The organism is Sulfurirhabdus autotrophica (genome assembly GCF_004346685.1).
GTDB classification, from domain to species: domain Bacteria; phylum Pseudomonadota; class Gammaproteobacteria; order Burkholderiales; family SMCO01; genus Sulfurirhabdus; species Sulfurirhabdus autotrophica.
Map to the genome: position 1 here is coordinate 57672 of NZ_SMCO01000009.1, position 57671 is coordinate 115342.

Here is a 57671-nt window from a genome sequence, read left to right on the forward strand (position 1 = left end):
TATGATTGCCAACTTATCTAAAAAATAATAACAATTTAATTCAAATCTCAACTGGTCAGGCCCTAGGGGAATTTTCAATGCCTATCAGTACGCACGTCAAAAATTTGCCAGATGCACCAGTCAGGCCAGAAGAAGATAAAGATTTTTATCTTGCGCTTCTGCGCGCCTATATAGACAGTGCTAATGATGGTATTTTTGTGCTGTGCGACGAAATGAAATTTCATGTCGCTAACAATCTGCTTGCCTCCTGGCTGGGCGAATCAGAAAACATTCTCACATCCCACAACAATCGTTTCCCTATCACCCATTTCATTGGCTCCGCTGAGAACAATGAAATGTTTACCATGCAATTCAACAAAGCCCTCTCCGGCCAACCCGTCCGCTTTGAATGCCGCATTTTTCCAATACAGGCCAATGCACGCTGGGTAGAAATCAGCATGAACAAGGTTAACATGGAACATGGCAACCTTGTCATCGGGGTCATGCGCGATTACACAGAACACAAACTGGCCATAGCACGCATCGAGCGACAAGCTATTCATGACGAGCTGACAGGACTGATTAATCGCAGAGAGTTCAGCAAGCGCCTTGATAATTTGCTGGAAAATGCCATCACTCACAATACCAATCACTCCCTGCTTTACATGGATCTTGATCAGTTTAAAGTAGTGAATGATACTTGTGGCCACATAGCAGGGGATGAACTGTTACGACAACTTTCCACTCTGATCAAAACCAAAGTTCGCCATAGCGATACACTGGCCAGATTAGGTGGCGATGAATTTGGCGTACTACTGGAAGATTGCTCCCTGAAGGAATCAATGGAAGTCGCAGAAATACTGCGTCAGACCATCTCGGGGTTTCGTTTTCACTGGCAGGAAAAGCGCTTCGAAATCGGGGTCAGCATCGGCGTTGCGCCAATTGACGCCAATTGCGTGAATACCGCTGATATTTTAAGCTCTGCGGATGCAGCTTGTTATATTGCCAAAGACAAAGGACGGAACCGAATTCAATCCTACGTCGGGGCCGAGGAGCTCACCCATAAACGGGGAGAAATGAACTGGATTTCCCGCATCACCCATGCATTTGAAGAGCATCGATTCCGCTTGTACTACCAGAACATCATCCCTATTTCAGCAACAATACCTTGTATAGAACACAGGGAAGTCTTGCTGCGGATGATTGATGAAAAAGGCAAATTACTGTCACCGGGAGAATTAGTTCACGCTGCAGAAAAATACAATCTGATGCCAACGATTGATCGGTGGGTGATACGAACATTGTTTGCAAGAAACAGTGGGCATTGGCGCAAAATACTGAAAAAAAATCCGCAGGGAGAAACTGAGACCAACTTCTTCTGCTCAGTTAATCTGTCTGGTGCCAGTTTAAACGATGACTATTTTCTTGATTTCTTGCGCGACCAGATTGAGGAACATGACATCCCCCCCAATGCGATTTGTTTCGAAATTACAGAAACCATGGCCATTAATAATCTGCACAAGGTTTCCAGCTTTATTCAGGAATTAAAACCCATTGGTTTTAGATTTGCGCTGGATGATTTTGGTAGTGGCATGTCTTCATTCACCTACCTTAAATCATTACCGGTGGACTTCCTGAAAATTGATGGCGCATTGGTCAAGGGGATCGCCACCAATAAAATAGATTATTGCATGGTGGATTCAATCAACCGGATTGCACAGGAAATTGGCATAATGACCATTGCAGAATACGTTGAGAATGACGCCATTCTTGAAAAACTAAGAACAATCGGTGTAAATTACGCTCAAGGTTATGGTATCCACAAGCCGGAAACCTTATTTTAGAAGCCGCTTCCATCTACACTTGAAACTTGTCAGGCAATAAACCAGTCGGACACCTCACTGGACTTCCCCTCCCTCAATGAGAGAAGAATCCCTCTGAACAAACTGTTTAATGTATTTGTGGAGCACCCGCCTCTACTGGCCTGCCGTTTGTAATTTCTTCCCGCGTTGCATCACGAATATCCACCACATTCACAACAAATGTAGCTGTCTGCCCGGCCAGAGGATGATTAGCGTCCACCGTGAGTTTGCCATTTTCAATGTGAGTCACGCGAAACTGCATGGCTTCGCCATTTTCATTTTCCATTTGTACTTCAGCACCGATGCGGCGAAATTCCGGCGGCACATTATCAATATCATCGGTATAGGTTAATTCAGGCTTATGCGCACCAAAACCATCTGCTGGCGGGAGCAACACTTCAACGCGATCCCCAACGACATGCCCTTCCAGCGCATCTTCAATTTTCTCAAACAGACCGCTGTTTGCACCATGAACATAACCGATAGGCAGATCATACTGTTCAAAGACCATCCCTTCTCCATTCAGGATTGAATAGGTCAAATAAACCACTTTGTTTGCGGATATTTTTGCTTCGCTCATGCATTCTCCAGGAGAGATTCTTAAATGAAGGTATCAGTTTAAACGATTCCAGCCCACCTTAAAAGCAACGGACCAAGAGGAGAATAAAATAAGGTGGCTAGCAGAAATTTTAGCTATCGGAATACAAATTGGTTATGGCAATCTCGGTTAAATACTGCAACATCAACTGCTGTATTTAACCACTTCCAGATCAATTGTAATTTCTTTATAGCGGCTTCCCAGCGGCCATGTTAAAACCAGCGTCACTGCTTGCATGATTTTTTCAAACCCGGCTTCGGATTGCGAAACGGTAAAATGGGGTGCCGCATGAAATGAAACAGGCTTGCTGCTGTGAACCAGCAATTTTCCGCCAAGAACGGCATCATCCAGCATGATTTCTTTCATATTATTTAACGCCAGTGGCTGACCAAAGCCACCGAGTATATGTCCATCATGTATAAATCTGCCTGCAGGGCCATCACAGCTCGGCATAGCCACATTCAATGTCGTACTGAATTCCCCTTCACCCTGACCACTAAACCGATAAGTCAGGCGCAAATGATTTTCCGAAACTGCAACGTGCTTGCTAACCAGTACATTGCCAATCTGGCATCCCAACGTTAACCCTTGCTTTTCAGCATGTTCCGTCTTGAGCACATAATTGGTAACCGGCATCACATCTTGTGTAGCATCTGCCTGCCAGCCATCCAGAAAGAGCACACGGGCATGACTGTCGGGTACCAGGTCTTCCTGCGTGATTTCATGTTTAAAACTTACCCGATCATGAGCGGATGCTATTCCGTCTCCGCTATGATGCTGCAATTCGCCCTGTTTTATTTTGCGATAATAATGTTCGTCCGAACGACGTAAAGAGTCGCCAAAGTTATGGTTTAACTGGTAGGCATCCAACTCGCATACAGCACCCAAACCATCCAGTTTCACCACTGCCTGCAACAGACTATCCTGCAAGAAAATCTCATCGCAACCATCCTTGTCCAAATCTTCCCGAATGCTGTTTAGCCGGGGAGAAATCTTGTCCAGCATGCCTTCAAGTGCGATGATGGCTCGGTACACTGCGCGGCGCAGATGAGGCAGGTACAAACCGCCAAACAACCCATGCCAATAAGCATCATTAGCCTGGGACTGATAGAGCATTTCCACCATCTCGTCAGTACGTTTTGCTTCAGGCATCGCATGAAAACGCCGAGAAACACTCAGCATTCTTTTATGCATCCAGTTGGATTCCGGGTAACGGCTGAAAAAATTCTTCCAGATTCCGCCACGCAAAAAAGCCTTATCCTGCTCAAACCGCTTATTTTCTTTGCTGGCATGCACCATATCTGCAAAGTGATTTGCAGCACTTGCCGGCAAGGTCCATTCGTTCATTTCAATATACGAAGTGGTCGGCAGATAAACAATGCCGCGAGTTTTATTATTTGCGTGATAATCACTATAACGCTGCGTCTGAATTTTGCCAGAGGCGAGCACGCCTTCAATAAAATCTTTTAACCAGCCCTTTTCATACACCCATTCATAGGTGTCGGGCCAGATACCAAACTTTTCAATATCGTCAAAATAGATTGCAGCGACATCACTGCCAGTTTCTGCCATTTCTTCCAGATACTTCACTGCATCAGGTGCAGGTGAAAAAGGCAATCGATAGCGTAGCCCCTCGGAAATCGGGAACAAATCCAGATTCCGGTTATCTTCTTCAGTACTGAAAAAACCTTTCAGTTCTTCGCCTTTCCTGCCACTACACAGAAAATGGTAATCATCCACGGTGACATAACGAATGCCGGCATCAGCGAGTCCGGGCACTACGGTTGCCTCCCAGACTCGCTCAGTCAGCCAGGCGCCGTCAGGACGGCTACCCAGTGTTTTTTTCAGTTTGTCCGATAACGCATTCACCTGACCGATCCGATCTTCATTGGGAATGACTGCCAGCACAGGTTCGGTATCGCCGCCACCAAACAATTCAGCCTGCCCTCTCCCCACCATTTCGCGCAGCATGGCCATATCTTTCGGATAATGCTGGAGCAAATAGTCCAGCAACCATCCGCTAAAATGAATGGCGTAATGAAAATCCGGGTAACGGTATAAGGTCTGGATGAATGGCTGATAGCATTTAAGATGTGCCTCTTCCAGCACTTCCGGGAAATTGCCCACCGGTTGATGAGCATGCACTCCCAGCAGCAATTTCACAGAATGCGTCATAGGACTCTCGTTAATTTTTACAGATCTTTGTGTGCACCATCACAAAATGGCACACCCTTGGTTTGCTTGCAGCCACATAGCCAAACTTTTTTCTTTTCATCCAAAGTAAATTTCTTTGGCGTAAATTCTGTATCTTTATGTGATCCATCGCAAAACGGCTGGTTTTTCGACTGACCACAAGAACACCAATAATAATCACCGGCTTCCAGTTCTACTCCATAGGGGGCTTTTTGTGCGCAAACAGGTTCAGACATTTTTACTTCCTTAATAATTTTATTGATTACTTTTTTGATTGATAACGGTTAGCCAATTCCAATCTTTTCAGGTAGGCATCACGGGCAATCTGCACGTCTTCCAGAAACATCGGCAACTCATCCAGCAACAAGGCTTGAGGGCCATCCACTAACGCCTTGGAAGGGTTAGGATGGAAGTCCACCAGCACCATATTAGCACCTGCGATCACACCTTGGGCAACTACCTGCATGATATCCAGTATGCCATCCATCCCCATTACGCGCGTGCCAACAGAATGCGAGGGATCGATGCAGACAGGCATACGCGTCAGGCGTTTGACTACAGGAACATGCGCAAAATCCACCAGATTGCGGTGCGGATCACCCATATTGGTTTTCATGCCGCGCAGACCAAACACGACTTTGCGGTTTCCTTCCGATGCCAGATATTCTGCCGCATTAAGAGACTCATCCAGAGTAATGCCAAAACCCCGTTTCAACAGAACCGGAAATTCATTCTGCCGCCCCACTATTTTGAGCAATTCAAAATTTTGGGTATTGCGCGTACCAATTTGCAGCATGACACCTGTGGCATTCCCGGTTTGATGCAGTGCCTCCAGAATCTCTGCCACATGAGATTCGTGGGTGATCTCCATTGCAATGACTTTAATGCCGTATTTACCGGCCAACTCGAACACATATGGTAAACAGGTTTTACCATGCCCCTGAAAAGCATAGGGGTTTGTACGTGGTTTGTATGCGCCCATACGGGTGCATACCTGGCCGTTATCCCGCAAGGCTTTCATCATCATCTCAACGTGCTCTGGCGTATCCACTGCACACAAACCAGCAAACACATTCAGTGTGTCCTGCCCAAAACGCACGCCATTGTAATCAAAATGCGTGGGCCTACCGTCATCCTTATGCCGACCCAGTACTCGGTATTCCTCTGAAACGCGCACAACGCGCTCAACACAAGGCAGGCTTTGCATGTAATCAAGAGAAAGTGCCGCTGTATTACCAATCAGGTAAATTTCAGTTAATTGCTGCTCTATACCCTGCTCATGATGAACACGAGCCCGGATATTAGGAAGATTTTCAAGATACCCCATCAATTGCAAATATTCAGGGCTTTGTGGATTAGAATTGGGTGTAAGAATCAAAATCATGGCTGTTGGTATCCAGTGATACTATCGCTACAGTAGAAATAGTAAGATAGCGCGCAATAAAAAGCGTAACAGCTAGATTCTAGCGTAAAAATTACGAACTTGATAAGTTATTCACCAAGCATATCACCTTAAAATTCACAGAAGAGCAATGCAAGCGCAAACAGGCAGCTTTTAAAAAACCACCCAATACGCCCCCGCTGATTTCAAAAAACTCAGTGGGTCATTTGAGCTGAACTGAGCAACCGCGTAATCTCAGCTTCCGCTTCTATCCAATCCTGAGCAGAGTTACCACCTTCGAATCCACGCTTTTCAGCTCGGTAATAGGCTGCTTCAGCGATCATTCTGTAACGCTGCTCCGGGCTGAATTCAATTTTTTTCTTGCCGCCCACCGCTGCCTTTGCGGCAGTCGTTTTTTTCGTGGTGGCAGCACTGCTTTTAGCTGCAGCAGGTTTTTTAGCTACGGCTGTCGCGGCTTTCTTTTCTGGCATTTTTTTGGTTGCTGCTGGTGTACCCTTTTTGACAGGCGCTTTGGTAATTGCTTTGGCTTGAGTCATTAGATTTCTCCTTCAAAAACACGACACATCAAACTGCTTTCGCATGGGAAGGCAGTGGTATTTTCATACTGAATATACATTTATAGCATAGACTAAAACAAAAGGAATACACTCGCATTACTCCGATATTTTTCAGTTGATATTTCACTCGCTAGCAATACTACCAACCCTGTGTGACGATCAGATTAACGGCATGTTACAGTTTACTGATGAGCAATATACGTACCAGCTATCAACTTGCTATTCGCATCACCTCTTTGAAAAATAAAATATAAATTCCGGATCAGTAAGAACAACCAGGAATGCCAAGAGCAATTCAATGCAAGCCGTTAAATTTAGGGATATTTTTAAATATCAAATAGACGTGAAAAATGAATTACACTTGTATGGTATGTTTTTACATACGATTTAATGTGAAATTGTTTTACCAAATAAACGTCAAGGGTTCTTGCACCCATGTTGTGCAAGATCAAACCCCACCGCACCAATCTGGCGCAAATGGGCACCCATTTTCGGGAATGCTTAAGCTGTACCACCTACAGTCAAGCCATCTATACGTAGCGTAGGTTGCCCTACTCCCACAGGAACACTTTGACCTTCTTTACCGCAAGTTCCGACACCCGGATCCAGCGCCATATCATTGCCAATCATGGAAACACGAGTCAATACATCTGGTCCGTTACCGATTAGGGTCGCTCCTTTAACCGGGTAGGTAATTTTGCCATCTTCAATCATGTACGCTTCAGCCGCTGAGAATACAAACTTGCCACTGGTGATATCTACCTGCCCACCCCCAAAATTAGCTGCATACAGACCATGCTTCACTGACTTTATAATTTCCTGCGGATCTTTATCACCATTCAGCATATAAGTGTTAGTCATGCGTGGCATAGGGATATGAGCAAAAGACTCGCGCCGCGCATTTCCCGTGACAGGCACCCCCATTAAACGGGCATTCAATGTATCTTGCATGTAGCCCTTGAGTACGCCGTTCTCGATCAGCACGGTACACTGGGTCGGATTGCCTTCGTCGTCTACATTCAAAGAACCACGGCGGCGCGCAATCGTGCCATCATCTACCACTGTCACACCGGTAGCTGCCACACGCTCACCAACACGACCACTAAACGCGGAACTGCCTTTGCGGTTGAAGTCACCTTCCAGACCATGCCCTATTGCTTCATGCAACAAAATGCCAGGCCAACCTGCACCAAGAACCACAGTCATCGAGCCTGCCGGAGCCGGACGCGCATCCAGATTAACCAGCGCCTGATGGACAGCTTGCTGAGCGTAGGTTTTTAACACTTCTTCGGTAAAATAAGCGTAATCAAAGCGGCCACCACCTCCAGCACTGCCCTGTTCACGCTTGCCGTTGGATTCCGCAATTACTTGCAATGACAAACGCACCAGAGGACGCACGTCAGCTGCCATATGGCCGTCAGAACGAGCAATCAGCACTACATCATATTCACTTGCCAGAGATGCCATTACTTGGGTGATACGGGGATCGATTGCGCGCGCATACTTTTCCAGACGCTCCAGGAGTGCGACTTTCTCTGCGTCTTTCAGACTTGCCAGCGGATCATGAGGCTGGTAGAGGCTGTGCCCACCTGCCCGCTGGATAACATGTGTTGAATGCGCCGCACCCGCTTTAGCAATCGCACGAGTTGCATCACCAGCCTGATTCAAAGCATTCAGACTGATATCATCTGAATAGGCAAAAGCCGTTTTTTCACCGGAAACCGCTCGCACACCTACACCTTGCTCGATATTGAAACTGCCAGATTTGACCTGCCCTTCTTCCAGGCTCCATCCCTCAGAGCGAGTGTACTGAAAATACAAATCAGCATAATCCACATGGTGAGTCATGATTTTGTCGAACACAGAAGTCAATTCTGGCGTATCAAGGTTATAAGGTGCCAGCAGACAACCGTGGGCGGTTGCGAATAATGTCTCAGCTCCAGGAATCAGGATGCCGGATTCGGCTTGAGTAGGTTTCATATATTTAATCTTGGTTCCGCAGCGTTAAGAAGAATTTGTAGCCATTTTAAATAAGATGGCTACAAGTCCATAAAGTTTCAAGAGGAGGGTCAAGCTTTAACGTTCACCACTTCAAAATCAAAACTGGTAATCGTACGATGTTTCAATGCAGGCAGACTTTTACGCAAACTAGCCTGATAGGCTGGATTAATTCCTGCAACTACCACACCTGACCCACGCGGGAGGCGATCCAGAATAACACCCCATGGATCCACAATCATGCTGTTTCCGTGCGTTTCTCTGCCACTCAAGTGATATCCACCTTGCGCAGGCGCTAAAACATAAGCCAGATTTTCAATCGCTCTGGCGCGTACGAGCGTTTCCCAATGCGCTTTACCTGTGGTTTCGGTAAAAGCTGACGGTACCACAATAATGTCTACATCCTTCATCGCGCGATAAAGTTCAGGGAAGCGTAAATCATAGCAGATTGACAATCCGATTTTGCCAAACGGCGTTTCCACTACGACGATACGGTCTCCCGGTTCGATGGTTTTTTCTTCGCGAAAAACTTCATTGCCAAGATCCAGACCAAACAGATGTATTTTGTCATAGCGCGCGACCAACTTACCCTTGTCATCGTATACCAGTGTGCTATTGCGCACTTTGTTGGGCAGGGATGACTCTAAAGGAATGGAACCGCCTATCAGCCAAATCTTATGCTTTTTAGCCATTTGACTTAAAAACTTCTGAATAGGACCTTTACCTTCCTCCTCACGCACAGCTACCTTATCTGTATCTTTAAGCCCCATAATGGCGAAATATTCAGGCAGCGCCACCAGTTTAGCGCCCTGCGCCGCCGCACTGCCAATGAGTCGTTCTGCCTCAGACAAATTTGCAGCCACATTGGGCCCTGAAGCCATCTGTATCGCAGCAATCCGGCAGACGCCCGGTTGTGGCTTCGCTTTCCCTACGGGTGGCCTGGCTTTTTTTCTGGCAAAGCTGGATTGTGTTTTTTCAGTCATCTCAGTTCTCTGATTTCTCTATTTATTCGTTAATTCTGGTACAGATTATGCTCCAGATCAACACCCTCATTTTCAACAAAAGGTACATATTCCAAAACACCAAAAGCATCATTAGCAATGTCATTTTTAAATGCTTTTAATCTGTTTTGAACAACTAAACCTGAATGATCACAGCCTTTCAACTCTCAGCCCATTATTCTGTAGTTACGGCAGTTTCGCGCTTCACTTTAGCCACAATCGGGTCATTCCATGTACCTGTAATACTGTACTGATAGGATATTAATTGCCCAAGTGGATTTTTAAGTACTTTCTGGAGTAGCAAAGTGGTCAACCCAACCACCGGCCCCCCTAAAAATGCCCCGGCAACCGAAACTCCTTCGCCTACCGCAGGGGTTACTTTAACAAGCAACTTTTGCGTTTCATGCGCAAGGTCGGTTTCCCCGCTCATTTTAACCGTTGCCGCTGGGCCTTCGATAGTAAAATCATCGCTATTCAACACGCCACGCTCTATCTTCATGCTACCTGAAATATTATCAAACGCGAACCCTTCGCTAAAAACGTCTCTAAAATCCAATGTAATCCGCCGAGGCAAGGCCTGCAAACTCAGAATACCCAATAACTTGCCGAAACCCGGCTCGATTTTTAAAAACTGTCCGTTTGAGGCATCCAGTATAAAATTTCCGGACATGCTGGAATAATCGAGTTCGGAAGGACTGCCTGCCCAGGATAGTTGCCCATCCAATTTCGCTGTTCCTCGTTTGACGCTATCAGGGTAACCGAACCGCGCTAAAAATTTGCCAACATCTTTCACTTCCAGATTAATTTTGGCTTGGGTATTGGGCTGTGCCAACCATGCTTCCCAGAGGCCGCTCATTTTAAGCACCATGTCGGGGTTAGTGAGTTTGAGGTTTTCAATCTTCCAGTCATTCCCCTGCTGCACAGCCAGCACTTCCAGTTTGCCTAGTTTTCTGCGCTTGATTTCAAGACTTTCTGCAATAATATCCAGCGCAGGAAGTTCTTTATACGTCGTGGTAGCCAGCTTTGAATCGGGCTGGGTAGATATGGAATCAGGAATGGACAAGTTTTTTAAACGTGCATATACCCTTCCCTTTTCTCTGGAATTCCAATTCACTTCCCCATTCATTTCATTGCTGGCCAGCGTGGCCTGCCAACTATCTCCCATTTTCCATGCATTCATATGAAATGCATTAAAACGCTTATTGAATATGTCCAGCGTATCAACTGACAGATTCATGCCTGAAAGATCAATCAGCGGTTCCCGACCTGTCTGTGCAGGAATTTGAGCGAATATATTTCGCCATTGATCCAGATTCAAATAGGGAAGTGTCCCTGTCGCCCACACTCCGTCCCCAGTGAGCTTTGCCTCGCTACCGCCAAAAGTGAGTGCACCACTATCAATACTCGCTTTATCTCCATCTCGTTTTAGCATCAGCTTAGCTGACAATACCTTTCCATAGTTTAATGAGATGAGATCCTCTTGCGCGGAAGTAATCTTTTTTGTCACACGAAGTGGTACCACACTTGCTGCCGCTTTTGTAAAAGGTGGCGGCAGATCCAAAGCCAATCCCTTTAATGCAGATTCCACCACGATATCTGCCTGCTGATTTTTCATGGTAATCAAACCGCGCCAATCCGTTGTACCATTCACATACTTCGCTAAAGGGTTAGTCGTATACTTCCTTAAACCTTCTCCGCTCAACTTACCCTGAGCAACAATACGAATCGTTTTGTCTGGCTGCGTATTTGCCTGTACTGACATGGGCAACCCAAATGCCTGAGCTGACACATTCGGTATTTTTATATTCGCTTCAGTAAACGCCAACGTGCCATTAACTTTTTCCAGTGTAGGCGCGTCCTGACTAAATTGAACCGTGTCGTTCATAAACTGGTAGGTGCCTGATATCTTTGTATCAATGGTGTGGCGCAAAGGCACCTGAAGTTTAAGCGCCAACTTGCCATTTCCACTCATTTTCACCCCGCTGGAAAAGCCTCCTATCATGTCCGACACCGGACTCTGATTAACGTAGCGTATAAAATCATCAGCGGACCCCTGAGCTTGCCCCTCTACCAGCAACATCTCATCAAAAACCAGCAAATCAGGTATTTGCACTTTAACCTTTTGCAGCCCTACGCCAAAAATACTGGCTTTAGACACATTCACTTCCATTCGCTTGCCCTGAAACAGCAAATCTCCGGAGATATTCTCAATGATTGGCCACCCACTAACATATTCGAGACCGCCTCCATTCACTTTCGCCCTGACCTGAAAAATTCCTTTTTTATCATCCACAAAGGGAAAGTCCGCCAGATCACCCTTGAGGCGAACATGAACATCATTTGAAAAGCCTGCCAAGAAAGCCGTATCCAGCCAATCACGGGCAGATTGACCCACTATCAGGGGAATATACCGACCGACGTAACGTGCATCAGCGCGGTTCAAATTACCTGTCAGATCAATCTCTCCAGGCGATCCAGTTTTGGATTGATAGCGTCCATAAGCACTGCCTGCCAAATGTGCGTTTGCAAATGACACATTGGCCAGTTTAACTTCCAGATTTTTTTGCTTGATTTTCCAATTAATCTGGGCTGTTAGCGTATCAAACGGAATGGGCTCCCGAAACACCTTTACCAGTTCAACTTTTGCACGGTGTGAATTTAAAGACAGCGCCCCACCATTTTCGTTGGCATCCAGATTACCGCTCAGTCCTGAAAACCCTGGAAGATCCTGATATGAATTTATCCCGACATTTGCGAACTGGCCTTTGACATTATAAGTTTTTGGTGAATTCCAGTCACCACGCCATTTTAACGAAAATTCCGGGAAACTCCCCTGTGGTGAGAGTTCCAGCAATTTTCGGCGCTCATCCCGATCCACAGGCACATACTCAGAAAGTGCCAATAGTGGTTTCAGCGCGATATTTTCCGCCTTTACCTCTCCTTCTGCGGGAGCTTTTACCGTTGCCATTTTGAAAGTAGCGGTAAAAGCCGCCGGGCCCAATGACAATCCATCTTGCATGGATAATTTTAGTTTGTTTGAAGTAAATACTTGTCCATTTTGAATAGACTTCCAACCCAATCGGCCCTGCAATTCTTTTAAATTCAATATGGGCAAATCTGCAGCAAATTGCGTTCTCACATTTTTTAAATGGGTGTCTAATGTGAGTTCATTAACTTGTTTGCTTGCAAAACCTAGCCAAAACTGAACCGAGCCAATTCCATATTGCAAATCAACTGGGTAAGTCAGCCATTGACGCCAGCCTTCAATATTGGCGTAATCAAGACGCGCATACAAAGTCCCTTTCCAGCGGTTCAAATCATTTAGGGATTTTCCTGTGACATCCCCACGAACATCCAGCGGCTTTGCCAATACTGAGGGTGGAGAGGCCTGGATACCAAAAAGATGACGGGCGCCATGATTTTCAAGCTTCAAGCTCACTTTGGTGAGTACCAAAGGCGGCGCATTCCGTTGATTGTCTTGCCATAAAATAACAGCATTACGCACTGTAATTTCATTTTGCTTGAGCATCCAGTCTGCAAAGCCACTCTCTGCATCGGATTGATTGACGACGACTCCAGCAACGTATATCAATCCATCAACATCCCGGCGCACGGCCAGACTAGGCTGATTTATTTCCAGGGAGTGGAAGCGTGCTTCACCCAGAAACAGCGTCCACCAGGAAAGGGTGTTTTCAATCTGGCTGAGATACAAGGCCGGTCGACCCTGTTTATCAAAAACCTGTACATCCCGCAACACAAAATGAGGTCTTAACCCCTCCCAGCCTGCCTCGATTTTACCGATTGTGACTCGCTGACCGGCGGCTTGACTGATTGATGTGGCGATAGATTCACGATACTTGGCAATATCGGGCAACACCCAATAGCGAAGCGTCAACACCACAGCAGAAAACAGCAAAAACAGCAATAACACCCCGTAAACAAGGGCATGACGGTGCCAGCGAAAAACTGTTAACGCAAAAGATGAAACGGAGCCTGCGAGGGCTTTCCATGTTCTCTCCGTTTTCATCTCTTCTTTCTCATCCTATTTCACAGTCTCTTTCAATTGCTCAAGAATAGCCGGATTTTCAAGGGTAGATGTATCCGAAGTAATTTCTTCCCCCTTGGCTATGGAACGCAATAGCCGGCGCATAATTTTTCCCGAGCGAGTTTTGGGTAAATTATCGCCAAAACGAATTTCATCCGGTTTGGCGATAGGTCCGATCTCTTTGCCCACCCATTCACGTAATTGTGCTACCACTTCACGCGCTGCATCGCCTGTAGGACGCTGACCTTTCAATACAACGAACGCCACGACTGACTCGCCCTTTATGTCATGGGGCTTTCCAACCACTGCGGCCTCTGCAACCAAAGGATTCGCCACCAAAGCCGATTCGATTTCCATCGTTCCTAGTCGATGCCCGGATACATTCAACACATCATCAATGCGCCCCATAATCCAGAAATAGCCATCTTTATCCCGGTGAGCTGAATCTCCGGCCAAGTACATCTTTCCGCCCAGTTCCGCAGGAAAATAAGTATTCTTATAGCGCTCGGGATCGCCCCACAATGTCCGCAATTGCGATGGGAATGGTCGTTTAATCACAAGAATGCCTCCCTGCCCTTTTTCTATCGGGCCACCTTGCTCATCGACAATATCGGCAATAATCCCGGGTAAAGGCAAAGTACAAGAACCTGGTTTTGTCGGAACAGCACCCGGCAGTGGTGCAATCATATTGCTGCCAGTTTCAGTCTGCCACCAGGTATCCACAATCGGACAATGACCTTGCCCTACAGTTTCGTAATACCACATCCAGGCTTCCGGGTTTATGGGCTCACCCACGGTTCCCAACAGACGAAGCGAAGAAAGATCATATTGCTTGGGCAAATCAGAACCAAGTTTGATCAAGGAGCGAATAGCTGTAGGTGCGGTATAAAATGTGGTGACTTTGTGGTCCTGAATCAGCTTCCAGAATCGCCCTGCATCCGGATAGGTAGGTACGCCTTCGAAAATCACCTCTGTGCCACCCATTGCCAGCGGTCCATATGCAACATAGGTATGTCCGGTAATCCAGCCCACGTCAGCGGTGCACCAATAAACATCATCTGCCTTATGGTCAAAAACCCATTTCATGCTGAGAATAGCCCCCAACAAGAATCCGGCACTGCTATGTTGCACACCTTTGGGTTTACCGGTAGAACCAGAGGTATATAGAATAAACAAGGGATCTTCAGCATTGACCCATACCGGTTCGCAAGTATCTGCCTGCCCGATGATAGCCTCATGCCACCACTGATCACGCTGTGCATCCCAATGAACATTGCCACCAGTACGCTTGTAAACAACGACTTTTTCTACGCAGTCACATCCCCCCATACCGATTGCGTCATCCACCGCTGATTTCAGCGCAACCGCCTTCCCCCCGCGCATGCCTTCGTCAGCAGTAATCACCAGCTTTGCACCCGCATCGATGATGCGTTCATGCAGACTTTTTGCAGAAAAACCGCCAAACACAACGGAATGTATCCCCCCTATACGGGCACAGGCCTGCATGGCGACAACTGCCTCAATACTCATCGGCATATAAATAATGACACGATCACCCTTGGCAACACCCTGTGCCTTGAGCGCATTGGCAAACTGGCAAACGCGATGATACAAGTCCTGATAGGTCACTTTCGTAACTTTACCGTCATCAGCTTCGAAAATCAGCGCCGTTTTATTGCTTTTGTCTGCAAGATGACGATCCAGGCAGTTATAGGAAACATTCATTTCCCCGTCGTAAAACCAGCGATAAAAAGGCGCTTTAGTTTCATCGAGCACATTTGAAAACGGCTTGTGCCAGCTGATGTGTTCCTTGGCTAAAGCCCCCCAAAACCCCTCGTAATCGCTTTCAGCCTTAGCGCACAGCGCCTTATAGGCATCCATACCGGAAACAGTTGCCTGTTTGCGAAATGCTTCACTCGGTGCGAAGACGCGCGTTTCGGAAAGAATAGTATCTATGGTCGCCATTTTTGCCCCTCAAAATTATTTCCAACAATAATATTATGGAAGTTCACGAATAGGTTTTCGACTGAAAGTTGCTTTTCAACATGACTAATGCGAGCATTAGGTACGTTTCTCATCTGTTACAAAAAGGTTCATTTTACCTTGAATACCACACCTGCGACACAATCTGCCTCTGCTTATATTGAAAAAACCACCCGACTTAGCCGTTATGTGCGCAATTTACTCATCAGCGCACCCTCTTTACGCGATGACTTGCTGGGAAAATTAGCCAATGCCTGGACAAAACCTGAAATGGAGACATTTCTCTCAACTTGTCCGATTTCCGATGAAAAAAGCCTGAAAAAAGCTTTGCGGGATCTGCGCAAGGCCGTCATGTTACGTTTACTTACTCGGGATTTAAACGGACTAGCCGATCTGCAGGAAGTGATGAACACCATGACTGCAATTGCAGAAGTCACTACAAACTGTGCCATTCATCATCTAAGTCATTGGTTAAAGTCGCAATATGGCGATCCGATCGGTGCTGAAAGCGGCGAGTTGCAGACATTCATTGTTGTCGGCATGGGAAAACTGGGGGGTGGCGAACTAAATGTTTCTTCGGATATCGACCTGATATTCATCTATCCGGAAGAAGGCGAAACCACCGGACCCAAAAAATTAAGCAACCACGAATACTTTACCCAACTTGGCCGTAAACTGAACAACGCGATCAGCGAAATAACTGAAGACGGCTACGTATTCCGGGTAGATATGCGTCTGCGCCCCTATGGTGAGAGCGGTTCGCTGGTTGTCAGCTTTGCCATGCTGGAAAATTATTTCATCACTCAAGGCAGGGAATGGGAACGCTATGCCTGGATCAAAGCTCGGATTATTAGCGGCGATCACATTGAAGAACTAACGCAACTGGCCCGTCCTTTCATATTTCGCAAATATCTGGATTTCGGTGCATTTGCATCCATGCGGGATTTACACGCGCAAATTCGACGCGAGGTGCAGCGGCGAGAGCTTTCCAACAATATCAAACTCGGGCCAGGCGGGATTCGTGAGATAGAGTTTACCGCTCAGGTGTTCCAGTTGATTCGCGGCGGAAAAGTAGCCGAATTGCAAATTCGCCCGACGCTTAAAGTTCTACAACTTTTGGATAGTCGCGACTTGCTTTCTACACAGGCAGTGACCGAACTCAGTGAGGCTTATGTTTTTTTGCGTGACCTTGAACATCGGTTGCAATATCTGGACGACGCACAAACCCAGACCTTACCTGAAAATCCAACTGATCAGGCTATCATCGCCGAAGGCATGGGATTTGCTGATTACGATAGTTTTCTACAAGTTTTGAATAGTCATCGCAACAAGGTTTCACGCCATTTTGATCAAGTATTCGCAGCGCCACAAAGCACGCAGGAAAGCCACCCCCTGGCAGCTTTATGGAGCGGATTGGAAAATGGTGAAAGCATATCCATACTAGCTGAACTCGGTTATACCAATCCGGAATCCATACAAAATCGATTGCATCAGTTAAAGCACAGCAGTCGCTACAATCAGATGCCGGATGCCAATAGAACCCGTTTTGATGCCCTCATGCCGCCATTAATTGAAGTGTCCTCCGGATTTACCAATCCGGATCAGACTCTGGAGCGCATTTTAGTCTTACTGGAAGGTGTCAGCCGCCGCGAATCTTATCTGGCGCTGTTGCTGGAATACCCGCAGTCACTCAATCAGGTTGCCAAAATATGCAGTGCGAGCCCTTGGGCTGCTGACTACCTGGCTCGCCAGCCTATACTACTGGACGAATTACTGGATACGCGACTGCTCTACCAGGCGCCGGATTGGGGCAGCCTTAAAATAACGCTACAAAAACAGATGGATGAACAAGCTGGCGATGTCGAAAGGCAAATGGATATACTGCGACAGTTCAAGCATGCGCAGGTATTTCATTTTCTGGCACAGGACCTTGCAGGATTACTCCCCCTGGAACAACTCAGCGACAATTTGAGCGACCTGGCTGACTTGATACTCAGCGAAACTTTGCGCGCCTGCTGGAAAAATCTCACACGCCGACACTGCGATGTACCGCAGTTTGCCATCATCGGCTACGGCAGGCTGGGTGGGAAAGAATTGGGTTACGCTTCCGATCTGGATATTATCTTCCTCTACGATGATGAATCGCCCGAAGCGCCGGAAATCTATGCACGCCTGGCGCAACGCATGAATTCCTGGCTAAGCAGCATCACATCCGCTGGCATGCTCTATGAAACCGATTTGCGTCTGCGCCCTGACGGTGCCAGCGGACTATTGGTCAGCTCGGTCGTTGCCTTTGAAACATACCAGAAATCAAAAGCATGGGTATGGGAACATCAGGCGCTTACCCGCGCACGTTGGGTGGCCGGCGACAGCAATGTTGGCAAGATATTTGATCGGATCCGTTGCGAGGTGCTGAAACAAACCCGTGATCGAAGCAAGCTCGCACAAGATATTATCGAAATGCGACAAAAAATGCGGGATAGCCATCCCAATACCAGCGGTTTATTCGATATCAAGCACGACCGGGGCGGTATCGTCGATGTCGAATTTATCGTCCAGTATCTGGTATTGGCCAATGCATCCCAACATGCTGACCTGACACGCAACATAGGCAATCTGGCCCTGCTCAAGTTATCCGGTGAATTAGGCTTAATTCCTGATGATCTGGCAGAATCTGCTCGTGACGCTTACCGCCAGTATCGTCAATGGCAACATCAGTTAAGATTGCAGGGAGCAAAATACGCCCGATTGGAGCAAGAAAAGGCAGCTGAATATAGCACTTCCGTGCAAAAGCTTTGGAATACTGTTTTTGGAGGCTAAACCGCCCTGCCTTCTCCCAAAAAATACGATACAATATCCGTTTTAGAATAGAGTTTCGGAGTAACAATAATGTCGATGGCCGACCGCGATGGTTTAATTTGGTATGATGGAAAAATGGTTCCCTGGCGCGAAGCGACCACCCATGTGTTAACCCATACACTGCATTATGGAATGGGCGTGTTTGAGGGCGTTCGTGCTTACAAGACCGACAAAGGCCCGGCTATTTTCCGCCTGAAAGAGCACACCGACCGTCTGTTTCGCTCAGCGCACATTCTTGGCATGAAGCTGCCGTTTGACAATGAAACCATCTACAAGGCACAGCTTGCTGCTGTCCGTGAAAACAAGCTGGAATCCGGCTACATTCGCCCGATGGCATTTTTCGGCCCGGAAGCCATGGGCATTTCCGCAAAAACCCTGAGCGTACACATGATCGTCGCAGCCTGGCCGTGGGGTGCTTATCTCGGCAAGGAAGCGCTGGAGCATGGCATTCGCGTCAAGACCTCTTCCTTTGCACGGCATCATGTCAATATCACCATGTGCAAGGCCAAAGCCAATGGCAACTACATGAACTCCATCCTGGCGCATCAAGAAGCAGCCACTGATGGCTATGATGAAGCTTTGCTGCTGGACGTAGATGGTTTTGTTGCTGAAGGTTCCGGAGAAAATGTCTTCATTATCCGTAACGGCAAGCTCTATACGCCTGACCTGACTTCCGCGCTGGAAGGCATTACCCGCGACACCATCGTGCAACTGGCTGGCGAAATCGGACTGCCAGTGGTAGAAAAGCGCATTACGCGCGATGAAGTTTACAGTGCAGATGAAGCCTTCTTTACCGGCACGGCTGCTGAAGTAACACCTATCCGCGAACTGGATAACCGCAAGATCGGCAATGGCGACCGCGGGCCACTGACAGAAAAGCTGCAAACCATGTATTTTGATTGCGTAACCGGCAAAGCCAAGCACCATATGGACTGGCTGACGTTGGTCTAACCAATAAAATGCAATAACATAGCCCCTGACTTCCATGTCGGGGGCTCAATCAGTAGTCAATTTGAATGGACAGCTGTTTCAGGCACCTCTGGAACGACCGTGGACTGCCCAGCATTACGTTGGGCATTTTGATGTAAATTCTTTTTGCAAGAATCAACAAATTCAGGTTAGGAGCGAACGTGTCAGTCAAAGCCCCAGTAGAAAACAAGCAACGCTACATAGAAGTTTCTGCAGACGATCTTCCGCTTCATTGCCCTACGCCGGAAATGGTACTATGGAATGCACACCCAAGAGTATTTCTGGATATAGAAACAAAAGGGGAAGCGCTATGCCCCTACTGCGGTACTTTCTATAAACTTAAAGGCGGCCCGGCGTCCTCGCACCATTAGTGCCAATATAGGGAATCAGTGCTGTACAACCAAACATTGATTCAGAACAACATGCAGTCCGCGTACCGCTATAGTCAGCAACACTTAACCCAAGTTCACATCAGTTTACTGCCCCGTAAATTACCGTTTGTAAGCTTATGCCAAAAATCCTGATCATTGCCCCCTCCTGGGTTGGCGACACTGTCATGGCGCAGCCCTTATTCAAACGGCTCCACGAACGTCATGCCAATCTCACCTTGGATGTTCTGGCTCCGGCCTGGACACTTCCCCTGCTTCAACACATGCCAGAAGTGCAGGACGTTATCGCGAATCCTTTTAATCATGGTGAATTAAAACTGGGCGCTCGATATCGTCTGGGAAAATCCCTCAGAAAGCGTGGCTACGACCAGGCCATCATATTACCGAATTCACTAAAATCTGCGCTCATTCCCTTTTTTGCAGGGATTCCACTGCGCACTGGCTTTGTCGGCGAAATGCGGCTCGGCATCGTCAATGATGCGCGGCATCTGGATGAAAAAGCTTTACCGCTGATGGTAGAACGTTTTGCGGTGTTGGCCGAAGAAAAATTTGCGCCGCTACCCCGTCCGTTACCCGCCACTTCTTTGCTAGTCAATGCAACTGAGCAAAAACAGACACTGGCGAAATTAGCTCTTTCCCCACAAAAACCGGTAATGGCTTTTTGCATCGGGGCTGAATTCGGTCCGGCTAAACGCTGGCCTGTTTCCCATTTTGCCGAATTAGGAAAGATGCTGTCAGATCACTATGAAGTTTGGTTGATCGGCTCACACAAAGATCAGGCAATCGGAGATGAAATACAGCAGCTATGTGGCAGTAATTGCAAGAATCTATGTGGAAAAACCGGCCTGAGCGATGCGATTTCCCTGTTGGCAAGCGCTTCGCTGGTGATTAGCAATGATTCTGGCCTGATGCACGTTGCCGCTGCCTTGAACAAACCCATGATGGCGCTTTATGGTTCATCCAGCCCGGGTTTCACACCACCGCTTTCTGATAAAGCACACGTCATCAGCCTGAATCTCTCATGCAGCCCTTGTTTTAAAAGAGAATGCCCTTTAGGGCATTTCAACTGCATGAATCAACTCACACCAAAGAATGTTTTAAAAGAAATCGACAAGGTAAAGCTTGAATAACGCATTGTTCTGTTCAGGCAGTCTATATCTAATATCTACAGCTTTTATGACCGCAGAGGCGCGGAGACACTGAGAGAAAAGGCACTTCTAAACTACGATCTTCTCCGCGCATCTGCGGTAAACTGATTCCGGTAAACACCCATAAGTACCTTCCCTGTGGCAAAGCACCTGCCTTACCAGGCAGCTCACCTACAGCAAGGCTTCTTTCGATATGCCATCCCGTTTAAGCATATAGCGCAAGTGCTGCAATGCCTCCAGTTGTATCTGCCTCACGCGTTCACGGGTGACACTCAAACTTTCTGCCAGCGCATCCAGCGTCCATATTTCCAGACCACTCAACCCATAACGCCTTTCTATCACCCAGCGCTGGCGGTCATTCAAATGCTCCAGCCAACTAGATACATAACCTTCCACTTCAGCCGTATGCAGTAACGCTGCAGCATTATCGGCATTGTCATCCGGTACAGCATCACTGATGGAGAGTTGGTTATCGGATAATGGTGCATCCATAGAGGCAATGCGTTCATTAAAATGGAGCATTTGCTGAACATCTTCAACAGATTTCCCGACAAGATCAGCAATATCCTCTATTTTTGGGTCAGCATGACCATGAGATTCCAAATGCTGTTTTGCGCGCAGACATCCATTCAGCTCCTTGATGATATGTATTGGCAAACGAATAGTGCGAGACTGGTTCATGATGGCACGCTCTACATTCTGGCGTATCCACCACGTAGCATAGGTTGAAAAACGAAAGCCGCGGGATGGATCAAATTTATCCAATGCATGCATCAAACCCAGATTACCTTCTTCGATCAAATCCAGAAATGGCACACCACGGTTCAGATAATGCTTGGCAATATTCACCACCAGTCGCAGGTTATGTTCGATCATTTTTTGTCGCGCATCGAAATTTCCCGCTTTAACTTCCAGAGCCAAAGCCATTTCTTCCTTTGCCTTCAGCAATTTATTACGCCCAATTTCCTGTAAGTATATTTGCGTGACGTCTGCATGATAATCACTTGGTAAATTATCAGCATCCTCTGCAATATCTATCAAATCAAAGCCAGTACCTTCATTCAAAATAGCATCAGCCACCAATTCCAAATCTTCTTCATGTGAAATTTGTCTCATGATTCTGTCCTTCAGAAAATAATTTTTATTTGAATAAGCGCAAACAGGTTTCTATGATGTTTTACACCCCATTTTTTGTTGCTCATGCTCTGCTTAATATGAAAAAAGAATGGCTATAAAAAACACTGAAAAGATCAAATTTGTAGCAATGTTTTAAAAATTCAGGCAGCTAACTGGACGGATTTTATGGGTAAGAGCACATCAGCCTGCTCAGGAAATTGGCTATCAATAAATTGATTAACCAAATTTTCAATACGGAAGTTTGCCGGCACATACCATTCATATTGCGGCTTGTAAGCACTGCATAACCTGAGCCCTTTTTCTTTCTCGAGCCACAGCAGAAAATTTGATGCATTAGTTATAAAATCTTCATTGCTCTTCATATTGAACACCTCTTAAAAGAAATGAATGGATGACTGCAATGTTATGGAAAATCAGGGAGGCTGAATGTCAGGGAAATCGGTATTATGCTGTAAGGCACTGCTGAATTTTTGTAAGGGAATCCCTACAAAGAATTAAGGATTACACTAGAAGGATTTGTATAACACACTGAAATGAAATGAAGTACCTGCTTATTTGAAGAGTGCATTTTCCATCGCGTACTGAATCAGTTCTACATTGTTGCCGATATTTAATTTTGTCATCAGACGATGCTTATGTGTGCTGACTGTTTTAGGACTTAGAGAGAGTTCATTGGCGATTTCACTGATCAGCATACCTTCAGCAATCATTCGAAATATCTGAAACTCACGGTCAGAAAGCGTTTCATGGGAAGGGGTAGACTTGAACGGATCTATCTCATAGGCCAGTTTTTCAGCCAACACACGACTGATATGCTTACCCCCGGCCGCAACGCGCCGAATGGCTGAAACCAGCAATTCTGAAGCACTATCCTTGTTCAGATAGCCGGAAGCGCCTGCTTTTAAAGCCCTCACTGCAAACTGGTCTTCCTGATGCATGCTGAGCACCAGAATGTTAATTTCAGGCTTCTTCTCTTTGATCCGTTTGATCAAATCAATCCCGCTCAAACCAGGCATAGACATATCCAGCAACACCACATCCCAATGATCTTTACTAATTGCCTCCAGCGCTTCCTGCCCATTCTGCGCTTCGCCGGCCACTTCCATATCGCTATTGGCTGAGAGTATTTGCTTCAATCCGGCACGCACAATGGCGTGATCATCTGCCACAAGAATTTTCATGATGCCTTTTTTTCTTTCTTTCCCATCGGAACCACAACAGTCAGAGTGGCCCCCTTGCCAGGAGAACTGTCCAAGCTCAACTCGCCACCCATCATAATGGCGCGCTCTCGAATCCCGGTCAGGCCAAAGGATTTTCTGTTTGCCATACGCTTTCCTTCATCCACACCAATGCCATCATCTTTCACTATCAAACATAACTCGTTGTTTTCATGAATCAACGATATTTCCACCCTGCTGGCTCGAGCATGCCTCGCCACATTGGTAAGTGATTCCTGAACAATACGAAAAATCCCCGTAGACACCTCATCAGGCAACTCCAGATCCTCTTCGTTTGTTTCAAAAATACAATTCAGACCCACGTGCTTGATATATTCATCAATGAGCCATTCCAAAGCAGGTACGACACCCAAATCCAGCACTGCAGGCCGCAAATTGGTTGCTATATTCCGGACAGACTCCACTGTTCTGTTGATTAAATTCATCATAGAAGACGTTTTACGCAGTAACAAGGGAGAAACATCATTTAAACTTTCACTCAACATTGCCACATCCATCTTTAGTGCCAGCAAAGCTTGCCCCAATTCATCATGAATTTCGCGCGCCACTTTTCGTCTTTCTTCCTCACGCACCGTTTCATGATGAGTACAAAGATCACGCAACACCTCCTTGGAAAGCCTCAACCTCTCCTCGATAAGCATGCGTTCAGTCAAATCAACCAATATTGAACGGCACACTTCACCATTTTTAACTGATGTATTTGCCAGACTGGTGATATTTACGGTTCGTATCTGCCCTTGCCTGCTCTTGACTTTAATTTCATCGGTTACTTCAACTGGCAAACTGTGGACATTCTTTAAATGCCTGGCAAACACGGGCACGCTTTCAGTATCCAGCCAATGATGAAATGATTCCCCTAACAACAAAGCTCTCTCCCGACCAAGCAAAGTCGCACCTGTCAGGTTAATATCCTTGATGATGCCATGCTGGTCCAGCGTGACATAACCAACCGGTGCAAAGTCATAGAGATCAGCATACCGGTCACGTGCAAGTTCTAAAACATTCTGCATTTCCCGCAATTCCTGATTTTGCGCTTCCAGTTCGGTTTGATGTACCCGAAGCTCATGCGCCATCATGCAATATTCATTGGAGCTTTTAATCTCATTCAACTCAGTTGTAAGCAAATGAATCTGTTCAATCAACTGAGCCTTGCTGAATTTGCTGTAAGCATCCATCCACACCTCTTAATCTAAATTAAGGTACACAAAAATGTATTGAATAGCGCCGGGTATACTCCACAACTTGCATTACTGCGCGACTATTGCGCAACCTCAATCTGCATCAGCACCAGTGGCGGTCGTTTATCTCCCGTTGCAATCAAACGACCGCTGATACTGACCTTCTGAACACCAACGTGTTCAAATTTGTGTTCAAGCGTAAAATTGTCGAAGAAAGCATTTTTTTCCACCACGTTTTCCAACGCAGTGCGTAATTTTGGAACGCCCCACTGGCCATTACCCAAGTGATAAAGCAAATTTCCTACAGTGTCTTTGGGTAGGACTTTAAACGTCTCATAATAGGCAGTGCTGGCAGAAACAACACGCATATCCTTATCCAGTACCAATAAGGGATGACGCATGGCAGAAACCACCGCTTCAGAAAAATCCCGTGCTTCAGTGGCCAGTTCATAGCCACGCTTCATTTCATCAACATCAATAAAGGTAATGATTGCCCCATCTATCTTGTTATCCATTGTTTTGTAGGGACGAATACGAACCGCAAACCAATGCCCATCAACATCCTGAAGCGTTATTTCCCTGGGGCTCACACTATCAATCACGTCTGCAACAACTTGTTCAAGATTCAACCCGGCAAAATTCGGCTTGATATTGCCAATTGGCCTGCCGATATCACTGGCAATCAGATTCAGTACTTTTTCTGCAAAGGGTGAGAATCGCCGAATACGAAAATCACGCCCAACTATCACGATAGGAATATTAATGCTGGTAATCAGATTATTCAGATCATCATTCACCAGACCGAGTTCAAGGTTCCGGCTTTCCAGTTCTTCGTTTACTGTAGCCAATTCTTCGTTTACCGATTGCAGTTCTTCCTTTGCTGTTTCCAGCTCTTCGTTAATACTCTGCAATTCTTCATTACTGGACTGAATTTCCTCATTGGCAGACCGCAATTCCTCATTGGTACTTTCCTGCTGCTCGATGACTGATTGCAAGTAGGCTTTCGTCGCTGTCAGTTCCCGTTCCATTTCATCTTTTTGCTGATCCGCTACGGCACTGGATTTTGTCGATTTAGCTTTCGAAACAGTCTTATCGATTTTTTCTTCGGGAACTTCCTGGAACACCACTAAATAGTATCGCCCATTACTCGCAGTGGCTTTGAACGGGAACACTTCTATATTTACCTTGCATTCGACAGGGCCTCTCTTGATGCGTACACCTTCCTTACGCACCTGAGCATTCTCCTTAATCGCTTGGGTTAAAGCACTATGCAGATCAGGCAAAAGCCCTTCACGAGCCATTTTCAGCAAACTCAGGCTAGCCTGGCCAGGTGCTGGCTCCAGATAATTTCCGGTATGCCCCCGAAATTGCAAAATTTCCATATCATCATTCACAATCACGCCCGTAGGGCCATACCGTTCCATGATCATGCGATCAACAGACATTTGAATTTCATTAGCCGCCCAGGAATACACCGGTTCAATATTTCTCGTTTCAGCAGCAGGCATCACACCTTGTGGAGCTGGCATGGAAAAATCATAATGCAGGGGAGAACCAACGGATTTTTTGGCATAAATTTTATGTTTATTCTCAACCAGCCTGAACAAATCAGCTGAGTCGCCTATGGTTTCAGCCGTTCCAAGTACGAGAAATCCTGTGGGTTTAAGCGAATAATGAAACAGGGATAATGCTTTCTTTTGTAACAATTGCCCCAGATAAATCAACAAATTACGACAGCTCACCATATCCAGCTTTGAGAATGGCGGATCTTTAACCATGTTCTGCTTGGCAAACAAACACATATCACGAATGGATTTATTGATCAGATAGCCAGATTCCACTTGGGTAAAAAACCGCCTTAACCTTGCAGCAGAAACATCCTGCACTATGGCTTCTGAATACACACCGGCACGTGCTTTTTCCAAAGCAATATCATCAATATCAGTTGCAAATATCTGTATCTGTGCAAAGCTGGCTGAATCCCCCAAAAACTCCAGCAATGCCATCGCAATGGAATAAGGCTCTTCACCCGTAGAGCACCCTGGGACCCATATACGAATAGCCATTTCAACCAAACGATCCTTACTGGCAATTGCTGGAAACACCACTTCCTTTAATTGCTCAAACAGCTCTGGGTCGCGGAAAAATGAGGTCACATTGATCAGCATATCGTGGTACAAGGCATCCACTTCGGCAGGATTTTCCTGCATATAACGGACAAAATCAGACAATTTATCCAGCTTGTGCAAAAGCATACGCCGCCTGATGCGCCGATGAATGGTGGTCTGCTTATAATAGGTGAAATCAACACCTGTATGGCGGCGCAACAAGATATAAATTTTGTTAAGCTCTTCATCTCCCTGAGGGAGTATTTCAAGTGAATCGATTCCTTTTATATGTGAGACATAGGGATGGCGGGCAATCCGCATCAGTTCTTTTGCGATCTTTTCTGGCGGCAATATAAAATCGACGCAACCCGCTGAGATTGCACTGTGGGGCATACCGTCATATTTTGCCGATTGCTCATCCTGCGAAAAAGTAATCCCCCCTTCGGCTTTTATCGCTTTTAGCCCCAACACCCCGTCGGACGCAGTACCAGACAAAATCACGCCAATGGCGTTACCACCCTGATCTTCCGCCAGTGACCGAAAAAAATAATCAATAGACAAATGTTGTCCACGGTTCTGGGAACGTGGCATCAGATGCAAAATACCGTGCAGAATAGCCAGATTAGCGTTAGGGGGTATTACATAGACATGATCTGGCGCTATCACCGTACCATCTTCTACCTCTGCGACCGGCATGATGGTTTCCCTGGACAACAGCTCCGTCAATGCACTGGCATGGTGTGGGTCCAGGTGTTGCACAAGCACATAAGCCATGCCTGTTTTCGGATGCAGACTTTGCAGTAATTTGGAAAACGCCTCCAGCCCCCCCGCTGATGCACCTACCCCTACAATGGGGAAAGCAAGATCCGTATTTTCCAAAGGTTCTTTTAGCGGTGTTTTACGTTTGGAAACTGGGGCAGATAAGCCTGAGCTTTTGGAAGTCTTGGTTGACAGCTTTTTTTTCTTGACTGTTGCAACTTCAAGAGGTGTTGCTTGAAGGGAAGGAAGCTTTTTTTTAGTTGCCATAATAATAGATGATCACGGTTTTATTAACGCGTGTTTCAACGCATTCAAGAGAATAAAGAGTGAGTTTAAAATATCAATTTCAATGATATAGCACTCATCCACCCTGTGCCAGACAATTCAGCAACTGCTCAAAGTACTCGTCACTAACGCCGCTGCAATAACCTGAAACGAAAGTCATGATGATTTGATTGGCTTTTTACGGGACCAGACAAATCTTGCACAGCACTCCCCCAGCAATAAATCTCTTGAAAACAGAAAAAATTCCCCTAAATCCTGTTATTTCTTGTTTTTTACAAAGCTTGCATATTCTTCAGCAGATAGCGGGTGACTGAGATAGTACCCTTGAATTTCGTCGCACCCACTCTCCCTTAGAAAAGCTAATTGCGCTGCGGTTTCAACACCTTCTGCAATCACTCTTAATTTCAGTTTTTTCGACAAGCTTACAATTGCAGAAATAATGGTTGCCGCTTCATTACTGGTTATAACATCCCGTACAAACGGTTCAGCAATTTTTAATTTATGGATTGGCAAGCGAGCCAGATAGCTTAGGGACGAAAAACCCGTGCCAAAATCGTCTACTGAAAGTTGCACCCCCATTCCTTTTAATTGGCTTAACACTTCAATGATGAACTCGGGATTATGCATCACAGCGCTTTCCGTGATTTCAAGCTCGAGACTGCCTGGATCCAGCTCCGTTTCTTTCAATGCATTGATGATAATCTGCGCAAAACCACTTTGATTCAATTGTATTGGGCTGACATTGACTGCCACGGGTACCAAAGATAAACCCGATTTCTGCCACAACTGAATCTGGCTGCATGCAGTATGCAATACCCATTCAAATATTTGCTCAATCAGCCCTCTGTCTTCTGCAAGGGCAATGATCTTGCAAGGCTCCACCCAGCCGAATTCCGAGTCATGCCAGCGTAACAACGCTTCCATGCCAATAATGTTGCCAGTTTGGATTTCCATTTGTGGTTGATAGCGAAGCTCCAGCTTGCCTTGCCTCAAAGCCAGCCTTAATTTGGATTCCAGAGTCATGTTTTCTAGTGCCAGTGAATTCATTTCCGGCGTATAAAATTTAAAATGCTGATGAGGTGATTTTTTTGCGTGATACATTGCCGCATCAGCACTTCTGATTAACGTTTGCATATCCGAACCGTCATCCGGGTAAATACTGATACCAATACTTGGCATGATTTTGAATTGATGTCCTTCAATGATAAATAACTGCGACATTGACTGCAGAATATTGTCCACTGCAATGACTGCATGCTCACCGCCATTTAGATCTGGCAACAGCACTATGAACTCATCCCCTCCCAACCGCGCTACCGTATCTACTTTACGCACACATTGCATCAGCCTGTTCGCAACCTCTTGCAGCAACATATCTCCTACCGCATGACCAAATGTATCGTTAATTGGCTTAAACCGATCCAAATCAAGAAACAGCACACCGACTTGAGTATGATTGCGCTGGGCCGTTGCCAAAGCCTGGGCAACCCTGTCTTCCAACAAGGTACGGTTGGGCAACCCTGTTAAAGAGTCAAAATTCGCCAGAAAACGGGCGCGCTCCAGCGCTTTACGCTGCGAAATGTCTATTAATGCTGTCCGGCAAATGGCTGTGTGGTTTGCACCTTGATAAATGGAAATGCTTTCCATGCTGACTTCTGTAGGGGCAAGATTCTTACACTTCAAACGGACGTTATCTACCATCTTTTCTTGCGATGAAAATACACGCTGAAGATGCGCATAAAATATAGGCATAGAGTCTTTTTCAACACATAAGCTGAAAGGTTTTCCCAACAAAGCCGAACGTTCGTCACCGAGCATCCTGGCAGCGGTAAGATTAATTTCTTCTATATTACCTGCAGAAGTAAGACTGACATAACCAACGGGAGAGAAATCGTACAAATCAGCATAACGGTCTCTGGATTCACTCAAAAGCTGCTGAGCTTCAAGTAGTTCCTGATTTTGTACCTCCAGTTCAATTTTATGTACATACAAATCATGAGAAACCGCCTGCACTTTTTTAGCCTGCGCCTGTAGCTCTTCCACTTCAGCCGTGAGTATTTCCAGCCGGGCAATCAATTCTGTTTTTTGAAGCTTTTTGAATTCCAATGGAATTTTCCTTCCCGTCCACTATTGCTTCGTTCAATCAACCAATGTCAGGCTTAATCAATCGCGCAATACTTGTCATTAGCGTAATTTTAAACATCATTCCTGCACTATTAAATATATGTATAACCACTTTGATTTTCAATCTGATTTCAGCCTTAATTCAGATTTAAATCACCTATTTCAGTCATTTTATGGCGAAGTAAAAATATTTCATCATGTATTGCAGAAGGAAATTCTAGAAACAATGCAAAGATAGCGCAGAATGCGCTATCTAGAATAATTAACCCGCTCAACAGGTTGAGATGGAATTCGAATGAAAGCTATGTAGCAAGTTCGTTGATTTGTAACAATTCCGAGATAAAAGTGGCGCAATTTTCTTTTGGCATAGGTCGACTAAAATAATAGCCTTGCAGCCTTTCAACACCCATCTCGCGAAGAATATCGGCTGTTTCGCTGTCTTCAACGCCTTCCGCCACCAATATCTGTTGCATGGCATGCCCCATATCAACAATCGTTTTCACCAGCACTCTGCCTTCTGGTGTCTTGATACGTCGCACAAAAGAGATATCAATCTTGATTTCATCAAACGGTAATTCATGTACATGAGACAGGGAAGAAAACCCTGTGCCAAAGTCATCCAGCGACAGAGAAAAACCAGCATCAGCCAGCTTCTGCAAATGGCTTTTAGCTTGATCAACCCCTTGCAAGGCAATGCTCTCGGTAATTTCCAGGATAATTTGCCCCGGATTCATGCCATAACCTTGCACCATGGCTACGATCATTTCATAAAAGTCATTCGAGACCAACTGACGCTTGGATACATTCAGCGCTAGTTTCAAGTTAGCGCATACGCCGCTGCATTTACTAAAGTGGTTAAGCGCCTGTTCAAACACTTGCCGCCCTACCTCGTTGATCAACCCCAGGTTTTCAGCCAATGGAATAAAAATTGCCGGGCTAACCCATCCATATTTTTCATCATGCCAACGCGCCAACGCTTCTACACCCACTATATTCCGATAATTAGTAGCATCCATTACAGGTTGATAGTAAACCTGCAGCAAATTTTGTTTAACCGCAGCAGCAAAGCGTGCAGTCATCTCCGAATCTTCATATCCCGGCGCGCTGGCTTGCATTTCACCAAACATCTGAATATTGTTTCTGCCTTGTGATTTAGCATAAAACAAGGCTTTGTCAGCCTGTACCAGGAGATCTCCACCCGTTTCGGCATCATCTGGAAAAATAGCAATACCGATACTCAGCGTAACAAAAGTATCGCTGTACATTTTTTCCAGGTTGACCTGCAATTTCTGCATTAACCCATTGGCTACTTTACGTGCAATTTCAGCATCTTGCATTAAAGGCAACAATACAACAAACTCATCCCCGCCCCAACGTGCCAACACGTCAGACTCCCGCAGACTCGCCCGCAAAATACTGCTCACATCAACCAATAACTGGTCTCCCGATTTATGACCATGCAAGTCATTAATCTGCTTGAAATTATCCAGATCGATAAAAAAAATGGCGAATTTTGTCTGAGCAAAATTTGAATGACTGATTTCTTGTGCGATGCGCTCGTCCAGGTACACCCGGTTAGGCAAATTGGTCAGGGCATCATGCATTGCCATGTGACTGATACGCTTCTCCTGCATGTGCGCTTCTGTTACATCCCTCAGCACACCCCGAATACCCTGCACTATTCCTTTTTTCTGGTGCAGAGCAAATTTTCCTTCAACCCAATGCTCATGCTGATCATCTCGCATCATGCGGAACCGCATGTTTACAGTGCCACCATCACCTTTGAGCAACTCTTCCAGCAAGCTTTCCAGAGCCACTTTGTCATAGTTATTTAAAAGTGAAGTAAAGGGCCGTCCAAGATAACTGAATTTGTCATGATCTTCATTACCGAGTAATTTAAACCAGTGATCTGACAGAAAAACCAGTTTTCCATCTTGAGAGAGTTCGATCACGACTTCATTCAACAATTCCAAGGTGTCGGAATAGGCTGCTTTTGCCTCTGCTTCCGCATTTGCCTGGCTCAAGCTTCTGATTTCATCCAGCTCACTGCGGAAATGCAGTTTTTTCAACAGCTTTTCCATGATGCAAAATTTGGTTATTCCGGATTGAAACAGATTGATGCCGACAAAAAACAATATCGACAGCCAGATCCATAACCACTGAGGCTGTAAATAAATCAAAGCGCCGTTGCCCAGAATAAATCCGCCCACCAACGTACGGATTGCTGGCTCGATATATGTCCGCTTAATCATTTTATATTTTTAACTTGACAAAAATTTTCCCCTGTTCAATTTATAACATAAAATTAAATTTATTATCAATAAATTTAATTTTATCAATCAGTTGAATTAGAACAATTTTATAAATTCAAGGCGTACAGCGACCATACCAGCCTGAGTAGGTCTATGCCTTCAGTAATTACAAGGTACGGGAGTAGCGGGGTTTAATTTCAACGGGTTGTTTGAGATAAGCGTCAAAACTCATTGCAATATTGCGCAGGAACATGCGCCCCGTTTCGGTCACACGGATAAACGCTGGATTTAACTCAATCAATCCGTCCGCCTGCATTTCTGCAAGATCAGTGATTGCATCTTCAAAATAAGTGTCAAATTCAATCTCCCACCGCCGCGAGAATTGTGCTTTATCAATCTCTAAATCACTCATGATGGTGACGATGGCATCCCGTCTTATCCTGTCGTCGAGCGTAATGCGCAACCCTCGTTCTGTCGCCAACGCACCCTTATAGATAAGGTTTTGATACTCAGCCAGATTTTTGGCATTTTGCACATAAACCTCATCCGTCTGACTGATTGCTGACACGCCAAAAGCGTAAATATCACAGTCTTTATGCGTGGTATACCCCTGAAAATTACGATATAGGGTTTTGCTTTGCTGAGCTTTGACCAGCTCGTCACCAGGTTTGGCAAAATGATCCATCCCTATATAAACATAGCCAGCCTGATTTAATTTCTCGAGCAATAATTGTTGCAATGCAATGCGGGTGGGTAAATCTGGCAGATCCGATTCCTGGATCAGTTTTTGGTGTTTCTTCATCCACGGTACATGCGCATAACTGAACACTGCCAGTCGGTCTGGCGCCATATCAATAATTTTATCCAGTGTTTCTGAAAACCCTGCCACTGTCTGGTGTGGCAGGCCCACCATCAAATCCATATTGATACTTTGAATTCCTGCCTCACGCATCCAGCCATAAACCTCGCGGATGAGTGATTCTGACTGCACACGGTTTACCGCCTGCTGAACGTTATCCTGCAATTCCTGCACACCGAGACTCAAGCGATTAAATCCGCTTTCGGCCAGTGCGATAACGTGTTCACGGGTTAATTCACGCGGATCAACCTCGCAACCGATCTCTGCCGCCGCATCAACTTTGAATTGTGAACTGAGATGTATAAATAATCGGCGAATATCATCAGGGTGTAAATAAGTAGGTGTTCCACCACCCCAATGGATTTGACGCACAGTACGGTCTGGCGCTGTCAGCGCAGCTATACTGTCAATTTCCTTGAACAGATATTCCAGATAGGCAGTGGCCTTTGTGTAATTTTTTGTGGCCACCATATTGCAACCACAGTAATAGCACAATGTATCGCAAAACGGCACATGCACATAAAGCGATAAGTCTCGCCCGCTGGACTGGGTTTTCTGCAACTCTTCCCGCCAGGCCTGTTCGCCAAAAGCCTCACTGAAATACGGCGCTGTGGGGTAAGAGGTATAACGTGGCCCGGGCTTACTGTATTTTTCTAATAATGCGGCAGCAAGTTCCATGATGGTTAACCATGTCAGTTAAAAAGATAATCTTATCCATTATAGCCTTCCTGAACAAGAGTTACTAATACAGAACCCAAGCAGAACAGTGTCATACAACACATTTATTAATTTATTATGTAAGAAAATTGCAATATACTTCTTCTTCGTGTCTATATTTTTTGATTGAGTTTATTCTTTGCCTTACGTAACCATACAGCCGCCCTATTTCCATCTAATCCCTATCCGGGCAGAAGGACTGTATGAGCCCGGGTAATACAAATGCTAGCAAGCGTGCGCATTTATCCCTGTTGCTGGCGTACCTGAATGAATCCAACGATGCTGTGTTTGTGATAGATAGCTGCATGCACTTGTTAATGTCCAATAAAACATTGGCTAACTGGCTTGCCGACTCTTCTTCCCACGCGAACATCGCATCCAGGTTAATCGGGATCGAAGAAAGCATCGTACAGTTTTCCTTACAGCTACAAGCTGCCCTGGCTGGCACTTCACCCCGATTTGAATGCTTGATTCGTCCAGAGGGTGGACTGCCGCGCTGGGTGGAAATTTCCCTGAACAGTGTCAATATCCCTGATCATGAAACTGAAATATTAGGGGTTGTTCGTGATATCAGTGTTCACAAATCAGAAGTAACGCAACTTAAGCACCAGGCTATCCATGATGAATTAACCGGACTGTTGAACCGGCGTGAGTTCACCCGCAGGCTGCAATTTCTGATGAGCGAATCGAATCTTGTCCACCACACCCTGCTTTATCTGGATCTGGACCAGTTTAAAATAGTGAATGATACTTGCGGTCATATAGCTGGCGATGAACTATTGAGTCAACTGGCTGCCATCATTCAGAAACAAATGCGAACGACAGACACGCTGGCTAGACTTGGTGGCGATGAATTCGGGGTGATATTCGAGAATTGTGCACAAGAAGTTGGGATAGTAAAAGCCTCTGCCATATTAGATGCGATCAGCAATTTTCAATTTGACTGGGATGGCAAACATTTCAAAATCGGGGTGAGTATCGGTGTCGCTTCCATCACGCCCAATAGCGATGGCAGTGAATGTGTACTCAGCTCAGCCGACGCTGCGTGCTACGTTGCGAAAGAAAAAGGGCGAAATCGCATTCAGGTTTTTGCAAGCGATGAAGAATGCTCTTTCCGCCGCAGGGAAATGGATTGGATTTCCCGTATCACCGATGCCTTTGAGGCTGACCGCTTCCGCCTCTATTATCAGCATATTTTGCCCGTCACATCAGGCTATGCCTGTTATGAACACCATGAAATATTGCTGCGCATGCTGGATGATGGAGGCAACCCCATCCCCCCGAGTGAATTTATTTTAGCCGCAGAAAAGTACCATTTGATGCCGCTCATCGACCGTTGGGTAATTCGCACATTATTTGCTCACAAATCCCGTTGTTTGATGAACGGTGAGCATTATGGGGATGGTCAAAGCGGGCCGCTTTGTTCTATCAATTTGTCTGGTGCAAGCCTGAATGACGATTTTTTCCTGGATTTTCTCAAAGATCAGATTATTGAACACGATATTCCACCCCATCTGATCTGCTTTGAAGTGACCGAAACTGTTGCCATCAACAATCTGACAAAAGTAGCAAAATTCATGAGTGAATTGCGCGCAGACGGTTTTAGATTTGCTCTGGATGACTTTGGCAGCGGTATGTCTTCCTTTGCCTATTTGAAATCTTTACCCGTAGATTTTCTCAAAATTGATGGTTCAATCATCGTAGACATGGCAAATAATAATACTGATTACCTGATGGTCGAAGCTATCTACCAGATTGCGAAAGCCATGAAAATACAAACCATCGCTGAGTATGTTGAAAATAACAGCATCATGGACAAGCTCAAACTGATAGGCGTGGACTTTGCTCAAGGTTATGAAATTCACACACCGGAATGCCTGCACTAGATAGCCACGTTGGCAAGAAACCAAGCAAAACCTTGGTATAGTTCAAATGATAGTATAAGATTTAAGAGATAAACTTTCGTTACGACGGATTAAACTCATGGATCTTGTATTTCCTACGCCTCAGGAGGCCGAAGCCGCTTTCTATGAGGCTTTTCAATCAGCCAACTTAGAAGCGATGATGGCCGTATGGGATAATGATGCAGATATCACGTGCATTCATCCTAATGGCAAGCGGCTGCAGGGTCGCACGATGATTCTGGAAAGCTGGCAGCACATTTTTGCTAGCGGCGTTGAAATGCGCTTTGAAATTAGCGATGCACAGTACATTCAAACAGCGCTCACCTCTATCCATACAGTGCATGAGTATATCTACATGAATGGCGATCGCCGACGCCGTGATCCGGTTATTGCCACCAACATTTACCGACTGACTAACCAGGGGTGGCGCATGATTCTGCACCATGCATCCCTTACTCCTGACACAAGTAATGCGGTAGAAATCAACACTCCTTCTTCGTCCACTATTCTCCATTGAGCCAGGAATCGTTCAAAAGCGCGTTTTGGCTACCTGGCGGGCATCTTCAGACCATTTATCCCTATTTTTTCATACCCTTTCCCCCCTTGATTTATCGCCGGGAAAGACTTGAAACACCTGATGGGGATTTTATTGATCTGGACTGGCTGGATGGCCCGCCTGATTCACCGCTGGTTGTCTTGTTTCACGGACTGGAGGGCAGCTCGCAAGGACACTACGCCAAAAGCCTGATGCACAATCTACGCCAGAAAGGCTGGCGGGGGGTGATACCGCATTTTCGTGGCTGCAGCGGCGAACCTAACCGCCTTCCCCGCGCTTACCATTCGGGCGACTCTGCTGAAATTGACTGGATATTGCGACACCTTCGCACATTAAATCCCAATAATGCACTTTATGCTGCAGGTGTTTCATTGGGGGGTAATGCGCTACTGAAATGGCTGGGGGAACAAGCAGGAGAAGCATTGTCCATCGTAGATGCTTCCGCTGCTATTTCAGCGCCGCTGGATTTAGCGACAGCAGGACAAGTACTGGATCAGGGTTTCAACAAGGCGACATATACCCGGCATTTCCTGAAAACGCTCAAGCAAAAAGCTGAACACAAATTTCATCTGCATAATATGCAGGTGAATCACACGGCTATTCAGGCAGCTGCCACTCTATACGCTTTTGATGATGCGTTCACTGCACCACTCCATGGTTTTAAAAATGCGGATGATTACTGGCTGAAAGCCAGCAGCAAACCTTATCTTCCATATATTCAAGCGCCAACATTGGTGATTAATGCGCTGAATGATCCCTTTATGCCGGCTTCATCCCTGCCTGCATCCGATGAGGTGAGCAAGATGGTAACCCTGGAGTATCCCGCAGAAGGCGGTCACGTTGGATTTGTAAGCGGCCCTTTTCCGGGGAATTTAAACTGGTTACCACAAAGAATCATGGCATTTTTTGAGGGGGTCGCTGAGCGGCGTATAATGTCAGATTAGGCTTGCAGGTCAGCTTTTTACGCCCTGCTTCCCTGCTGCTGCCAAACGTGCAATATACAAAGACACAGCAAATCCTGCAGCCACCCATACGAACACAGCCATGCCTGGCCAGATACCAAAATGGTCAATCTTTTCAGATAATGTGGGTATAAACAGTCTTGAAATACCCATGAATGCTACGAACAGACTCACACTCCCAATGGCAAAACTCATCACGCGGGAGGCAATCACGGCACGATTATTGGACTGCCTGATAAAGCGGGCAGTGAGTATGCCGTTTACCCCATCTGAAACAATCATGCCACAGGTGAATACAATGCCTAATGCAAACGCATAGAGTTCACCTGAAACCTGGGTAGCTGCAAGAGAAAAGAAAGCTGCATTGCTCATGGTATCGAACGACAAGGCAAACAACGCACCAATACCCAACACAATGGCCGGGTGTCCGGATTGTATACGCATCCAGCTCTTTAGACCGATGGGTCTGGCCAGTGCGTCTTGCCGGTTAAACGCAGCATATAAATTCAGCCCACCTAATGCGAGCAGTGTCAGAATTGAAACTGCTGCGCCAAACCCCTCCAGCCAATCAGGTAATGTTATCCGGGAAGGCATCAGCGCAATAGCCCCTGCGACTACCGTTACAACCACACCATGACCTATAGAAAACAACACGCCCGCCCATTTTGCCAGCCAAGGTTTGGTCGCGGCATTAAATCGTGAAAGACCATCAATAGTGGCCAGGTGATCCGGGTCCAGACCATGCTTTATGCCGAACGCAAAGGCTAGTGCAAACAAGGCGTAGACATCATGGGGTAGTGCCTGCATGATTCCTCCAAAACCAGAATGGCTGTGCTTGTTCTGCTACTTGACAGATTCACTACGCCAGCCGCATCCAACACGTCAAATTCCGCGTTTTTATCAAACCGATTGAGTTGCTGCCACATCCTGCATCAAACCATGGGTTTCTATAAAGCTGATAATCGTATTCAGTCCATGCCCGGTTTTCAAATTGGTAAACACAAAAGGGCGCTCGCCGCGCATTTTTTTCGAATCCCTTTCCATCACTTCTAATGATGCACCTACCATGGGGGCAAGATCAATCTTGTTAATCACCAACAGATCCGATTTGGTTATGCCGGGTCCGCCCTTACGCGGTATTTTGTCACCGGCCGCCACATCAATCACGTAGATCGTCAGATCAGACAGTTCAGGGCTAAACGTTGCCGAAAGATTATCGCCGCCACTTTCTACAAATACAATTTCCAGATTCTGGAAAGACCGAGTTAAACGATCTACCGCTTCCAGATTAATGGAGGCGTCTTCCCGAATGGCCGTATGGGGACACCCCCCTGTTTCCACCCCAATAATCCGCTCCGGTGCCAGCGCCTGATTACTCACCAGAAATTTTGCATCTTCTTCAGTATAGATATCATTCGTGACAACGGCGATGTCGTATTTATCCCGTAATGCCCTGCAAAGGGACAATGTCAGTGCTGTCTTGCCTGAGCCAACAGGCCCGCCAATACCGACGCGTAATGGTTGAGATGACTTCATGAATTTCCTCGTTTCAAGATCTGAAAAGTCTGCTGTATTGTGTTTCATGCTGACTACTGACTATCGCCAGCATCGGGCTAAAATTACTCAGTTCATTATCTTCAAGCTTCATGGCACTTTCAGCCAGTTCCGGCAATTGCTTTCCCAGGTTTGCCAGTATGCGCTGGCCGGCAACCTGGCCAAGAGGAACCGTTTTTAATGCCGCACTGACCTGATTTTCCAGCCAACTCCACAAATAGGCATTCACAGATGCAGCTACCGGAATACCCCATGCTGCAGCGGCCAGACTGAATGCACAGGGAAACGAAACATCGGATTTCTGGCGTAAAACTGTAACGTGTTCCTGAGGTAAGTCATCCATCTTTTCAAGCAATCGTACCAGCGAAAATCCCATCTGCAGGGTTTCCGCACGCAATTCAGACGTTTCACGCGAGGTAATAAAAAAATCATTCCAGTAGAGCGCCTGATCTACATCCTGCTGTTCCCAGGCCTGCTGCATTCTTGCCATCAGTGGCGCTTCAAACCTTGCCATACTGGCAAGCAGCACTTCACCAATCCACTCCCTTGCTGTATCGGCATCATGAACGAAACCTGATTCAATGGCGAATTCCAGCCCTTGAGAGTAACTGAATGCACCCACCGGCAACATCGGACTGGATAGTTGCAGTAATCGTGGCAGAGCCAACAGAGGCAATTGTGTCATGCGTTATTTCCAAATAGATGTATCAGCCCACCATGTGCTTCGCCATGATGCTTGTGTCCACCACCATATGCGCCAGCTTCCGGCTCAAACGGCGCCTGTTCTTCTGTCACTTCCGCCCCCAGACCATTCAGCATATCTGCCAGCACATGATCGGCCCCCAGACGTAACCAGCCATCACCTACTTCAACAGGTACATGGCGGTTGCCCAGATGATAGGCTGCGCGAATTAACTCAATAGGGGAACTGCAGGTTACCTTCAGCACTGTTTCAGGCGCAGCTACCACCTTGATCACTCTGCCATCGTTTCCCTTTAAATAATCTCCTCCCCTCAGAACTGCCCCTCGCTCCAGAAAGAGCCCTACTTCTTCACCTGAAGCTAGCCGCGTTCGCAAGCGGCTTTTCTGGCGCAGATCAAAAGGGAGCACCAGTTCTTCATCATGATGTGCCTGAGGTTCACAACGTGTTTCAACGATTAACATAATTCAGAACAGAAAATAACGTTGTGCCATAGGCAGAATAGAAGCCGGTTCGCACGTAAGCAATTCTCCATCAGCTTTGACAAGATAGGTTTCAGGATCCACATCAATCTGGGGTGCGTAATCATTATGGATCATATCGGCCTTGCGCACATTGCGAGTATTTTTAACGGCAGAAATCATTTTCTTTAATCCCAGCTTTTCAGCTATCCCATCATCCAGCGCAGCCTGGGAGACAAACGTAATAGAAGTTGCCGAACAGGCCAGACCGTAGCTGCCAAACATGGGGCGATAGTGTACCGGCTGTGGAGTAGGGATAGAACCATTGGGATCGCCCATAGCAGCCGCCGCAATCATGCCCCCTTTCAAAATCAGCGATGGCTTCACACCAAAAAAAGCAGGTTTCCACAGTACCAGATCGGCCCATTTACCTGCTTCTATAGAACCCACCTCATGGGATATGCCATGGGTAAGTGCAGGATTAATTGTGTATTTAGCCAAATATCGCTTTACACGAAAATTGTCATTTTCAACCGTATCCTCAGGTAGCGGCCCCCGTTGCACTTTCATTTTATGCGCAGTCTGCCAGCATCGAATAATCACTTCACCCACTCGCCCCATAGCTTGGGAATCGGAAGAAATCATGCTGAATGCACCCAGGTCATGCAAAATATCTTCAGCTGCAATGGTTTCCCGGCGAATCCGTGACTCTGCAAACGCCACGTCCTCTGCGATGGAGGCATCCAGATGATGGCATACCATCAGCATGTCCAGATGTTCATCAATGGTATTCACCGTGTACGGCCGGGTGGGATTAGTGCTGGAGGGCAGCACATTCTGCTCGCCACAGGCCTTGATGATATCGGGCGCATGCCCGCCGCCCGCTCCTTCTGTGTGATAGGTATGTATCGTCCGCCCCTTAAATGCTGCGAGTGTTGTTTCCACAAAGCCGGATTCATTCAGGGTATCGGTATGGATGGCTACCTGCACATCCATTTCATCTGCAACAGACAAGCAATTATCAATGGCTGCGGGCGTTGTACCCCAATCTTCATGCAGCTTGAGGCCAATTGCACCTGCCCGCACCTGCTCGCGCAACGGTTCAGGCAAACTGGCATTTCCCTTACCGAGAAATCCCAAATTCATGGGAAAGGCTTCCGCGGCTTCCAGCATACGCGCCATATGCCATGGCCCCGGCGTGCAGGTAGTGGCGTTTGTACCTGTTGCCGGGCCGGTACCTCCACCCAGCATCGTGGTCACACCAGACATCAGGGCTTCTTCAATCTGTTGCGGACAAATAAAGTGAATATGTGAATCAATCCCCCCTGCTGTCACAATCATGCCTTCGCCCGCAATAACTTCTGTGCCGGCACCGATCACGATGGTGACAGCTGGCTGAATATCCGGATTGCCTGCCTTGCCGATCGCGGCAATACGACCTGATTTGATGCCGATATCCGCTTTAACAATACCCCAGTGATCAACAATCAGCGCATTGGTAATCACCGTATCGGCCACATCCGCAGCACAGCGCTGCCCTTGCCCCATACCATCACGAATGACTTTACCCCCACCGAATTTCACTTCCTCGCCATACACCGTAAAATCTTTTTCCACTTCAATCCACAATTCCGTATCGGCAAGGCGAACCCGATCCCCAACGGTGGGGCCAAACATTTCTGCGTAAGCCTGCCGCGATATTTTGAGACTCATTTCAATTCCCCCATCACGGCACCTGCAAATCCATATACTTTCCGGTCACCCGCTAATTTTACTAATTCAACCGTGCGTTCCTGCCCCGGTTCAAATCGTACCGCTGTACCGGCAGGAATATTGAGACGAAAACCATAGGCCATTTCCCGCTCGAATTTGAGCGCCTGATTAGTCTCATAAAAATGATAATGTGAACCCACCTGTATTGGACGGTCGCCACTATTCGCCACTTTTACAATGCATGTTTCGCGCCCGACGTTCAGTTCGATATCACCACCGACTGTTTTGATTTCTCCAGGTATCATCGTAACCTCTCAAGGAATGGGGTGATGAACGGTCACCAGTTTGGTGCCATCAGGGAATGTTGCTTCAACCTGAATTTCCGGAATCAGTTCAGAAATACCATCCATGACGTCATTTCGTGTGAGCAGGGTTGCGCCATAACTCATCAGCTCAGCCACAGTTTTCCCCTCACGCGCACCTTCCATGATAGCTGAGGAAATATAGGCAACGGCTTCAGGGTAATTGAGTTTCAGCCCCTTTGCCTTGCGACGCTCCGCCAGTAATCCGGCGGTAAAAATCAGCAGTTTGTCTTTTTCTCGTGGTGTCAGTTCCATAATTTCCCTTACGTATTCCAGATTCTTGGCATGCATGGCCCATGCCCTGAAACAGCATGCCGAAGCAATGACCACACAGCAACAAAATATTGCCTGGCTCTTTCAGAAGAAAACCCAAGGTAGCGAATCGCTACCACATTACCGACTCTCGTTATTCCGGATACACCACCAGAATCGCTATCAACCAGAATCCCTCGCACTTCACTCAACAACGCATCGCTCATCAGAAAACCCGCAATGAGAAAAGTGCCGGATACAGTCCTGTTTGCCAAGCCAGCCAGGGAAGAAAGCAGCTTGTCGCCACCCTCCAGAGAAGCATATTCACCCCATATCCGCTTTCCCTGAGCGTAAATCTCTGTTTCCTGCCGCAACATGCCATGGCTGAATTTTTCACCGGAAGCAGTGCGCCCATAGCACACAATTTCCCATCCCATATAACGCGCATCTTCTTCCAGATCTATACGCGTTTTCCAGTGTCCAACTGCGCCATCAAACAGAATTGTTTCCTGTGGCAGCCATTCCAGCACACTATTCTTTTCAACTTGAAATTGTAGATACTGGCTAGCAGACCTGCCACCGCTTTTATACCATTTTCCGGCACCTGGGGTGGTTAACAGCGCATGACTACCTGTCTTGGCAATGGCCTCAATAGTCAAACAGTCCCCCCCGGCAACACCACCCGGAGGATGAAGAATGATGGCATGACAAACTGATCGATGTTCAGGATACAGTGCCTTTTGCACCCTTAAAGGGCCTTTGTGCAAACGGTGAACCAGCACCGTTTCTCCTGCATCATTCTGCGCAAATTGAAGCTGCAGCATGGCCTCCCAACCGCTATGCGAGGCCATAACTGCACTCATACAGCTAACAAGCCTTGTACATTTTCAGCTTCCATTTCTGATCCGGGGCCGCTTTTAATCACTTCACCCCGTTGCATCACCACATAATAGTCCGCCAGAGTATGCGCAAAATCATAATACTGTTCAACCAGCAGGATGCCCATATCCCCACGCTTTGCCAATGACTGGATGACACGTTCAATATCCTTGATGATCGAAGGTTGTATGCCCTCAGTCGGCTCATCGAGGATCAGCAATTTCGGTCGCATGGCCAAAGCACGGCCAATCGCTAACTGTTGCTGCTGCCCCCCTGAAAGATCCCCCCCTCTTCGATGCATCATTTCCTTTAAGACGGGAAACATGTCAAAAATTTCAGCAGGAATGGTTTTGCTGTCTTTTCCCTTTAAGCCTGCCAGCCCCATTCTTAAGTTTTCTTCTACGGTCAGCCTTGGGAATATTTCACGACCTTGTGGCACATAGGCCATCCCTGATTTTGCCCTTTCATGGGGGGATAACGACGTAATATTTTTGCCTTCAAGCTCCACACTACCCGATTTGACTGGCAGCACCCCCATGAGACATTTCAACAAAGTGCTCTTACCCACGCCATTACGGCCCAGTAAACAGGTAACAGCCCCTTTCTCAACGTGTAATCCCACATCGCGCAATGTATGACTGCCACCATAATACTGATTGATTCCTGATACATTTAGCATGATTAGCGCCCCAGATACACTTCAATTACCCGTTCATCATTCTGCACTTTGTCCATGCTCCCCTCAGCGAGAACGCTGCCTTCGTGCAGCACCGTAACTGTTCGCGCGATCGCCCCTACAAATTCCATATCATGTTCAACCACCACAATAGAATGCTGGCCGGCAAGTTCATTCAGTAATTCAGCTGTACGTTCCGTTTCGAAATCCGTCATTCCGGCAACAGGTTCATCCAAAAGCAGTAATTTAGGTTCTTGCATCAACAGCATGCCGATTTCCAGCCATTGTTTCTGACCGTGGGCAAGTAATCCAGCTGGCAAATTAGCTTTATCAGATAACTTGATCAACGCCAGAATTTCTTCAATACGGCTTTTTTCCTCGCCACTCAACTTTGCAAACAGGCTGCGCCAGACACGCTTGTCTGTTTTCATGGCCAATTCCAGATTTTCAAACACGGTATGGTGTTCAAACACACTGGGTTTCTGAAATTTACGACCAATACCGGCGTGGGCGATTTCCGGTTCAGTCAGCTTGGTCAGATCGATTGTCTGACCAAAAAACGCTGTGCCCGAATCCTGCCGTGTTTTACCCGTTATCACATCCATCATAGTCGTTTTTCCGGCACCATTAGGGCCAATGATGCAGCGCAACTCCCCCGCTTCAATTGTCAGATTCAGATTATTAAGCGCCTTGAAACCATCGAAACTCACTGAAATGCTGTCCAGATAAAGAATAGGTCCGTGAGATACATCCAGCTCTCCTGACTTAAAAATCCTGCCAGGACCGCTACCTATATCATCCCACCCATCCCTTTCTTTTTTTGCTTCTGCGTTCATTTGAACCTCGCTTTCATTTGCTGCACCAACCCCACCACGCCTGCAGGCATATACAAGGTGACACCGACAAACAGCAACCCCAGGAAATACAGCCAGTATTCAGGGAAAGCAACTGTAAACCAGCTTTTTGCTCCGTTCACAATCCCAGCTCCCAGCAAAGGACCTATCAATGTACCGCGTCCACCTACTGCTGCCCAGATGGCAATCTCGATTGAATTTGCCGGAGACATTTCGCTAGGGTTGATAATTCCCACTTGTGGCACATAAAGCGCCCCTGCAATACCGCACAGAATGGCAGAAAACGTCCAGACAAAGAGTTTATAACCAAGGGGGTTATAACCGCAGAACATGAGTCGGCTTTCATGATCACGAATAGCTGCCAGCACTCTCCCCAGTTTGGATATCACAATATAGCGTGAAGTCAGCAAAGCCATTATGACAAACAAACCTGTAGCCATAAATAGCCCTGTTTTTGTTGACGAGTCCGCCAAGGCAAAACCCAGAATTCGCTTGAAATCCGTAAAGCCGTTATTGCCGCCAAAGCCTGTTTCATTCCTGAAGAACAAAAGCATGAAGGCAAAAGTCAGTGCCTGGGTGATGATTGAAAAATACACACCCTTGATTCGTGAACGGAACGCAAAATAACCAAACACAAATGCCAGCACACCCGGCACCATTACAACCATCAGCGCGGCAAACCAGAAATGGTCAGATCCAAACCAGTACCAGGGAAGCTCTTTCCAATCCAGAAACACCATGAAATCCGGCAAATGGCTATGATATTGCCCTTCTGTTCCGATCATCCGCATCAGGTACATACCCATTGCGTATCCACCCATAGCAAAAAACAACCCATGCCCCAGACTGAGAATACCGGCATACCCCCAGATCAGATCCATGGCCAGGGCTACCACTGCATAACACATGATTTTTCCCATGAGCGATACGGTGTAGTCTGAAATGTGCATGGAATGAGAAGCGGGCAATCCCAGATTAAGAAAAGGCACAACAACCAGCACGGCAAGGCCGAATACGATCAACGCCAGCCAACCCTTTACGCCATATAATTTTGTAATTGTAGACATATTAGTGCTCCACTACCCGGCCCTTCAAAGCAAACAAGCCTTGAGGACGACGCTGAATAAATATGATGATGAATAGTAAAATCAGAATTTTTGCCATTACCGGGCCGGAGAATGGTTCCAGAAACTTGTTCAGCACACCCAGACCCAATGCCCCGGAAACAGTGCCTGCAAGTTGCCCTACGCCACCCAATACCACCACCATGAATGAATCCACAATGTAGCTTTGCCCCAGATCCGGGCCCACGTTACCAATCTGGGATAATGCACACCCGCCTAACCCTGCAATACCGGAGCCCAGCCCAAACGTCCACATATCAATATTGCGGGTAGGTACGCCCAGACAATCAGCCATTTTTCTGTTCTGCGTCACCGCCCTCACAAACAGCCCGAGTCTTGTACGGTTTAACAGCAGCCAGACAAGCAGCAATACAAAAAAGGCAAATCCGATGATCACAATCCGGTTATAAGGGAGTACCAGATTACTGGCCATATCAATCCCGCCTGACATCCAGCTTGGGTTCACCACTTCCACATTCTGTGCACCAAAAATATTTCGTACGGTCTGAATCAATAGCAGACTGATCCCCCATGTAGCCAGCAACGTTTCCAAGGGTCGTCCATACAAATGACGGATAACCGTTCGCTCCAGCAACATGCCTACCATGGCCGCTACAATAAAAGAAGCAGGCACTGCCGCAATCAGGTAGGCATCAAAGCTTGAAGGGAAATACTGTTTGAAAAACAACTGAACCAGAAAAGTTGTGTAAGCGCCAATCATCAGCAATTCGCCATGAGCCATGTTGATGACACCCATCAACCCGTAGGTAATAGCCAAACCAAGTGCGGCAAGGAGCAATATGCTGCCTAAACTTATGCCACTGAAAATCCTGCCCAGATATTCCATTCTGGTCAACCTGCTTTTGATTTTTGCCAGTGCATCTTTTGCTGCGGCACGCACACTTTCATCAGGTTCTATAAACTGGCCATCCGCTTGCCTTTCAACAAAGGGCTTTAATAATGTCCTGGTGCTGGACTGATCACTCTCAGCCAGAATACCTATCGCCTTTAGACGTACTTTTACATCCGCATCCTTTAACTGAATACTGGCTTCAACCAGCCCTAAAGCGGCTTTTATTTCCTTATCTTTCTCTTTTAGCAATGCCTTTTGAATAGCAGGGAGCAAATTAATATCTGCTTTATCCAGCAACTCATTTGCAGCAGCCAGACGTTTTTCTTTCTCACCAGAAACCAGTTGCAGAGTGGCCAAAGCAGCATCCAGCGCCCCTCTTATCCGGTTATTGATCATGATCGCTTCGACATTTTCCGGTGCAGGATTTATAACGCTATGATCCAGGGCATTGAGTGTGCCTTCATTACTGATAATCACCAGCACACCATTATCGGTGACATTCAGTTCGCCATCTTTTAATGCTTGTAAAACAGGCAAGGCCGCAGGATGTTCAGTTGAAACCAGTTGATTGATGGCAACGATTTTTTCATCACTATCGCCCGTAGCCAATTTATTAAATAAATCGTCGGCTGCAAAAGCGGATGCCGTTAAAAATATCGTGCAGCAGACAACTGCATTGAGCAAGAATCTCAACATGCTATTGTTGGACATTGTAATTACCCGGTAAGGTGAGGGGAACGGAACCGGAAAAAACCCCGGTTCCGATTAACTACCAAAAACTGCCATGTCTTGTTTGCCATTGCAAAGGGATAATTTTTAAACTTTCATTTTCAGAAAAACAACTTTTCTTCGCATCCTTTTGCAAGTTACTTAGGCAAGCAAAACCAAACTATTAAAGCCCCTGCTTTTTCTCATTACCGGCAATGAACGGGCTCCAAGGCTGAGCACGGATCGGCCCCTTCGTTTTCCATACAACCTGGAACTGACCATTTGCCTGAATTTCACCAATCATGACAGGCTTGTGCAGGTGATGATTGGTTTCATCCATCTTGAGCGTAAAGCCGGATGGTGCCTTGAAGGTCTGACCAGCCATTGCCTTGCGAACCTTATCGACATCAGTGGATTTGGCTTTTTCTACGGCTTGCGCCCACATATGAATACCCACATACGTTGCTTCCATTGGGTCGTTTGTCACAACCTTGTCAGCATTTGGCAGGTTTTTCTTCTTGGCATAGGCTTTCCAATCCTTGATAAATGCATCATTTGTAGGATTCTTGACTGACATGAAGTAATTCCAAGCTGCCAGGTGACCCACCAATGGTTTCGTGTCGATACCACGCAACTCTTCTTCACCAACCGAGAACGCAACAACAGGGACGTCTGTCGCCTTCAGACCGGCATTACCCAATTCCTTGTAGAAAGGCACATTAGAATCGCCGTTGATGGTTGAAATAACCGTGGTTTTACCCCCTGCAGCAAACTTCTTGATGTTCGCAACAATGGTCTGATAATCGCTATGACCAAACGGGGTATATACTTCCTCGATATCCTTGTCAGCCACGCCCTTGGACTTCAGGAATGCACGCAGAATTTTGTTCGTTGTACGTGGATACACATAGTCAGTACCTAGCAAGAAAAAGCGCTTTGCACTACCACCATCCTTGCTCATCATGTATTCAACTGCGGGGATTGCCTGCTGATTGGGAGCAGCACCGGTATAGAATACATTTTGTGAAAGCTCTTCCCCTTCATATTGCACTGGGTAGAACAGCAAACCGTTCAATTCTTCATACACAGGTAAAACTGATTTACGTGAAACCGAAGTCCAGCAACCAAACGTCACAGCAACTTTATCTTTTGAAACCAGCTGACGCGCCTTTTCAGCGAAAAGCGGCCAATTTGATGCTGGGTCAACCACAACCGGTTCCAGCTTTCTGCCTAACACGCCACCTTTTGCATTGATTTCATCAATCGTCATTAATGCCATATCTTTCAGCGAAGTTTCAGAAATGGCCATCGTGCCGGAAAGTGAATGCAAAATCCCGACTTTGATTGGATCCTTGTCACCTGCAAACGCTAATCCACTCAATGTGCCGATTGCTGCCAGTGATGCTGTCACAACTGCTTTCTTCAAAAAATTTCGTCGTTGCATTTTTAGCCCCTTGATATTATTAAAGCCACGTTTCAGAAAATTCCGCATCCAACTTTCATACGCTGGTACTTATGACTTAGCAATATCAGGGCCATATGCATTGCATAATATTATTAAATAATTGAAATACATTAAAATCATAGTGTTATATAAAAAAAGTATAGGTAGGCAATATCCTATTATTCTGAATCAGCACCAGACTCGTGCGGCCACTCACTCAAATGCACCAAATTAGGGCGTGAGTGAAATTTCATCAGAAATACATTCTATTGCTGTAAAATAGTGCGTTTTGAATGCATCCACTTAATACATCAGGATGTTCCGCTTGTTTAGAGTTGAAACCTGGACATACTTTCAGATCTTAAATAATTGAGAAACCCATGAAATACCTCAGTACCCGCGGCGGAATGCCACCCAAGACATTTACCGAAATCCTGCTCGGCGGCCTCGCTACGGATGGCGGCCTGACTATTCCTGAAGTTTATCCAACGCTTTCGACGGATGAACTGGCTGCAATGCGCAGCATGAATTACCGCGAGCTGGCATTTGAAGTATTACGCCGCTTTGCTGACGACATTCCCGCGGCCGATCTCAAAACAATTATCGACAAAACCTATACTGCTGAAGTATTCGGCTCGGACGACATTACACCAGTCAAAACACTGGAACCGGGTGTCCATCTGCTCGGCTTATCCTATGGCCCGACACTGGCGTTTAAAGACGTGGCCATGCAACTTCTCGGCAATCTGTTCGAGTACGTACTGGCAAAAGAAAACGCGGAACTGAATATTCTTGGTGCCACCTCGGGCGATACAGGCAGCGCCGCAGAGTACGCCATGCGCGGCAAAAAAGGTGTGCGCGTGTTCATGCTTTCGCCCAAAGGCAAGATGAGCCCGTTCCAGACTGCACAGATGTTCTCTCTGCAAGACCCTAACATTTTTAATATCGCCGCCGAAGGGGTGTTTGATGACTGTCAGGATATTGTCAAAGCGGTATCCAACGATCTGGATTTCAAGGCCAAACACAAGATCGGCGCAGTGAATTCAATCAACTGGGCGCGCGTTACTGCTCAGGTAGTTTACTACTTCAAAGCCTATTTCGCGCTGACTGAAAATAACGATGAGAAGGTTTCATTCTCGGTACCTTCAGGTAACTTTGGCAATGTCTGCGCTGGCCACATCGCCAGACAGATGGGACTGCCCATCCACAAGCTGATCGTGGCCACTAACGAAAACGATGTACTGGATGAGTTTTTCCGCACCGGCGTGTATCGCCCTCGCCCCCAAACCGAACATACCAGCAGCCCTTCGATGGATATTTCGAAAGCTTCCAACTTCGAGCGTTTTGTCTATGACCTGGTCGGGCGCGACCCGAAAATTCTCAAAGATCTCTGGCAACAAGTGGAAACAGGCGGCAGTTTTGATTTAAGCAAAACCCCATATTTTGCCAAGGTTAAAGACTTTGGCTTCGAATCCGGCTCAAGCAGTCATCAAAATCGTCTGGAGACCATCCGCAAGGTGTATCAGCAATACCAGACCATGATCGACACACACACCGCAGACGGCGTGAAAGTGGGTCTGGAGCATCGCGAAGCAGGCATCCCTATGGTCTGTCTGGAAACCGCATTACCCGCCAAGTTTGACGAAACCATCTTTGAAGCACTAGGCCGTCATGCCGAACGTCCTGCTGGTTTGGAAAATCTGGAAAAATTGCCGCAACGCTTTGAGGTAATGCCTGTAGATGCAGCAGTGGTAAAGCAATTTATCGTTGCGCATTCCTGACAAATGCTGCCAGCATGGTATTTCGATCTGTTTGAAGCGCATGTAAAGTTACATATTAAATCGCATTCACCGCAGAGGCGCAGAGACGCTGAGAAAAACGATGATGTTTGGCTAGAGGTGCTGAACTGCCAATGACACCCATTTAACTAAGTGTCACTGAACAGAGAGAATACTTTCTGCCTTCTCAGCGCCTCCGCGCCTCTGCGGTCAACCATTTTGACAAAAAGAGGCGTAGATTCCGTTTGCGACCGGCTGATGTGTAAAATGACATTTCGGAAAATGTAAGCACAGAATCCATTTTTCTGGATATTCCGAATTTAATAAAGTGTAAACAAGGAATAAGATGACGCAACTACCCAAGGAAATTTTCAAAGCCTACGATATTCGCGGAATTGTTGGCAAATCTCTGACACCTGAAATTGTTGAAGCAATCGGCCATGCCATAGGCTCTGAAGCAGTTGCCCGCAAGCAAACTGCCATTGTTATCGGACGTGATGGCAGATTATCCGGCCCTGATCTGGCTGCAGCGCTGGCACGTGGCATTCAGAAAAGCGGCATTGATGTCATTGATTTAGGTATGGTGGCTACCCCCATGACCTACTTCGCAGCGTACCAGCTCAATACCAATTCAGCCGTGATGGTAACAGGCAGCCACAACCCTCCGGATTACAATGGCCTGAAAATGGTACTGGGCGGCGAAACACTATCCGGCGACACTATTCAGGCGCTGCGCACACGCATTGAAAACAACGATCTGGCAACTGGCAACGGACAGTACAGCCAGCACGCTATTGACGATGAATACATCGATCGTATCACCGGCGATATCAAGCTAGCCCGCCCGATGAAAATCATTGTGGATTGTGGCAATGGGGTACCCGGCGCTTTTGCCCCTACCCTTTACCGCAAACTGGGATGTGAAGTCACCGAAATGTTTTGCGAAGTAGATGGTAATTTCCCTAACCACCATCCCGATCCCTCCGTACCCGAAAACCTGAAAGACCTGATCGCAAAGCTACAATCCAGCGACGCAGAAATCGGCCTGGCTTTTGACGGTGATGGTGACCGTTTGGGCGTAGTCACCAAAGATGGCAGAATCATTTTTCCAGACCGCCAGCTAATGATATTTGCGGAAGATGTGCTCTCCCGTAATCCGGGCGCGGAAATCATCTTCGATGTTAAATCCACACGCAATCTGTTTGACTGGATCAGAAGCCGTGGTGGCAAGCCAACTTTATGGAAAACCGGCCACTCTTTCATCAAAGCCAAAATGAAAGAAAGCGGCGCGTTGCTGGCAGGTGAAATGAGCGGTCATATTTTCTTCAAAGAGCGCTGGTATGGTTTTGATGACGGCCTTTATGCCGGTGCGCGATTGCTCGAATTTCTAAGCAAACAGGCAGATATCAATGCCACATTGCACGGTTTGCCCGATACCGTAAACACACCCGAACTTCAGATCAAACTGCAGGAAGGTGAAAACTACGCCCTGATAGAGAGACTGCAAAAATCCGCGAAATTCGACAACCCAAAAGAAATTAATACCATCGATGGATTACGCGTGGAATATGCAGAGGGTTTTGGCCTGATGCGCGCATCGAACACTACACCGGTGATCGTGCTGCGTTTTGAGGGGGATAACGAAGCCGCACTGAAACACATTCAGGATGATTTCCGCAAAGTGTTGAAAGCAGCTGCGCCGGAGGCATTATTGCCGTTTTAAACGGTGTACGTGAGGGCTAAAAGCAGCCAGTAACAAGTTACAATTCCAGCTTCTTATCCCTCGCAGAAGAGATCAGGGTGCCACGCGGTATATTGACATTCAATTGCCGTTAAACCTTGATTACTTCCCCACTGTAGAGCGTAAAACTTCGCCTCCCTGAAGCATCCAGTCCATAAGCCGGTGTCACTACCACATTCTCATCAAATAAACGTTTGTCCGGGTACTTAAAAGTACCTTCCACATAATAACCCCATCCAACGCTATTGGTGACTTCCCAGAGCTGATAATTCAATGGGTCATCAGAATTAAGGACATGACGCTTATCAAATTGTTCACTATGGATGACAAACTTATCGAGCGCGTTTTCGCGTTCACGGCCAGGTGGCACATCCGCCACAGGCAACCCTGATTTCTGAAGAAACTGCGTGGCAGCCTGCAAGGTTAGCGCTCCAAAGCCGTTATCATATCCCCCACCCACATCACAATGGTTGCCATACATCCTCAGGGTAGTCACAATATCCGCCTGCTTCGAATAATCTATGGCCAAAAACAATTTTCTATATTCATTCAGGGCCTTGATAGCCACACAATTTTTAACGTTGGGCGGGAAGGCCATATTTCCTTTAACGCCCGTTGCAACTGGATCAAAAAGTACGCCTGCCTTTACCATCACCTTACCCGGTTCAATCAGGACCTTACCGGTTAAATCAACCAATCCATTTTTATACAACAACTGACTGAATATTGCTGCTGAAGCTACACCACGACTAAATCCAGTCAGTGCTACAGACACTGGTGCATCCGGATTATCCTTGAGCCAGTCAGAGGCTTGTACGCCAAAGTCTTTATAAGCATCTTCCGCTGTTTTAACCACCCCCGCTGTCACAGCTGCAGGGTACCAGGATTCCGTAAACGGCTTTCCCTCTGTACCCAGGCCTGGAAAATACCTCCCGTGGAGACCTTCATTCCCAGCTTCCCCCATCGCGACTTCATACTGTTCCCACAATTGAGCAACATTGGTTTGTTGTTCTGGTTTATGCACATTGTTCTTATCATTGTTCGTGCCATCAAATGCGGCAAAATAAACAAACTGGCCTTTAGGAATAGCTCCCTCTACCGCGCCCTCAATCATTTTCTTACACATCTCAAGGTTGTAATCCAGGCTATCTTGTCTTTGCGTCGCATTCAGATCAATTTCAATAGGCATGGCAACATTCCTTTTTAGATTTAGCGGTTAGTTCAGATGATCCGGATAAATAGTGATGATTTTCCGGTTGCGATAAACGCGCGGCCCATAGTCAGCTTTATCTGATGATTTCGCCGCATTTTCTGGTGAAATCAGATACACATACAGCTGTGCCCCATGAATCATAAAATAAATAGTGTGATTAGTAATGTCGGCAGGTAAACGTTGCCGGAGATCAACAGTATCCTCATACACTTTACCCGTGGTTGTATTACGCCATTTTACATACAGAAACTCGCCCTTATTCATGGAGCCTTGCACCCCATTGGACGCAAAGGTTTTACCTTCTTTCACAGCCCACTCCGGCGCTCTAATCGGCAAATTCGAACCCCCGTACCGGTAATCCAGCACAACAGCATCCTGGCCGTCTTTACGCATATCGAAACCGAAAGCATGATCAACAACTTTCGGACTGGAGGCGCAAGAGGTGATTACCATTAACACAAAAAATGAAAACAGCCATTTCATGGTATTTTTAAGCAAATTCTTTGTCTTCCATGTGGATATTTTTGGCATGCTTGTTTGCATAATTTTTACTGCGATCTCAGTTAATTATGCATTGCAAGTTGATATTTACAAGTTGGTATACGAATTTATTGTTTATGGGACAAGTCGAGTTGCGTGCTTTTGGCCTACTATGCTAACGACAATATTGTGTCTTCGGACCCGGTGTGATGCCTTGAGTAACCTTTGCCCAACCAGTTAGTTTGAAGGTGCATGACGGAATAGATGCTGAGTGACTTCGGCTTACCATTCGACACTACTGCACATGGGATTTATTAACTATATGCCCTCTCCATAGGAGCCAGGCAGCCACATAACCCCAGAGACCAAAAATGCGTTCAACCATTGTGACAAAGCTGAGGTTGGTTAGTGGGCCGCCTCCCGTTGCAGCAAGCATGGATCCAACCCCGAGAGCAGCCCCAAGGCCGACTACGATGTGGCCTACGATGATTGCTGCAATAGGTGCCAAAGTCGCAATAACGCCAACAGCGCCGATCACTTTCAGCTCTCGCTGGCGGTGAAGGAGGGCGATTGACCAAAAAAGCACTGCAAGCAACAAGAATGCCGCGTACAGGAGATAGTAACGTCCTGCAAACTCTGTTGCGATACCAAGCGAGATTTGTACTTTGGTTATCGCCGCAATGGTGAAGAAGATAAAGCCTGCTCGATTCAGCGGTTTTCTCAGGCCCATTTCATCGCAAAACGCCCAGGCAGCAAACGCCGCAACAGTGAGCGTCAAAATACGCAGGGGCGCGAGAGAAGTGTCGATGTGAGACAGCAGCAGCGTCATGAAGGCAGCCACAGCCAAAGTGACGGCACCGACTTTTGCATTTAGGGATTCAGCGCGACTAGCCAGCATTGATGTGCTCATGTTTCCTCCGTTGATTAAGGTGCTACGGCTATTTGCCGTTTAGGTCTCATTTATGCATAGCACCGATGAGTAACTGAAATACCGTGGCAGTATAACGTAGGCGATAAACGCACCTAGCGTTATGAGTGCTGAAAACCCGTATTTCGCAACTGCACCACGATCACTTCTGAAAATCTTGCCACTTGCATTTGCGCCCAACGCACCAACAAGACCACCAATTGCACCGCCAATAAACATCAAGACAATGGGAATATTCATCCATACGTACTCGTACCATTTCAACGAGCTGGCGAGTTCAATCACCTCCTCGCCTATTTTGATTTTCGGGATTGGGTCCAGATAGTTGTATTTTAGTCTAAGTGTAGTCTCAGCTCCAGAGTCTGACTTAACCTTGTAGCACCCTTTCTGCCTTGGCACGATATTTCCATTGAGCAATAGTCGTGGCCCACGAAACCAACCTGCAGCTTCTACTGTCAATCGCTGCTCTCTGAATTCGGAATGTTGGACTTCAAATAACTGCATAAAACCTCTGAATTTAAACAAGACCTAACAATCTTAGAAAAAATGTCGCTTAACTTGTCACAAAATGCCATATGCATCAATATACAGTTGTTGGCGTAAAACTGCCAACATAGGGTGCACGTTATTGTGCCAAACGAAATAAAATTCGCTGTGGAAGCACCAAGTAGCAAAACATCAGACGAAATGCGCTTTGTTTATTGACACCCTACACTTCACATAACACTTCACATAACATGGGAAGTAAACCAGAAGTCATTCACTATATATCTTTGTTGCAAAAAAAAGCCGGGCAGGATTTTCTCCTGCCCGGCTTTTAGATTGCAATAATCTATCAGGCCATCTTACCCTTCACCCACTCTGCAACCCCAGCCAAAGCCTGGGGCAATTTAGCCGGTTCGGTTCCACCAGCTTGCGCCATATCCGGACGTCCACCGCCTTTTCCACCCACTTGCTGGGCTACAAAGTTGACCAGTTCACCTGCTTTCACCTTAGCAGTCAGATCCTGCGTCACACCAGCAATCAGGGTGACTTTACCGCCTTCTGTGGAAGCCAGAACTACGGCACAGGATTTCAGTTTATCCTTCAGTTTATCCATGGTTTCACGCAGGGCAGTGGCATCAGCACCGTCAATGGCGACTGCCAGTACTTTAGCCCCTGATACCTCCACTGCACTGCCTGCCAGATCGTCACCCTGTGACGCAGCTAATTTGGATTTGAGTCGGGAGAGTTCTTTTTCCAGACTCTTGACGTTATCCATGATCTGGCCGATCTTCTGGGTGATTTCCTGTGGAGATGCTTTGAGTGACGCAGCTACGTCCTGCAATTGCTGCTGCTGTTGCTGCACATACTCCAGCGCACCCGGTCCGGTAACGGCTTCTACCCGGCGAATACCTGCAGCTACACCTGATTCAGAAATGATTTTGAACAGACCAATATCACCACTGCGTTTAACGTGTGTACCACCACACAATTCAGTTGAGAAGTCGCCCATGCCTACCACGCGCACTTCGTCGCCATACTTTTCACCAAACAGTGCCATAGCGCCATGCTTGATGGCTTCATCGTGTTTCATCAAGCGGGTTTCTACTGCCACGTTGCGGCGAATTTCCTGATTGACCAGTTCTTCAATCTGCTTGATCTGATCGGCCGTAACGGGCTCATTGTGCACAAAGTCAAAACGGGTGCGCGATTGATCAACCAGCGATCCTTTTTGCGATACATGGCTGCCCAGCACTTTACGCAGCGCAGAATGCAGCAAATGTGTGGCGGAGTGGTTATACGCAGCACGGCTGCGAGCCGCCGCATCTACCTGGGCTTGCACAGTATCGCCTACGGACAGCTTACCGGTCTTCAGAACGCCTTTATGCCCAAAGACTTCTGCCTGAATTTTCTGGGTATCTTCTACCGTGAACGTCCCACCGCTAGAGGCTATTTCTCCGCAATCGCCTACCTGCCCGCCAGACTCAGCGTAAAACGGTGTACGATCCAGCACAATCACGGCCATATCGCCGACATCGATACTATTTACCTGCGTGCCTTCTTTGTAGATAGCCAGAATATGACCATCCACATGCAATGTGTCATAACCGAAAAACTCGGTCGCTTGCCCATCAAACTCCACACCGCCTTTCATGGTGAATTTTGAGGCAGCACGTGCGCGCTCACGCTGCATCTGCATGGCATTCTGAAAACCGGCAAAATCAACGGTGATGCCACGCTCCCGTGCGACGTCTGCTGTCAGGTCCAACGGGAAGCCAAATGTATCGTACAGTTTGAAAACCGTTTCGCCATCCAGCATTTTGTCTTCGCTCTTCATGGCCGTTTCCAACACGCCCATGCCGTGTTCCAGTGTTTCGGCAAAACGCTCTTCTTCTTGCTTCAACACACTGATAACGCGCTCTTTCGCCTCTACCAGTTCCGGGTATGCCACACCCATGGCTTTAGCCAGATCTTCTACCAACAGGTGGAAAAACGGCTGTTTTTGGCCCAGTTTGTAACCATGCCGAATAGCACGGCGAATAATACGGCGCAACACGTAGCCACGGCCTTCATTACCCGGAATCACGCCATCGGTAATCAGGAATGAACATGCGCGAATATGATCGGCAATCACTTTAAGGGAATTGTTGGCAAGATCTTTTGCGCCGGTTTCCCGTGCTGCTGCCTTGATCAAATCCTGGAACAGATCAATATCGTAGTTGCTGTGTACATGCTGCATAACAGCAGAAATACGCTCAAGTCCCATTCCGGTATCTACGGAAGGCTTGGGCAGCGGGTTCAGCGTACCGGATTCATCACGGTTGTACTGCATGAACACCAGATTCCAGATTTCAATATAGCGATCGCCATCTGCATCTGCTGTTCCGGGTGGACCACCTGCCACAT

Annotated in this window: 46 protein-coding genes (1 of these 46 only partly in view); 10 read left to right on the forward strand and 36 right to left on the reverse strand. The window is 46.7% G+C overall.

Annotation, left to right across the window (positions count from 1 at the left end; genetic code table 11):
* Positions 1-77 precede the first annotated feature (77 nt).
* Entirely contained in the window at positions 78-1823 is a 1746-nt protein-coding gene (locus tag EDC63_RS10290; protein WP_124946751.1) for an EAL domain-containing protein, read from the forward strand.
* Positions 1824-1929: 106 nt separating this feature from the next.
* Here the strand turns inward: EDC63_RS10290 and EDC63_RS10295 are convergent, their stop codons facing one another.
* The 10 genes from EDC63_RS10295 to acs form a co-directional block, all read right to left on the reverse strand.
* Complete coding sequence (locus tag EDC63_RS10295) at positions 1930-2421, reverse strand: FKBP-type peptidyl-prolyl cis-trans isomerase (protein WP_124946750.1); 492 nt, start codon at positions 2419-2421, stop codon at positions 1930-1932.
* Positions 2422-2583: 162 nt separating this feature from the next.
* On the reverse strand, positions 2584-4614 hold the full coding sequence (locus EDC63_RS10300) for an alpha-amylase/4-alpha-glucanotransferase domain-containing protein (protein ID WP_124946749.1): 2031 nt from the start codon (positions 4612-4614) through the stop codon (positions 2584-2586).
* 17 nt (positions 4615-4631) lie between these two features.
* A complete protein-coding gene (locus EDC63_RS10305; RefSeq protein WP_124946748.1) occupies positions 4632-4868 on the reverse strand; it encodes a CDGSH iron-sulfur domain-containing protein in 237 nt (78 codons plus the stop codon).
* A gap of 26 nt (positions 4869-4894) precedes the next feature.
* Positions 4895-6016, reverse strand: coding sequence for a 3-deoxy-7-phosphoheptulonate synthase (locus EDC63_RS10310; protein ID WP_124946747.1), 1122 nt, complete (start codon positions 6014-6016; stop codon positions 4895-4897).
* A 212-nt stretch (positions 6017-6228) separates the two neighbouring features.
* Positions 6229-6570 carry a DUF2934 domain-containing protein gene (locus EDC63_RS10315; protein WP_124946746.1) on the reverse strand — a complete coding sequence of 114 codons (342 nt, stop codon included), beginning with the start codon at positions 6568-6570 and terminating at the stop codon, positions 6229-6231.
* A gap of 522 nt (positions 6571-7092) precedes the next feature.
* Entirely contained in the window at positions 7093-8571 is a 1479-nt protein-coding gene (tldD, locus tag EDC63_RS10320) for a metalloprotease TldD (protein WP_124946745.1), read from the reverse strand.
* 89 nt (positions 8572-8660) lie between these two features.
* Entirely contained in the window at positions 8661-9572 is a 912-nt protein-coding gene (locus EDC63_RS10325) for a carbon-nitrogen hydrolase family protein (RefSeq protein WP_124946744.1), read from the reverse strand.
* Between the two features lie 29 nt (positions 9573-9601).
* The gene (locus EDC63_RS18565) at positions 9602-9754 is read right to left on the reverse strand and encodes a hypothetical protein (RefSeq protein ID WP_165922976.1); all 153 of its coding nucleotides are present in this window, start codon (positions 9752-9754) and stop codon (positions 9602-9604) included.
* An 11-nt stretch (positions 9755-9765) separates the two neighbouring features.
* Entirely contained in the window at positions 9766-13617 is a 3852-nt protein-coding gene (locus EDC63_RS10330) for a YhdP family protein (RefSeq protein ID WP_124946743.1), read from the reverse strand.
* A 15-nt stretch (positions 13618-13632) separates the two neighbouring features.
* A complete protein-coding gene (acs, locus tag EDC63_RS10335; RefSeq protein ID WP_124946742.1) occupies positions 13633-15600 on the reverse strand; it encodes an acetate--CoA ligase in 1968 nt (655 codons plus the stop codon).
* Positions 15601-15738: 138 nt separating this feature from the next.
* Between acs and glnE the strand changes: the two genes are divergently transcribed.
* The 4 genes from glnE to waaF all read left to right on the forward strand — a co-directional run bounded on the left by glnE (position 15739) and on the right by waaF (position 20965).
* Complete coding sequence (gene glnE / locus EDC63_RS10340) at positions 15739-18438, forward strand: bifunctional [glutamate--ammonia ligase]-adenylyl-L-tyrosine phosphorylase/[glutamate--ammonia-ligase] adenylyltransferase (RefSeq protein WP_223248302.1); 2700 nt, start codon at positions 15739-15741, stop codon at positions 18436-18438.
* A gap of 69 nt (positions 18439-18507) precedes the next feature.
* Positions 18508-19428, forward strand: a complete 921-nt coding sequence (locus EDC63_RS10345; protein WP_189836516.1) for a branched-chain amino acid transaminase — start codon at positions 18508-18510, stop codon at positions 19426-19428.
* A 179-nt stretch (positions 19429-19607) separates the two neighbouring features.
* On the forward strand, positions 19608-19817 hold the full coding sequence (locus EDC63_RS10350) for a zinc-finger domain-containing protein (RefSeq protein WP_124946740.1): 210 nt from the start codon (positions 19608-19610) through the stop codon (positions 19815-19817).
* Positions 19818-19954: 137 nt separating this feature from the next.
* Entirely contained in the window at positions 19955-20965 is a 1011-nt protein-coding gene (waaF, locus tag EDC63_RS10355) for a lipopolysaccharide heptosyltransferase II (RefSeq protein WP_124946739.1), read from the forward strand.
* Between the two features lie 189 nt (positions 20966-21154).
* Here the strand turns inward: waaF and rpoS are convergent, their stop codons facing one another.
* From rpoS to hemN, 8 genes are all read right to left on the reverse strand, one after another.
* Positions 21155-22099, reverse strand: coding sequence for an RNA polymerase sigma factor RpoS (rpoS, locus tag EDC63_RS10360; protein WP_124946738.1), 945 nt, complete (start codon positions 22097-22099; stop codon positions 21155-21157).
* A gap of 161 nt (positions 22100-22260) precedes the next feature.
* On the reverse strand, positions 22261-22482 hold the full coding sequence (locus EDC63_RS10365; RefSeq protein ID WP_124946737.1) for a hypothetical protein: 222 nt from the start codon (positions 22480-22482) through the stop codon (positions 22261-22263).
* A 189-nt stretch (positions 22483-22671) separates the two neighbouring features.
* A complete protein-coding gene (locus EDC63_RS10370) occupies positions 22672-23301 on the reverse strand; it encodes a response regulator (RefSeq protein ID WP_124946736.1) in 630 nt (209 codons plus the stop codon).
* Positions 23298-24533 carry a PAS domain-containing sensor histidine kinase gene (locus tag EDC63_RS10375; RefSeq protein WP_124946735.1) on the reverse strand — a complete coding sequence of 412 codons (1236 nt, stop codon included), beginning with the start codon at positions 24531-24533 and terminating at the stop codon, positions 23298-23300. Before EDC63_RS10375 ends, EDC63_RS10370 begins: the two co-directional genes overlap by 4 nt.
* 83 nt (positions 24534-24616) lie before the next feature.
* Entirely contained in the window at positions 24617-27670 is a 3054-nt protein-coding gene (locus EDC63_RS10380; protein ID WP_124946734.1) for a chemotaxis protein CheB, read from the reverse strand.
* A 276-nt stretch (positions 27671-27946) separates the two neighbouring features.
* Positions 27947-29794: a putative bifunctional diguanylate cyclase/phosphodiesterase gene (locus EDC63_RS10385; protein WP_132920927.1), complete on the reverse strand. Its 1848-nt coding sequence runs from the start codon at positions 29792-29794 to the stop codon at positions 27947-27949.
* 320 nt (positions 29795-30114) lie between these two features.
* Positions 30115-32064 (reverse strand): EAL domain-containing protein, encoded by a 1950-nt coding sequence (locus EDC63_RS10390; RefSeq protein WP_124946732.1) that lies wholly within the window; start codon positions 32062-32064, stop codon positions 30115-30117.
* A 166-nt stretch (positions 32065-32230) separates the two neighbouring features.
* Positions 32231-33601, reverse strand: a complete 1371-nt coding sequence (hemN, locus tag EDC63_RS10395; RefSeq protein ID WP_124946731.1) for an oxygen-independent coproporphyrinogen III oxidase — start codon at positions 33599-33601, stop codon at positions 32231-32233.
* A gap of 242 nt (positions 33602-33843) precedes the next feature.
* Between hemN and EDC63_RS10400 the strand changes: the two genes are divergently transcribed.
* The 3 genes from EDC63_RS10400 (at position 33844) to EDC63_RS10410 (ending at position 37044) form a co-directional block, all read left to right on the forward strand.
* Positions 33844-35526, forward strand: a complete 1683-nt coding sequence (locus EDC63_RS10400) for a putative bifunctional diguanylate cyclase/phosphodiesterase (RefSeq protein WP_124946730.1) — start codon at positions 33844-33846, stop codon at positions 35524-35526.
* 97 nt (positions 35527-35623) lie between these two features.
* Complete coding sequence (locus EDC63_RS10405) at positions 35624-36061, forward strand: YybH family protein (RefSeq protein ID WP_124946729.1); 438 nt, start codon at positions 35624-35626, stop codon at positions 36059-36061.
* Positions 36058-37044, forward strand: a complete 987-nt coding sequence (locus EDC63_RS10410) for a hydrolase (RefSeq protein ID WP_124946728.1) — start codon at positions 36058-36060, stop codon at positions 37042-37044. Before EDC63_RS10405 ends, EDC63_RS10410 begins: the two co-directional genes overlap by 4 nt.
* Positions 37045-37053: 9 nt before the next feature.
* On the opposite strand, the gene EDC63_RS10415 is transcribed toward EDC63_RS10410, so the two are convergent.
* From EDC63_RS10415 to urtA, 13 genes are all read right to left on the reverse strand, one after another.
* Positions 37054-37869, reverse strand: coding sequence for a HoxN/HupN/NixA family nickel/cobalt transporter (locus tag EDC63_RS10415; RefSeq protein WP_124946727.1), 816 nt, complete (start codon positions 37867-37869; stop codon positions 37054-37056).
* A gap of 93 nt (positions 37870-37962) precedes the next feature.
* Positions 37963-38598, reverse strand: coding sequence for an urease accessory protein UreG (gene ureG, locus EDC63_RS10420; protein ID WP_132920928.1), 636 nt, complete (start codon positions 38596-38598; stop codon positions 37963-37965).
* 13 nt (positions 38599-38611) lie between these two features.
* Positions 38612-39301: an urease accessory protein UreF gene (locus EDC63_RS10425; RefSeq protein WP_124946726.1), complete on the reverse strand. Its 690-nt coding sequence runs from the start codon at positions 39299-39301 to the stop codon at positions 38612-38614.
* On the reverse strand, positions 39298-39780 hold the full coding sequence (gene ureE, locus EDC63_RS10430; protein WP_124946725.1) for an urease accessory protein UreE: 483 nt from the start codon (positions 39778-39780) through the stop codon (positions 39298-39300). Before ureE ends, EDC63_RS10425 begins: the two co-directional genes overlap by 4 nt.
* 3 nt (positions 39781-39783) lie before the next feature.
* The gene (gene ureC / locus EDC63_RS10435; protein WP_124946724.1) at positions 39784-41490 is read right to left on the reverse strand and encodes an urease subunit alpha; all 1707 of its coding nucleotides are present in this window, start codon (positions 41488-41490) and stop codon (positions 39784-39786) included.
* Entirely contained in the window at positions 41487-41795 is a 309-nt protein-coding gene (locus EDC63_RS10440; RefSeq protein ID WP_124946723.1) for an urease subunit beta, read from the reverse strand. Before EDC63_RS10440 ends, ureC begins: the two co-directional genes overlap by 4 nt.
* A 9-nt stretch (positions 41796-41804) precedes the next feature.
* The gene (gene ureA, locus EDC63_RS10445) at positions 41805-42107 is read right to left on the reverse strand and encodes an urease subunit gamma (RefSeq protein ID WP_124946802.1); all 303 of its coding nucleotides are present in this window, start codon (positions 42105-42107) and stop codon (positions 41805-41807) included.
* A gap of 8 nt (positions 42108-42115) precedes the next feature.
* Positions 42116-42967 (reverse strand): urease accessory protein UreD, encoded by an 852-nt coding sequence (locus EDC63_RS10450; RefSeq protein ID WP_124946722.1) that lies wholly within the window; start codon positions 42965-42967, stop codon positions 42116-42118.
* On the reverse strand, positions 42964-43662 hold the full coding sequence (gene urtE, locus EDC63_RS10455; protein WP_124946721.1) for an urea ABC transporter ATP-binding subunit UrtE: 699 nt from the start codon (positions 43660-43662) through the stop codon (positions 42964-42966). Before urtE ends, EDC63_RS10450 begins: the two co-directional genes overlap by 4 nt.
* 2 nt (positions 43663-43664) lie before the next feature.
* A complete protein-coding gene (gene urtD, locus EDC63_RS10460; protein WP_124946720.1) occupies positions 43665-44495 on the reverse strand; it encodes an urea ABC transporter ATP-binding protein UrtD in 831 nt (276 codons plus the stop codon).
* On the reverse strand, positions 44492-45580 hold the full coding sequence (gene urtC, locus EDC63_RS10465; protein ID WP_124946719.1) for an urea ABC transporter permease subunit UrtC: 1089 nt from the start codon (positions 45578-45580) through the stop codon (positions 44492-44494). The genes urtD and urtC overlap by 4 nt, the downstream gene beginning before the upstream one ends.
* Position 45581: 1 nt before the next feature.
* Positions 45582-47201, reverse strand: coding sequence for an urea ABC transporter permease subunit UrtB (gene urtB, locus EDC63_RS10470; protein ID WP_124946718.1), 1620 nt, complete (start codon positions 47199-47201; stop codon positions 45582-45584).
* 181 nt (positions 47202-47382) lie between these two features.
* Positions 47383-48642 carry an urea ABC transporter substrate-binding protein gene (gene urtA, locus EDC63_RS10475; protein ID WP_124946717.1) on the reverse strand — a complete coding sequence of 420 codons (1260 nt, stop codon included), beginning with the start codon at positions 48640-48642 and terminating at the stop codon, positions 47383-47385.
* Between the two features lie 380 nt (positions 48643-49022).
* On the opposite strand from urtA, the gene thrC reads away from it, so the two are divergent.
* On the forward strand, positions 49023-50423 hold the full coding sequence (gene thrC, locus EDC63_RS10480; RefSeq protein ID WP_124946716.1) for a threonine synthase: 1401 nt from the start codon (positions 49023-49025) through the stop codon (positions 50421-50423).
* A gap of 343 nt (positions 50424-50766) precedes the next feature.
* Positions 50767-52143, forward strand: coding sequence for a phosphomannomutase/phosphoglucomutase (locus EDC63_RS10485; RefSeq protein WP_132920929.1), 1377 nt, complete (start codon positions 50767-50769; stop codon positions 52141-52143).
* 109 nt (positions 52144-52252) lie between these two features.
* Here EDC63_RS10485 and EDC63_RS10490 read toward each other — a convergent pair whose 3' ends face one another.
* The 5 genes from EDC63_RS10490 to alaS form a co-directional block, all read right to left on the reverse strand.
* The gene (locus EDC63_RS10490; RefSeq protein WP_124946715.1) at positions 52253-53350 is read right to left on the reverse strand and encodes a DUF2235 domain-containing protein; all 1098 of its coding nucleotides are present in this window, start codon (positions 53348-53350) and stop codon (positions 52253-52255) included.
* Between the two features lie 27 nt (positions 53351-53377).
* Positions 53378-53905: a hypothetical protein gene (locus EDC63_RS10495; RefSeq protein ID WP_124946714.1), complete on the reverse strand. Its 528-nt coding sequence runs from the start codon at positions 53903-53905 to the stop codon at positions 53378-53380.
* 244 nt (positions 53906-54149) lie between these two features.
* Positions 54150-54764: a hypothetical protein gene (locus EDC63_RS10500; protein ID WP_124946713.1), complete on the reverse strand. Its 615-nt coding sequence runs from the start codon at positions 54762-54764 to the stop codon at positions 54150-54152.
* A 39-nt stretch (positions 54765-54803) separates the two neighbouring features.
* Positions 54804-55286 carry a hypothetical protein gene (locus tag EDC63_RS10505; RefSeq protein ID WP_124946712.1) on the reverse strand — a complete coding sequence of 161 codons (483 nt, stop codon included), beginning with the start codon at positions 55284-55286 and terminating at the stop codon, positions 54804-54806.
* A gap of 331 nt (positions 55287-55617) precedes the next feature.
* Positions 55618-57671, reverse strand: partial view of an alanine--tRNA ligase gene (gene alaS / locus EDC63_RS10510; protein WP_124946711.1) — the 3' portion only. Its footprint extends 541 nt past the window's final position; 2054 of the gene's 2595 nt are visible here — the last part of the coding sequence; its start codon lies off the right edge, out of view; the stop codon is at positions 55618-55620.

What these genes read in the sequence shown, in the direction of transcription:
- EDC63_RS10290 (WP_124946751.1), top strand. Translation starts at nt 78, where the DNA reads ATGCCTATCAGTACGCACGTCAAAAATTTGCCAGATGCACCAGTCAGG.
- EDC63_RS10295 (WP_124946750.1), bottom strand. Translation starts at nt 2,421, where the DNA reads ATGAGCGAAGCAAAAATATCCGCAAACAAAGTGGTTTATTTGACCTAT.
- EDC63_RS10300 (WP_124946749.1), bottom strand. Translation starts at nt 4,614, where the DNA reads ATGACGCATTCTGTGAAATTGCTGCTGGGAGTGCATGCTCATCAACCG.
- EDC63_RS10305 (WP_124946748.1), bottom strand. Translation starts at nt 4,868, where the DNA reads ATGTCTGAACCTGTTTGCGCACAAAAAGCCCCCTATGGAGTAGAACTG.
- EDC63_RS10310 (WP_124946747.1), bottom strand. Translation starts at nt 6,016, where the DNA reads ATGATTTTGATTCTTACACCCAATTCTAATCCACAAAGCCCTGAATAT.
- EDC63_RS10315 (WP_124946746.1), bottom strand. Translation starts at nt 6,570, where the DNA reads ATGACTCAAGCCAAAGCAATTACCAAAGCGCCTGTCAAAAAGGGTACA.
- tldD (WP_124946745.1), bottom strand. Translation starts at nt 8,571, where the DNA reads ATGAAACCTACTCAAGCCGAATCCGGCATCCTGATTCCTGGAGCTGAG.
- EDC63_RS10325 (WP_124946744.1), bottom strand. Translation starts at nt 9,572, where the DNA reads ATGACTGAAAAAACACAATCCAGCTTTGCCAGAAAAAAAGCCAGGCCA.
- EDC63_RS10330 (WP_124946743.1), bottom strand. Translation starts at nt 13,617, where the DNA reads ATGAAAACGGAGAGAACATGGAAAGCCCTCGCAGGCTCCGTTTCATCT.
- acs (WP_124946742.1), bottom strand. Translation starts at nt 15,600, where the DNA reads ATGGCGACCATAGATACTATTCTTTCCGAAACGCGCGTCTTCGCACCG.
- EDC63_RS10345 (WP_189836516.1), top strand. Translation starts at nt 18,508, where the DNA reads ATGTCGATGGCCGACCGCGATGGTTTAATTTGGTATGATGGAAAAATG.
- waaF (WP_124946739.1), top strand. Translation starts at nt 19,955, where the DNA reads ATGCCAAAAATCCTGATCATTGCCCCCTCCTGGGTTGGCGACACTGTC.
- rpoS (WP_124946738.1), bottom strand. Translation starts at nt 22,099, where the DNA reads ATGAGACAAATTTCACATGAAGAAGATTTGGAATTGGTGGCTGATGCT.
- EDC63_RS10365 (WP_124946737.1), bottom strand. Translation starts at nt 22,482, where the DNA reads ATGAAGAGCAATGAAGATTTTATAACTAATGCATCAAATTTTCTGCTG.
- EDC63_RS10370 (WP_124946736.1), bottom strand. Translation starts at nt 23,301, where the DNA reads ATGAAAATTCTTGTGGCAGATGATCACGCCATTGTGCGTGCCGGATTG.
- EDC63_RS10375 (WP_124946735.1), bottom strand. Translation starts at nt 24,533, where the DNA reads ATGGATGCTTACAGCAAATTCAGCAAGGCTCAGTTGATTGAACAGATT.
- EDC63_RS10380 (WP_124946734.1), bottom strand. Translation starts at nt 27,670, where the DNA reads ATGGCAACTAAAAAAAAGCTTCCTTCCCTTCAAGCAACACCTCTTGAA.
- EDC63_RS10390 (WP_124946732.1), bottom strand. Translation starts at nt 32,064, where the DNA reads ATGATTAAGCGGACATATATCGAGCCAGCAATCCGTACGTTGGTGGGC.
- hemN (WP_124946731.1), bottom strand. Translation starts at nt 33,601, where the DNA reads ATGGAACTTGCTGCCGCATTATTAGAAAAATACAGTAAGCCCGGGCCA.
- EDC63_RS10400 (WP_124946730.1), top strand. Translation starts at nt 33,844, where the DNA reads ATGAGCCCGGGTAATACAAATGCTAGCAAGCGTGCGCATTTATCCCTG.
- EDC63_RS10405 (WP_124946729.1), top strand. Translation starts at nt 35,624, where the DNA reads ATGGATCTTGTATTTCCTACGCCTCAGGAGGCCGAAGCCGCTTTCTAT.
- EDC63_RS10415 (WP_124946727.1), bottom strand. Translation starts at nt 37,869, where the DNA reads ATGCAGGCACTACCCCATGATGTCTACGCCTTGTTTGCACTAGCCTTT.
- ureG (WP_132920928.1), bottom strand. Translation starts at nt 38,598, where the DNA reads ATGAAGTCATCTCAACCATTACGCGTCGGTATTGGCGGGCCTGTTGGC.
- EDC63_RS10425 (WP_124946726.1), bottom strand. Translation starts at nt 39,301, where the DNA reads ATGACACAATTGCCTCTGTTGGCTCTGCCACGATTACTGCAACTATCC.
- ureE (WP_124946725.1), bottom strand. Translation starts at nt 39,780, where the DNA reads ATGTTAATCGTTGAAACACGTTGTGAACCTCAGGCACATCATGATGAA.
- ureC (WP_124946724.1), bottom strand. Translation starts at nt 41,490, where the DNA reads ATGAGTCTCAAAATATCGCGGCAGGCTTACGCAGAAATGTTTGGCCCC.
- EDC63_RS10440 (WP_124946723.1), bottom strand. Translation starts at nt 41,795, where the DNA reads ATGATACCTGGAGAAATCAAAACAGTCGGTGGTGATATCGAACTGAAC.
- ureA (WP_124946802.1), bottom strand. Translation starts at nt 42,107, where the DNA reads ATGGAACTGACACCACGAGAAAAAGACAAACTGCTGATTTTTACCGCC.
- EDC63_RS10450 (WP_124946722.1), bottom strand. Translation starts at nt 42,967, where the DNA reads ATGAGTGCAGTTATGGCCTCGCATAGCGGTTGGGAGGCCATGCTGCAG.
- urtE (WP_124946721.1), bottom strand. Translation starts at nt 43,662, where the DNA reads ATGCTAAATGTATCAGGAATCAATCAGTATTATGGTGGCAGTCATACA.
- urtD (WP_124946720.1), bottom strand. Translation starts at nt 44,495, where the DNA reads ATGAACGCAGAAGCAAAAAAAGAAAGGGATGGGTGGGATGATATAGGT.
- urtC (WP_124946719.1), bottom strand. Translation starts at nt 45,580, where the DNA reads ATGTCTACAATTACAAAATTATATGGCGTAAAGGGTTGGCTGGCGTTG.
- urtB (WP_124946718.1), bottom strand. Translation starts at nt 47,201, where the DNA reads ATGTCCAACAATAGCATGTTGAGATTCTTGCTCAATGCAGTTGTCTGC.
- urtA (WP_124946717.1), bottom strand. Translation starts at nt 48,642, where the DNA reads ATGCAACGACGAAATTTTTTGAAGAAAGCAGTTGTGACAGCATCACTG.
- thrC (WP_124946716.1), top strand. Translation starts at nt 49,023, where the DNA reads ATGAAATACCTCAGTACCCGCGGCGGAATGCCACCCAAGACATTTACC.
- EDC63_RS10485 (WP_132920929.1), top strand. Translation starts at nt 50,767, where the DNA reads ATGACGCAACTACCCAAGGAAATTTTCAAAGCCTACGATATTCGCGGA.
- EDC63_RS10490 (WP_124946715.1), bottom strand. Translation starts at nt 53,350, where the DNA reads ATGCCTATTGAAATTGATCTGAATGCGACGCAAAGACAAGATAGCCTG.
- EDC63_RS10495 (WP_124946714.1), bottom strand. Translation starts at nt 53,905, where the DNA reads ATGCCAAAAATATCCACATGGAAGACAAAGAATTTGCTTAAAAATACC.
- EDC63_RS10500 (WP_124946713.1), bottom strand. Translation starts at nt 54,764, where the DNA reads ATGAGCACATCAATGCTGGCTAGTCGCGCTGAATCCCTAAATGCAAAA.
- EDC63_RS10505 (WP_124946712.1), bottom strand. Translation starts at nt 55,286, where the DNA reads ATGCAGTTATTTGAAGTCCAACATTCCGAATTCAGAGAGCAGCGATTG.